Raw genomic sequence first — 57,671 nt, 5'->3', positions numbered from 1 at the left:
ACTACACAGGCTAACAACATTACTACTGGTCGTATTTATCAGAATGTAATTAATAAAGAAAGACAGGGCGAATACCTTGGTAAAACTGTGCAGGTAGTACCTCATATTACTGACGAGATCAAAAAAAACATGCGCATTTTAGGCGATAGCGGTAAATATGATATCGTTATTACTGAGCTGGGCGGTACCGTTGGCGATATTGAATCTCTTCCTTTTATTGAAGCTGTACGTCAGTTTAAATGGGAAGAGGGCGCTAATAATGCTATAGTTATTCATTTAACATTAATCCCTTTCCTTGCAGCTGCCGGCGAATTAAAAACCAAACCTACACAACACTCTGTTAAAGCTTTGCTTGAATATGGTATACAGCCAGATATTTTGGTGTGCCGTACTGAGCACCATATTTCACAGGATATCCGTAAAAAGATTGCATTATTCTGTAATGTGAATGTTAATGCAGTTATTGAATCTATTGATGCATCATCAATCTATTCAGTTCCGTTGTTAATGATGAAAGAACAGCTGGATAAAACTGTACTTACTAAATTAAAACTTGCACATAAAAACGAACCTGATATGGAAAGCTGGAAAGATTTCCTTGGTCGTTTAAAAAACCCGACCTCAGAAGTAACTATTGGTGTTGTAGGTAAATATGTAGAATTACCTGATGCGTATAAATCTATAACCGAATCTTTTGTTCATGCAGGTGCAAAAAATGAATGTAAAGTGCGTGTTCAGTACATCCACTCAGAAAGTGTATACCCTGATAATGCAAAAGAAAAACTTGGTCACCTTGACGGCTTACTTGTTGCCCCTGGTTTTGGTAGCAGAGGTATTGAAGGAAAGATTGATGCAATTCAGTATGTAAGAGAAAACAATGTTCCTTTCTTTGGAATTTGTTTAGGTATGCAATGTTCAGTTATTGAATACGGCAGAAATGTACTTGGACTAAAAAATGCAAATACTACCGAAATTGATGAACACACTGAGCATCCGGTAATTAATATGATGGAAGACCAAAAGAATATTACCAATAAAGGTGGTACTATGCGTTTGGGTTCTTATCCATGCGACATTAAAAAAGGCACTAAAGCTTTCTCTGCTTATGGAAAGCAACACATTACCGAGCGTCACAGACATCGTTATGAGTTTAACAATGCTTATTTAAGTCAGTATGAAGAAGCTGGAATGATTGCTTCAGGTATCAATCCTCAAAGTAATCTTGTAGAAATTGTGGAACTTAAAAACCATCCTTTCTTTGTTGGCGGACAGTTTCACCCTGAATTAAAATCAACAGTTGCTAATCCTCACCCACTTTTTGTTAAATTTGTCGCCGCTGCGATGGAGTTTGCGAAGAAGAAAATAAAATAATACGCGTTTAATTAACAATAATGGATAGAAATACGTTTACAGGATTATTCCTGATCATGATTGTTCTGGCAGGTTCTTTCTACTTTTTTAAGCCAAGCGAGGCTGAAATCAAGAAAGAAAAGGAAAGAATAGCTGCTGATTCTACAAAGAATGCAACAGCCAATACCGCTGCAACCCAAGCTGCAGCTACAGTTGCTGCATTGCCAGCTGTTGATTCTGCGGCATTAAAAGGCCCTTTTGGTGGCAATATATCTGGTACAGAGCAAACCAGCGTTTTGGAAAACGAAAACTTAAAATTAACTTTCACAAACAAGGGTGGTAAAATCCTGTCTGTACAAGTTAAAGGACAAAAAACCTACGACGGTAAACCAGTGGTGTTGTTTGATGGCAACCAGAACAAATTTGGTTTAAACCTAAACATAGGAGGCAAAATAATAAGTACTAACGATTTGTACTTTACTGCATCTAAAAATGGAAACACCAGCGTAAGCATGCGTGCAAATTACGCTGGCGATAAGTACATTGAATATGTTTACGATTTAAAACCAAATAGCAACAAGGTTGGATTTAACATCAACCTAAATGGTTTAAATCAGGTTGTTCAAAACAATGCGATTACCTTAAACTGGGAAACTACGTTACTTGAACAAGAAAAATCAGGTAAAAAAGAACAGGAGCATTCAGCACCATATTATAAATATGCTAATGAAAACCCTAGCCATTTAAGTGTTGCCAAAGATGAAAAAGAAGAATTAAAAGAAGGAAAAATTGAATGGTTCTCTTTCAAACAACACTTTTTCTCGGCAGTATTAATACCAGCAGTTCCTTTTGATAAAGGTGATCTTGAAGTTAAAGTGAGTACACAACCAGGTCAGATTAAATGGTATGGTGCCAATATGCAGCTTACATTTAACCAATTGGCTGCCCAAAGCTATGCCATGGAGTTTTACTTTGGAACCAACAAATTCTCTACTTTAAAAGCTCAGGGACATGAGTTGGAAAAGCAAGTAGATATGGGATACTGGCCATTAAAATACATCAACAGATTTATTGTATTGCCTGTATTTAACTTCCTTGAAGGTTTTGGATGGAACTATGGCTTAATTATCCTTTTGCTAACTATTATGCTAAAGGTAGCCATGTCGCCACTAACTTATAAATCATACCTTTCTATGGCCAAGATGAGAATCTTGAAACCGGAAATGGATGAAATTAAAGCAAAAGTAGGCGAAGACAACCCAACCTTATTACAACAAGAATACTTGAAACTTTATAAACAAGTTGGTGTAAATCCATTAGGTGGCTGCTTACCAATGTTACTTCAGTTACCGTTTGTAATGGCCTTCTTCTTTTTCTTCCCTAACTTATTTGAGTTAAGAGGCGAAAGCTTCCTATGGATGAAGGATCTTTCTACATATGATGATTTCATTAAATTTGGTGTAAATATCCCTGTTTTAGGTAACCACTTAAGTTTAATGTGTATCCTGATGACGGTTTCGACATTAATTTATACCTATTTTAACAATCAGATTTCTGGTGCAACCGGTCAAATGAAATATATCGGTTACATTATGCCAATTGTGTTTTTAGGTGTATTAAATAGCTACCCTTCAGGTTTGAACTATTATTACTTCCTTGCCAACATGTTAACTTTTGCTCAGCAGTTCCTGATCAAATCTATGGTTGATGATGAGAAAATTCATAAAACATTACAGGACAATAAAGCAAAGCCTGTAGCAGAGAAAAAGAAATCAAGATTCAGTGCCAAACTTGAGGACTACATGCGTCAGCAACAACAAGCTCAGATTCAACAAAAGAAGAATAAGTAATTCTCCGCTATTATAAAATACCAAAATGGGGTGTATCATAAAATTTGATACACCCCATTTTTTTGTAAAATTTGATATACAATAAGGATATGTCTTAAAATTTTCTAATTTTTAAGCTTCTAGAACTAAACCGGGATAAAACAAACTTTAATTATGCAGAAATATCTACTTCTCACTCTCCTATTTTTTACAACGATCAGCTTTGCGCAAAAGAAACCACTTGACCATACAGTTTATGATAACTGGGAATCTATTGCTTCCAGAAAGTTATCAAATAATGGAAATTGGTCAGCTTACGCCATCGCAGTTCAGGAAGGTGATGCAAATTTATATTTAACTAATCTGCTAACCAATGCAAAAACTAAAATAAACAGAGCTGAAAATGCCCAGTTCAGTACCGACTCTAAATTTGTTGTTTTTGCCATAAAACCGTTTTACTCGGCAATTAGACAAGCAAAAATTAAAAAGAAAAAACCAGAAGAGATGCCAAAAGACTCTTTGGGAATTGCCAACCTTACCAATCTTGCCATTGCAAAAGTAGCTGGCGTAAAATCATTTAAACTACCTGAAGATGGCTTGGCACTATTAGCCTACCAGTTAGATAAACCAGCAGATACCTCAAAAAAAGACACTACAAAAAAGGATGACAAAGAAGGTTCTGATATGATTTTCAGAAACCTTGCAACAGGTACTGAGCGTACTTTTAAATATGTAAGTGAGTATGTTTTCAGTAAGGATGGTAAGCAATTGGCATTCGCATGTACAGGTTCAAAAAAAGATAAAGCGGCCCAAACAGGGGTTTTCCTTTTAAATACAGAAAAAGGTACGCTTAAAACATTGGTTAACGGAAAAGGTAATTTTAAAAACTTTGTGTTTGACGATGAAAGTGAATCCGTAGCATTTCTTGGAGAGAGAAGTCCAGAAAAAGCAGAAATTAAAGACTACTTTATATATTATAATTCACCATCATTAGATACTGCACAAGTTTTGGTAGACAATGAGATACCTGGCTTCCCAGCCAAATGGGCGGTTAGTGGCGACGGAAAATTAAGCTTCAACAAAGAAGCAACCAAGCTATTCTTTGGCATCGCCCCTATTAAAAAACCGAAAGACACTACGCTTATTGATTTTGAACATGCCAAGCTCGATGTATGGAGCTACAAAGATGATTACCTGCAGCCAATGCAGTTGAAAAATGCTGAAAAAGAATCGAAAAGAACATACTTAACTGCTATCGAAATTTTTAACAGCGACGTTAAAGTAGTGCCTTTAACAGATCTTAAACTTCCTGAAGCTAAATTAATTGATGAAGGTAACTCTAATTATGTACTGGCTGCAACAGATTTTGGAAACCGTATCCAATCACAATGGTCTGCAAATTCCATCAAAGACTATTATCTGGTAGATACAAAAACAGGATCAAGAAAAAAGATAATTGAGGGACTTATTGGGGATGCTAAACCTTCGCCTTCCGGAAAATATATACTTTATTTCGACAAAAAGACAGCCAACTGGTATACTTACAATATTTTAACCGCTAAGGTTACTCATTTAAATAATGGTTTAAATGTTAAGCTTGTTGACGAAGAAAATGATGTCCCAGATCAGCCTGATGCTTATGGCCTGGCTGCATGGACTGAAGAGGATAAGGCTGTTTTATTGTACGACAGATACGATATATGGGAGTTTTCTCCGGATGGAAAAAACGTGCCTAAGAACATCACTAATGGCTTTGGCAGACAAAACAACATTACCTTCCGTTATCAGCAATTAGATACCAATGCACGCTTTTTAAGTAAAAAAGAGGTAGTATTGCTTGATGCTTTTAACCATACAACTAAAGAAAACGGATATTACATAAAAAACATTGGCGACAATAAAAGCCCTGAGCTTCTTGTAATGGCTAAGTTTAAGTATTCAAATTTAGGAAAGGCTAAAGATGCTAATCGTTATATTTACGATAAAGCAAACTACTCCAATTCTCCCAATGTGTTCGTATCAACCGATATGAAAGCCGAGATTAAGTTAAGTAATACCAACCCACAGCAGCAAAACTACAACTGGGGAACTGCTGAGCTGGTAAACTGGACAACCCCCAAAGGTTTTAAATCAGATGGTATTCTTTACAAGCCTGAAAACTTTGATCCGGCTAAAAAATACCCGATGATTGTATATTTCTATGAAAAATTATCGAATGGGTTATATACATATCAGCCGCCGGCTCCAACCCCTTCCAGATTAAACATCTCCTATTTTGTAAGTAATGGATATTTGGTTTTTGCTCCAGACATTAGTTACGAAAATGGATATCCAGGAAAATCTGCAGAGGAATTTATCAATTCAGGTGTCGAATTTTTAAAGAAAAATCCATGGGTTGATGGAACTAAAATCGGTATTCAGGGCCAAAGTTGGGGAGGCTATCAGGTAGCTCACCTTATCACCAGAACCAATATGTATGCTGCAGCCTGGGCAGGTGCACCGGTAGTAAATATGACTTCTGCTTATGGTGGTATCCGTTGGGAAAGCGGCATGAACAGACAGTTTCAATACGAAAAAACACAGAGCAGAATTGGTGGTACATTATGGGAAAAACCAGAGCTCTATATAGAAAACTCTCCTTTATTTGCCTTACCTAAAGTAACAACACCTGTAGTAATTATGGCCAATGATGCCGATGGTGCTGTGCCATGGTATCAGGGGATTGAAATGTTTACAGGTTTAAGGAGGTTAGGCAAGCCGGTATGGATGTTAAACTACAATAATGAAGCACACAACCTTGTAAAACGCCAGAACAGAAAAGACATTCAGATACGCGAGCAGCAGTTTTTTGATTACTATTTAAAAGGGGCCAAAGCTCCGCTATGGATGACCCAGGGCATACCGGCAACTGAAAAAGGTAAAACATGGGGATTTGAACTTACTGACGAGAAGCCATAGGGATATATTATTAAAAATCCCTACATTAACATCGTAAACCTAATTTCCCCTAATGGCATTAAGCAGAATCTGGTCGGCCTTTATCATTGTTGCAATTGTTGTAGCCTCTGTAAAGTGCTTCTTTTTTGGACAATCTGACATATTTAACTGGATGGTCATTGGGAAAGCCAGTGACCCTGCAAATCCACTGAAACTTGATGGTATTATCGAAACCTGCTGGGTTTCTGTAGAGTTATGTCTTAAACTGGTAGGTATCCTGGCCTTGTTCATAGGTTTAATGAGCATTGCAGAGAAAGCAGGAGGAATTCGTTTGTTATCTCGTATAGTTGGGCCCTTCTTTTCTAAATTATTCCCAGATATTCCAAAAGGCCACCCATCTATGGGCCATATGATTATGAACTTTTCTGCAAACCTGTTAGGTCTTGATAATGCAGCTACTCCATTTGGTTTAAAAGCAATGGAAAGCCTGCAGGAATTAAACCCAAGTAAAGATACTGCATCAAATGCCCAGATCATGTTTCTATGTCTGCATGCAGCGGGGTTAAACTTAATTCCAGTTAGTGTTATTGCGATCAGAGCATCTCAAAATGCCTCTAATCCCACTGATATTTTTATTCCCTGCCTTATAGTAACTTTTGTGGGTACAATAGCAGCAATGCTCATTGTTTCTTTCAAGCAGAAAATAAACCTGCTGCAACCAGTAGTTATAGTCTGGATATTGAGCCTGTCATTCATTATTGCACTGTTAGTTTTATATATCGTTTCACTTAATGCTGAAGGAATAAAATCATTTTCAGGAATTTTAAGTAACGGACTTATACTACTTGTTTTCTTGCTGATTATTCTGGGTGCCCTTTATAAAAAAATTGATGTTTTTGATGCTTTTATAGAAGGTGCAAAAAATGGATTCGAAACTGCTGTTAAAATCATCCCCTATCTGGTAGGGATGCTGGTTGCCATAAGTTTGCTTCGCACAAGCGGTACCTTTGATGTAATAATTGGAGGAATTAAAGATTTCTTTTCATTTTTAGGAGCAGATACCAGATTTGTAGAGGGCTTGCCTACCGCTTTAATAAGGCCGCTTAGTGGTGGGGCTGCCAGAGGGATGATGGTGAGCACAATGGAAACATACGGGCCAGATTCATTTGCCAGCAGGCTTTCAGGAATATTCCAGGGTGCTTCTGATACCACCTTTTATGTAGTTGCTGTTTACTTTGGTTCTGTAAGCATCAAAAATACCCGATATGCCATCGGAGCAATGCTCCTGGCAGATCTTGTTGGTGTATGTACAGCAATTGGATTAGCTTATCTATTTTTTGGGTAGTTCAGTTGAAGTTATTCTACTGATGATCTGTTCCAAAGCAGATGGTTCTAAACTGGTGTGCTTAGAAAACCTCCATGTAGAAGTAGCATCTAACCAAACGCAGAAAGAGCGATAGCCATCTACTATTACGGCATAGGTTTCATGAAAATCATCCTGTATGCGCATACAGAATCCGTTTATGGGCTTGCCATGAACATCAAACCTGAAATTTAAATAGCTGGTTAACATACTCATATCTGGTTAGTTACATATAGAACAAATTAAGTCATAATATGTTTAATCTATTTTAACTGACTGCTATATTATTGTTAAATACCAAAGCTTAACTTAGGAATGCGAATACTTAAATTTAATTGTAGCTTTATCGGTATAACTTTAATACACAATGGCAGACAATCAAATTACCGCAATTACAGAGCTAGACAGATCTCATTATAAAACCAAAGTTTACGCAGGGGGGCATTTTATCTATTCAGATGAACCGGAATCAATCGGCGGGACAGATGAAGGCATGACGCCTGGAGCATTGCTACTGGCCAGCCTGGGTAGCTGCACAGCCATTACCGTAAGAATGTATGCAGATCGTAAACAATACAACCTGGATTCTATTAAAGTAGAATTAGCAATTTGTCAGGAAAAGGAAATGAATAAGGAAACAACCATTACACGAAAAATTAAACTAATTGGAGCCCTAACAGACGAGGAACGCGCACGTTTAATGCAAATAGCAGATAAGTGTCCAATCCATAAAATACTAACTAACCCAATAAAAATTGAGACCTCTTAATACTGTTAGCTAACTATATACAATTTAGTACTATGTATACAATAATTAGTACAGTACAATAGATTAAGCGGCAAACTGTGCCTTCACTTTTCTAACCAGACTATCTATATCAAATGGTTTTGAAAGGAAATCATTTGGCGAGCCTGGTAACTGTAAAAAGCTCTGAAGATTGTGGCTGGCTGATATCATTACCACAGGGATATTTTTAAACAAAGAGTGTGATTTTATTGCTTTACAAATATCTCTGCCATCAACTCCACCAAGCATAACATCCAGCAACACCAGATCAGGTTTTAACGATGATATTACATTAAGTACATTTCTTCCATTGGTTAAAGTAGATACTTCAAATCCCTCATCCTCTAGTACAATCTTAATAATATCAACTATATCCCTATCGTCATCAACCGCTAATATTTTTCTAGACATTTCATTTTCCCTTTTCCTTTAGTATTAGCCATTTATATGCCACTCTTATCATTATTGTTAATTATATATTAAAAAATGATCTGGGACAATTTTTGTGGAACTTATTTACTAAAAACACTAAACCTCAATAATTTTATTAATTACTAAAATTATTAGCATATTTACATTTTACAAAGGCTTATAAAAATCATGCTTTACGCGGTAGTAGATATAGAAACAACAGGTGGCTTTGCTTCAGGAAATGGAATCACAGAGATTTCGATCTTAATTCATGATGGTGTTTCGGTAATTGATACTTTTGAAACACTAATCAATCCGGCACGGGAAATACCTGAATATATCCAGGCGTTAACAGGCATAAGCAATGAAATGGTAATGGATGCACCCGTGTTTAACGACATAGCACCAAAAATATATGAACTATTGCATAACAAAACCTTCGTAGCCCATAATGTAAATTTCGATTACTCCTTTGTTAAGCATCAGTTATCATTAGCTGGCTATCAGCTTCAGGTCAATAAACTTTGTACGGTAAGGCTAAGTCGTAAAATATTACCAGGGCACCGTTCTTATAGCCTTGGTAAACTTTGTACTGCTTTAGGGATAGAAATAAACAACAGGCACCGCGCAGGTGGAGATGCTACTGCTACAGCAATTCTATTTGGTATGCTATTACAAGCCGATGCAGAGGGAATTATCAACCAATCTTTAAATAAGGCTTCAAAAGAACAGGTGCTACCTCCCAATTTGCCAAAATCAGAGATAGAAAAACTACCTCTAAACCCTGGTGTGTATTATTTTAAAGACCAAAAGGGAAAAGTTATTTACATTGGAAAAGCCAAAAGTATAAAAAAGCGTGTTTGCTCACATTTTACAGGTTATAGCACAACTAAGCAACGTCAGGATTTCCTTAAAGATATTTACAGTATAGATTTTGAAGTATGCGGTACAGAGCTGATGGCCTTTATTTTAGAAGCCTCTGAAATAAAAAAATTATGGCCGGCAAACAATCGTGCATTAAAACGTTTTGAACAGAAATATTGTCTCTATACCTTCGAAGATCAGAAAGGCTATTTAAGATTAGGTATTGATAAGTTTAAGAAAAGCGTACCTGTCCTATATAGTTTTAATACTATACTGGAAGGACATAATCTTTTAAAAGCATTAATAAAAGAGCACTTATTATGTGAAAAGCTCTGTTTTATTCAAAAAAACAGACAGGCCTGCACAGCCCATCAAGAAGGTAACTGTGCTGGTGCTTGTGTGGGTAAAGAATCGGCTGCTGCTTACAACGTACGGGTCAAATATGCCATTCAGGATCTAAAAAAAATGTTGCCAACTTTTGCTGTTATTGACAAAGGAAGAACTGAGGATGAACAAAGCTGTTTACTTGTTGAAGAAGGAAAATTCTATGGCATGGGATACATTTCACATCATACTGATATTAATGCACCTGAGGAGCTAAAATCAGCTCTGCAACCCTACCCTTCTAACGACTATATACTTCACATGATACTATCTCATGCCGCACAATTCCCCCAAAAGAAAATAGCAATTTAAACTAATGGCTTTTCTTCTCTATTTTACTGTGAATTTTTAAAGTCTCCTTTAAAGCTGCAGAACCATACCATGGGTAATACTCTGCTGTCATTACTTTACTTATAATTACAGGGTCTGTCTCTACCAGCTTCTGTGCTTCATCAGAGCTTTCTACATCAAAAATAAAAATACCGCGATAAGCATTCTCATTTTTACCAAGCGGTCCGGCAACAATTAGCTTTCCCTCCTTAGCCAGTCTGCCTATATTATTCATATGTCCCTTAAAAATACTATCTAACGAAGCTTTAGGTAAATCTTTAGCACTGCCTGTTTTTAGAATTACCAGAATATACTTCTTCATTCCGTAATCATCAGCTTTAAGCTCCTTAGCTAATTTTTCATCGTAATTTTTATTTACCTCCTGAGCTGCCGCATTATAAGAAATAAGTGCAATACAGGTTAAAAAGGCCATTATTGTGATTTTTTTCATCCTAATATAGATTTGGTGAAACTGATTGCAAATGTATATTGAATTTAACGATTATAAATTGAATTTAAGAAAATATAAAGGGAGCTGTATAATATCAGAAAGTGCAAATAATAACAAATTAATGGCAGTATATTTTTCAAACCAACGCGGTAAATTCGTATTAATAACCTTTTGTAAAAACACATGAAGACACAAATCACACAGCAACAAATTGAGGATTACAGAAAGAATGGCTTTTTGCTTATTGAAGATTTTTTAGATAAGGATGAATTAGAAATCTGGCGCGAAGCGGTTACCGAGGCACTCGTTCAGCGCGACGGCAGAAAACTCCCGGGGAAAGACACTAAAACCGGTGAAGAAGATGGTATTAATAAAAATGCCGACTATTTTGGAAAGGTATTTGATCAAATGCTCAACCTATGGCAAACCAATGAAAAAGTAAAACAGTTAATACTTAACGAAAACCTGGGTAAAATGGTTGCCGATTTATCTGGATGTGACGGAATACGGATATGGCATGATCAGGCCTTAGTAAAACGTCCATGGGCCAACCCTACTTCGTGGCACTTAGATACTCCTTTTTGGTCCTTTTCCGATCGTCGTGCTTTATCCATCTGGGTTGCGCTTGATGATGCTACACTAGAGAATGGATGTCTGTATTTTCTTCCTGGTTCTTACCATACTACTTCTTTTGAAAATCCTGGTATCGGAAAAAATATGGATGAGGTATTTAAATTTTACCCCCAACTCTCTTCTTATGATTCCAAGGCTGTCCCTATGAAAGCGGGTAGTTGTTCTTTTCACAATGGCTTAACCATACATGGGGCAGGAGCTAACATGACCAAAGGCTTCCGCAGGGCTATGACCTGTGCTTTTATGCCTGATGGCGCTGTATTTAATGGGATACAGAATATCCTGTCTGATGAGCAGGTAGCTAAATTGAAAGTAGGCGACCTGCTGAAAGATGAGGAACAAAATCCATTGATCTATTCTAACCCCCCTACTTTCCCCTCGCAGAAATAAACTCTGAAACATATTTAATTTGAGATGAATGCCACTATTGGCTTCCAAAATCTTTTTAAGTATAAATCTCTATAAATGTTACTGTTTTGCTTAATCAAGATAGGGTAAAACTGCATACAGTATTTCCCATTGCCTGATTTGATTTCGGCTCTTAAAACAATTTCTTTTGATCATTGTTTTCCTTTCAAGCATATCGACCAAGCTTAAAACCAAAATATAAAACCGTATGAAAAATCTTACAATGAAAACAACCGCATTTCTGGTTGCCCTGGTGTTCATGGCCACTACATTTTCAGGATGTAAAAGTGGGCCAAAAGACGATGCGATAAAAGCAGCCGTTGAAACTGCACTACTCTCAAACCCGCACATATCCGAAGCGGCTGTAACCGTTGAAAAAGGCGTGGCTACAGTATCAGGACAAGTTCCTGATGAGACAATCAAAGCAGAAATTGATAAAACTGTAGCAAAGGTGGAAGGAGTCAAATCTGTTGTGAATAATCTTATTGTAGTTCCCGATACACCGAGTGTGCCTGTAGCTGCTACAGATGTCCTTACAAATGCCGTTAAAGATGCAACAAAAGACTTCCCTACAGTAACTGCAACGGTAAATGATGGCCTGATCACATTAAAAGGTGAAATTGAAAAAGCAAATCTCCAAAAATTGATGATGGCTTTAAATGCACTGAAACCTAAAAAAATAGATAATTCACAACTAACAATTAAATAGTTAAAGGAGATATAAAATGGCCTTACAGGAAAAATATAAAGAATTGATAGACACTGCTACTACACAAGGAGTAAATAATTTAAATGTGCGCGAGCAGGATGGTGTGCTATATATTGATGGTGATGCAAGCGGCTCAATAAAACAACAACTGTGGGATACTTATGAGCGCCTTGATCCAAATTATTCATCCGGCGATGTAGTGATGAATATCAATAGCATAGCCGGCGTTACCGAAGGTTCAAAACTAAAGGTAACAACCAACAGCTCGAATTTAAATATTCGTAGTGGACCAAGTACCGATGCTGATATTGTAGGAAAAGCAGCACGGCATGAAGTAGTTACGCTAATCAGTAAAGCAAATGATCAATGGTGGGAAATCAAAACTGATAACGGAGCTTCAGGATATTCCTACACTCAATACCTCACACCTTTATAATCAAGCATAGTTAAATAGGAAGGTTATAACGCCAAAAACCCTGTAATTCATCATTACAGGGTTTTGGCTTTAAGATTTGGCACCGACCTACTCTCCCACGTGTTACCGCAGTACCATCGGCTCTGGTGGGCTTAACTTCTCTGTTCGGAATGGGAAGAGGTGGACACCACCGATATAGGCACCTAAATATTTTTAATTGTTCACATCATAAGTGGTAACTACCAGCTCTGATCTAACAAATGACATATTATTGAAAGAAGTTAAGTTTTGAAGAACAAACAACAGTTTACTGCTCTTGAAAGCTTCGGATTATTAGTATTACTCGACTTTGATGTCACCATCTTTACATCTGTAACCTATCAACGTAGTAGTCTGCTACGGTCCTATATGGAATTCTCATCTCGTGGCTAGTTTCGCACTTAGATGCTTTCAGCGCTTATCTATTCCCAGCGTAGCTACTCTGCAATGCCCCTGGCGGAACAACAGATTCACTAGAGGCTAGTCCAACCCGGTCCTCTCGTACTAAGGTCAGCCCCACTCAAAATTCCAACGCCCACAACAGATAGGGACCGAACTGTCTCGCGACGTTCTGAACCCAGCTCGCGTGCCACTTTAATCGGCGAACAGCCGAACCCTTGGGACCTTCTCCAGCCCCAGGATGTGACGAGCCGACATCGAGGTGCCAAACCTCCCCGTCGATATGAGCTCTTGGGGGAGATCAGCCTGTTATCCCCAGCGTACCTTTTATCCTTTGAGCGATGGCCCTTCCATGCAGAACCACCGGATCACTATATCCGTCTTTCGACCCTGATCGACTTGTTTGTCTCACAGTCAAGCAAGCTTATGCTATTGCACTCCTCATACGGTTACCAAGCGTATTGAGCTTACCTTTGAAAGCCTCCGTTACCTTTTTGGAGGCGACCACCCCAGTCAAACTACCCATCAAACAATGTCCTCCGCTTGGCGGAGTTAGACACCGAATACAGAAAGGGTGGTATTTCAACGTTGACTCCACGACGCCTGGCGACGCCGCTTCATAGTCTCCCACCTATCCTACACATCCTGTATCCAATGTCAATGTTAAATTGTAGTGAAGGTGCATGGGGTCTTTCCGTCCCGTTGCGGGTACCCGGCGTCTTCACCGGGACCACAATTTCACCGAGCTCATGGCTGAGACAGCGCCCAGATCGTTACACCATTCGTGCAGGTCGGAACTTACCCGACAAGGAATTTCGCTACCTTAGGACCGTTATAGTTACGGCCGCCGTTTACTGGGGCTTCGATTCAATGCTTCGCCTTACGACTGACATCCCCTCTTAACCTTCCAGCACCGGGCAGGTGTCAGGCCTTATACTTCATCTTTCGATTTTGCAAAGCCATGTGTTTTTGTTAAACAGTCGCCTGGGCCTTTTCACTGCGGCTGATATTGCTACCAGCGCCCCTTCTCCCGAAGTTACAGGGCCATTTTGCCGAGTTCCTTAGCCATGATTCACTCGAGCACCTTAGAATTCTCTTCCCGGATACCTGTGTCGGTTTGCGGTACGGGTTTTTATAACCTGAAGCTTAGCGGTTTTTCTTGGAAGTCTGATTACCTGCACTATCCACGCCCCCGAAGGTTTGCGGTACTATCAGCCTTCAGCTACACCGGCGGATTTGCCTACCGGTACAATACCTACAGCCTTCAACGATCTATTCCGTCAGATCGCGGCAGTGTCACTACTCCGTCCCCACATCGCAGTTATAAAAAGTACGGGAATATTAACCCGTTGTCCATCGAATTTCCCTTTCGGGTTCTCCTTAGGCCCCGACTAACCCTGATCCGATTAGCGTTGATCAGGAAACCTTATCCTTTCGGTGGGCGGGTTTCTCGCCCGCCTTATCGTTACTTATGCCTACATTTGCTTTTCCAGAAGCTCCACCACAACTTACGTCATAGCTTCGCTGCCGCTGGAATGCTCCCCTACCGTAATATTAATATTACCCATAGCTTCGGTGTACAATTTTATGCCCGTTTATTATCCATGCCCGATCGCTCGACTAGTGAGCTGTTACGCACTCTTTAAATGAATGGCTGCTTCCAAGCCAACATCCTAGCTGTCTATGCAATCGGACCTCGTTAGTTCAACTTAACTGTAACTTGGGGACCTTAGCTGATGGTCTGGGTTCTTTCCCTCTCGGCGCGTGACCTTAGCACCCCGCGCCTCACTGCCGTGTATATTAAATAGCATTCGGAGTTTGTCTGGATTTGGTAGGATTTGACTCCCCCGCACCCAATCAGTAGCTCTACCTCTATTTAACTCTACCACGACGCTGTTCCTAAAAACATTTCGGGGAGTACGAGCTATTTCCCAGTTTGATTAGCCTTTCACCCCTACCCACAGATCATCCGGAAACTTTTCAACGTTTATCGGTTCGGTCCTCCAGTACGTGTTACCGCACCTTCAACCTGTCCATGGGTAGATCACAAGGTTTCGCGTCTACCTCCCCTGACTATACGCCCTATTCAGACTCGCTTTCGCTTCGGATCCGTGTCTGAAACACTTAACCTTGCCAGAGAAGAGTAACTCGTAGGCTCATTATGCAAAAGGCACGCCGTCACGCCACCTGGACGCTCCGACCGCTTGTAAGCACACAGTTTCAGGTTCTATTTCACTCCCCTGTTCGGGGTTCTTTTCACCTTTCCCTCACGGTACTGGTTCACTATCGGTCTCTCAGGAGTATTTAGCCTTACCGGATGGTGCCGGCTGATTCCCACAAGGCGTCTCCGACCTCGCGGTACTCAGGATACTACTAGACTAATGGTACTTACGTGTACGAGGCTCTCACTCTATATTGCCAGGCTTCCCATCCTGTTCCACTTCATCGCATTATAATCACATCGTAGTCCTACAACCCCAGTTATGCCGTAACATAGCTGGTTTGGGCTCTTTCCCTTTCGCTCGCCACTACTCAGGAAATCATTATTATTTTCTCTTCCTCTGCTTACTTAGATGTTTCAGTTCGGCAGGTTTGCGTATATTACGACTGGTCTTCAACCAGCCAGGTTACCCCATTCGGAAATCACCGGATCAAGTCATATTTGCTAATCCCCAGTGCTTATCGCAGCTTATCACGTCCTTCATCGCCTCTGAGAGCCAAGGCATCCCCTGTGTGCTCTTATTTACTTTCTTCTCTCCATAGCCTTTTGCGCCTATGGAAATGCTTTTTTGATTGTCGTTATCTCTTTAGTATACCTCATGCAATTGCTTGCTTTTGGTATTCCTCAGGTCAAACAACGTCTCTATTGTTGTTTGCTCTTCTTTTTTAACTTCTTCCAATATGTCAAAGAACTTTTCTAGCCCGGGATACCCCTTAGGATATCCTATTTCCTTACCTTTTATAACAGGTAACGGTGATGGTGGAGAATAACGGAGTCGAACCGTTGACCTCCTGCGTGCAAGGCAGGCGCTCTAGCCAGCTGAGCTAATCCCCCTTAAGATTAATCTTGTAGTCCCGAGCAGATTTGAACTGCTGACCCCTACATTATCAGTGTAGTGCTCTAACCAAACTGAGCTACGGGACTATTTGTTTTGCATGGATTCATGAGTACTGATTTCTCATTTCACAAATCTTATGCTTACTCATCCTCCCTGCTTCAGTATGGAGCACTTTACTTATGCTTCATCCTATGGGTTTTCTTTTTGAGATCTTCTGTCATTATATCATTTACGTAGCGAGTAGTCTGGCCTACTCCAGAAAGGAGGTATTCCAGCCGCACCTTCCGGTACGGCTACCTTGTTACGACTTAGCCCCAGTTATCGGTTTTACCCTAGGACGCTCCTTGCGGTTACATACTTTAGGTACCCCCAACTTCCATGGCTTGACGGGCGGTGTGTACAAGGCCCGGGAACGTATTCACCGCGTCATTGCTGATACGCGATTACTAGCGAATCCAACTTCAAGAGGTCGAGTTGCAGACCTCTATCCGAACTGTGAATGGCTTTTTGAGATTCGCTTGCTGTTGCCAGCTTGCTGCCCTCTGTACCATCCATTGTAGCACGTGTGTAGCCCCGGACGTAAGGGCCATGATGACTTGACGTCGTCCCCTCCTTCCTCTCTGTTTGCACAGGCAGTCTGTTTAGAGTCCCCACCTTAACGTGCTGGCAACTAAACATAGGGGTTGCGCTCGTTGCGGGACTTAACCCAACACCTCACGGCACGAGCTGACGACAGCCATGCAGCACCTAGTTTCGTGTGATTGCTCACTGACCTATCTCTAGATCATTCACTAACTTTCAAGCCCGGGTAAGGTTCCTCGCGTATCATCGAATTAAACCACATGCTCCTCCGCTTGTGCGGGCCCCCGTCAATTCCTTTGAGTTTCACCCTTGCGGGCGTACTCCCCAGGTGGAATACTTAACGCTTTCGCTTAGCCGCTAACTGTATATCGCTAACAGCGAGTATTCATCGTTTAGGGCGTGGACTACCAGGGTATCTAATCCTGTTTGATCCCCACGCTTTCGTGCCTCAGCGTCAATAAAACCATAGTAAGCTGCCTTCGCAATCGGTGTTCTGTGACATATCTATGCATTTCACCGCTACTTGTCACATTCCGCCTACCTCTAGTCCATTCAAGCTCATCAGTATCAAGGGCACTGCGATGGTTGAGCCACCGTCTTTCACCCCTGACTTAATAAGCCGCCTACGCACCCTTTAAACCCAATAAATCCGGATAACGCTTGGATCCTCCGTATTACCGCGGCTGCTGGCACGGAGTTAGCCGATCCTTATTCCTTCGGTACATTCAGCACATTACACGTAATGTGGTTTATTCCCGAATAAAAGCAGTTTACAACCCAGAGGGCCGTCTTCCTGCACGCGGCATGGCTGGTTCAGAGTTCCCTCCATTGACCAATATTCCTTACTGCTGCCTCCCGTAGGAGTCTGGTCCGTGTCTCAGTACCAGTGTGGGGGGTCATCCTCTCAGATCCCCTAGTCATCGTCGCCTTGGTGGGCCGTTACCCCGCCAACTAGCTAATGACACGCATGCCCATCTTAATCCTATAAATATTTGAACATTAGATAATGCTATCCTGTGTTTTTATGCGGTGTTAATCCGAATTTCTTCGGGCTATCCCCCTGATTAAGGTAGGTTGCATACGCGTTACGCACCCGTGCGCCACTTTCCCAGCTGGCAAGCCAGATGGTATCGTTCGACTTGCATGTATTAGGCCTGCCGCTAGCGTTCATCCTGAGCCAGGATCAAACTCTCCATTGTAAAATGTTATAGTTTGAATCACTGACCATTCTTAACTTGTTAATAATAGTCTGTATTCTTGTTTTTGTATTGTCTGTCAGAACCTGACTCTAAAATAATAGCACCGGTTTCATGTACTTTGAAATCGTACTTTCTTACCTCGCTACGTTGATAAATGACATCTCTTTAATGAACTTCGCGGGTCACCTCACGGATCCCCTTTCTTATATCTAATCGCTAATGGCTTATGTTGTCTGCAAGGTCGTATTGTTCCCCGCTTGCTGTTTAACCAATAACGCTTTTCAATCTTCTTTTTATCGTTAACAAACTCCGTTTGATAACTCCCGTTTTGTTTGGGACTGCAAAGGTAGAAATCTTTTTCTTCTTCGCAAATCTTTTTTCAAATTTCCTGCAGCATTTCTTTCTCTCCTATACCTTCCCTCTCAATGACGCCCTTCCTCCGAAGCGGGATGCAAAAGTAGAAAAATTCAAACACTCTACAAACTTAAATCACCCTTTTTTACCCCAAAATCCATAACACCCTTAAAAACAACAAGAAAAATTAACCGGGCATCTATTTAAAATATCTTAATCCATATCTGATCATAATATAAACCGGAATACTTAATGCCATCCACGAAATAAAATGCCACACTCCTAGCCCCATTATAGCTGATATTAGTCCTATAATTGTAACCACCGACAGCAGAATGGGCATACCCCATACTTTTAAAAAAACATTATTTCTTTCCTTCATTCTCTTGAACAGTTGATAAAGTGAGTGATTCGAATTCTCCCAGAAGCCTTTTAAGTTGGGCCGATTTAGCTTTGCGCCTGGCAAGCCACAAATAAATTCCTGAAATCAGTACTATAATAGTAGCAATATCAAAAATAGCCCAAATGATCTTCATAGGGATTCCGCCATAATCACCAAAATGAAATGGCTGGGAAATAAAGATTGTTTTCAGATACCATGGGAGATCTCTCATGTCTGTAAGCTCTCCGGTTTTTGCATCTATCAACGCAGGTTTAATAATTCTAGAGGTTAGTGGTGTAGTGCCTATAAGGTACACGGCATAATGATATTTACTGGAATAAAGCGTTCCGGGATATGCTACAAATGACACATCCATTCCCGGAGCTGCCGCCTTCGCAGTTTTAACAGCAGCATCCAGAGAGCTTAAAGTTCCCGTTACCTTGGGTTTATCTTTATATCCTGCAACCATCTCAGCAAGCTGACTAGCCTTCCATTTGTCCAGAGCCGGATCAACAAGCGTATTAATCACTCCTGTAAGTCCAACAACCGATGCCCAGGCTAGCGTTACAATTCCAAGTAGATTATGCAAATCAAGCCACTTTAGTCTTGACGATTTCTCAGTCCTGATCATTCCAAAATCAAAACGCTTCATGATCGGACCATACAAAACTATACCTGAAATAATAGCTACAATAAAAAGCAGCCCCATAAGCCCCAGAAAAAGTTTACCAGGTATCCCTGCCAGCATTTCTACATGCAGGTAATACATTACTTGCATAAAGTCCATTTCATTTGGCGGAGTATCCAGTACTTTGGCTGTATACTCATTCATATTCAAATAATGATCCGCTTCGATAGGTGCTTCACTGGAATCAGCCACCACAACAAACATTTGCCCAGGATGGTGATCTGTATCCCAGGATACATATTTAACCGCCTTTACAGGTACGTGTTTTAAGGCCTCATCGAGCACAGCATCTTTTGAAGGCACTGGGGTTCCAGGAACTAAAGCAGCAACTTCCATCTCCTTGCCCAACATATGATCGATTTCTTCGTAAAATATCAATGGCAATCCGGTGAGGCATAACATGAGTAGAAATACCGTACAAATAAGGCTGGTCCATTTATGAACATCAAACCACTTTTTTATTGTTTTAGCCTTCATAAGCACCTCAAACTAACTAAGATAGTGTTTCAAATTAAAACTTGTAAGCAAAACTTGCTGCAAAGTTCCTGGGTTTCTGTGGATTAACTGACCAGTAACCAATATAATAATCTTCATTGGTCAGGTTATTCATATTAAAGGTAAACCTGTACTTGTTTGAGTTGTAAAACAAACTTGCATTTAATAAGGTATAACTTGGTAGTTCAAATACACCTGTTACGCTGTTGTCAATTACTTTATATACACCAGCATAATTTCCACCTAATCCTATACCAAAATCCTTTAGCTTACCAGATTCAAATTTATAAGTAGCCCATAAATTTGCCAGATTCTGTGGTCCCTGACCTCCAGGGGCTCTTCCTACTTGATTGTAAAAATCATCTGGTAAACTCGAGTTTCCTTCAAGAACCTTAATTCTACTGTGGCTTACCCCTGCAATGATATTAAAACCTGCGAAAGGATTTGCACTTAAATCTAGGTCAAAACCTTTACTACCAGTCTTACCTCCCTGTATAGCATTACCAGTTTGGGTAAAGTACACACGGTTTTCTACTCTGATATCATAAACTGAAACGGTAGCGAACAACTTATCCGAGAATAAACTTGTTTTTACACCAGCTTCCCATTGGTTAGCACGTTCTGGTTTAAATGCCCTTACTCCCTGGCTTACATTATTATTGTCAAAGGTTTCATACGGAGGCACATTAAAAAATGCATTCATATAATTGGCAAAAACCGATACTTTATCAAGCAAAGGCTGATAAACCAATCCAAATTTAGGCGAGAACACCAATTGGTTATAATCTTCATCTGATTTAGTCAAACCTGCTTTTGAATCTAAATAGTCCATTCTTAAACTAGCCATTGCACTTAGTGAAGGAGTAAAATTGATCACATCCGAAACATAGGCGCTGTAAATGCTATTTTTAATATTACTACGACTACCTGTTTGGCCTGCTAATGCATTATCAACCAATTGCTGACTTAAATATATAGGCTCATCAATTGATTCCAATTCAGAACCTACATATGTTTCACTCTGCTGAGGTGATATTTTTCTAATGGCTGCCCAACCAGACCTGTTGCTGATCACATTACGACTAAAATAGTCCAAGCCAACCAAAACACGGTTTCTTAAATTCCCAATCTTGAAATCTCCATTAAAATTCTGTTGGATATCAGTAGAGTTTGTAGTTTGATTTTCCTTATTAAACCACTGGTCAAAATAGTTGTCTCTAACCGCATCATCCCATATATAAGTATAATAACCGTCTGATTTCACATTACCTCTTGAAATCACCGTTTGCGAAGTCCACTGATCTGAAAGCTTATAAAGCATTTGGCCTTGCAGATTATACCTTGGGTTTTTCATGGTCAGGTCATTGCTAATAAATGAAAGATTCCTGTTCAGGTTCAACTCCTTAATGTTTTTAAAAATCAATGGAGCATCCCTATTGGTATTAAAAAATACTGGCGCTACTGCTCTTTCTTCCTGCAAAATTTCGGTCATTACCTGAAATGAAAGTCTGTCGTTTACTTCATAGGCTAAACTAGGTGCTACATAGAATGATTTTTTAAAGCCTGCATCCTGAAAGCTATTTTCTGTATGGTAAGCTGTATTAACACGTAATGCAATCTTTTCGGTTTTGCTTAAAGGCATATTTACGTCGGCGGCTACTCTGTTCAAGCCAAAACTTCCAAAATTATAAGCTATCTCTCCGCCAAAATCGTAATAAGGTTTTTTGGTAATGGTATTTATAATTCCACCATAACCATAAAAGCTTGCTCCAAACAATGTACCTGAAGGGCCTTTCATTACCTGTATTTCCTCTACATTTGCCGGATCAAGGTTTCCGCTGGTTAAGCCGGGCAAACCATTAATCAGGCTTGGTTGTGCTTCAAAACCACGTAGTGCAAAATAAGAGGCTCCATCGCCACCTCTTCCTGTTGATTCCCAGGTTCTTGAAATTCCCGGAATATTCCTTAATGCATCATCATAATTACTGATAGCCTGCTGTTTTAATATTTCGGAAGAAACAGAACTATATACTTGTGGATTCTCCAGATTTTTTAAAGGCATTTTGGCAACGGCAGCAGTTACTTTATTTGTATTTCTAGAGGAAATAATTACCTCTTTTAATTGATCAGAATTTTCATTAAGTACAAAATCAGCAGATACCGTTTCGTCTGATTTTACCTCAATAGCCTGTTCTTGTTTTACCAGACCAATGAATGTAGCAATCAGTGTATATCTGCCAATTTTAATATTCTTTAGCTGATATGCTCCTTTTTTATCTGTTAAGGCAGTTTTCCCTGTTCCTTTAATACTTACGGTTACAAGCTCAGCAGGCTTTCCGTCAGATGTTTTTACCGAGCCACTAATACCTCCTGTTTGCGCGAACGACAAGCTGGCTGAAAACACTAATAAAAGAATACAATTAGTAATGGTTTTTATCATGGTTTGTTGATTTTAATTTTCGACAAACCTACTATTTAAAACGATTCTAAACAATATTATTTAAAATTATTCTAAACAAAGTAATTAATAACTGATTAAAAGCATTTTATAACCAAATACAGTCCATCACTTCAAGCGGAAAAATTGTGTTTTAAAAAAAATTATAAAGGCAAAAACTTCTTGATATGCCTTAGCTTCCAAATGGCGCCGTTTTTAGTTGTTAATTTTTCAAGGCTTTCTTTTAACGCCAGATCATTTAACTTTTGCTCGCTTTCATTTCTTGGTGTTCCAGATAATTCAGCAAATTCTTTAGCGGTTAAAGATTGGTACTTAGAAAAAAGTGTTTCCCAATTTTTACTGTACTCAGTTTTTACAGCATTAGGCTGAAGTTTCAAAACTGCCATTTCGTAAAAAGCATAAGGTTTTGATCCGTAAACAAGTTCTTCAGCCCCATCCTGCCCTTCAAAAAACATTGTTGGAAATCCTCTCACGCCATAATCCTTTGCCAATTTCAAATCTTCTTCGAACAATATTTTTGCCTGATTTTCGTAGTCAGACTTTAACTTCGTTACATCTAAACCTACATTTTCAGCAGCAGTTGCCATGTGTTCCCATTTGGCAATATTTTTTTTCTGCAAGAAAACCATTTCTCTAACCTCCCTTAAAAACAAAATGGCTTTATCATTATCTTGCAATTGAGTTGCTTTGAATGCAATGGAAGGCGGATAAGAAGAATTTAAAGGATCTTCAAGCCAAACATCTCCATCAATCGGCATATCATAATGTGTACTTACCTCATCCCAATGGCGTGCTACGTCAGACGGTTGGCTGATTCCCCCCGAATTATAGCTCCAATCAGGTAATAACCCACCCATACGATACTCGACCTCTATATTATTGCCATACTCCAATTTCAATTTCCTTAGCTGTGGCTCTATTCCCCAACATGAAGAGCAAATAGGATCTGTAAAGTAAATTATTTTTACTGGTTTTACTTCTGATTGAACTTTACTTACAGACAATCTTTCATCTTTCAAGCCTGGAATTTCACATAAACCTGTTTCCGGATCACACAACAGTGGGTTATATTTTGCCGTCTCGTTTGACATAATTTTATTTTTTAAACATTTGCCGCTGGTACAGAGACAAACTTGAATTACATATTAGCAGTAATGATAACTTTTAAAACATTGTAAAGTTAAAGCAGAAGTAGTTTACATATGTTATCAGTTTCCTTTTGGAAACTACTTACCAATTGGAAACCACCTTTGGCTTTCTTAATTTTGTATTGTAATGCAACACTGCAAAAAGTAAAGTCGATGGGGAAAAATCAGATAGTAAATAACACTCCGATTTGTAAACTTCGGATCACAGCAATTAAAGACACTATGGAAATTCTGTCGGGGAAATGGAAATTCCATATCCTGGGAACTTTAATGGAAGGTGGCAAAATGCGTTTTATGGATCTTCTGCGTGAAGTAAATGGTATAGCAGCAAAAATGTTGTCTAAAGAATTGCAAGACATGGAAATGAACCACCTTGTTAGCCGTACCGTTCTTAATACCAAACCTATAACGGTCGAATATGAAGTTACGGAATATGGTAGAACATTGGAACCAATTATAGATGAAATTGCCAAATGGGGTTCTGCTTACAGAAATGCCCTTCATTCATCAGCTTTGTTACATTTACACAAACGGTTGCGCTAAAAAAGCTTTTCCGGCTATGATTTACAATTGATAACTTGTAGATTATGAAGTTTTCACTATTTATTTTAACGCTATTAACTGCCGCAACAGTTAATGCCCAAGATGCCAGTTTGGCTTTACAGAAAAACCCTAAGTTAAGCACAGAAGCTGTTGCTTCTAAATGGACAAAAGTGCCTGATGGATTAAATGTAAGTTTTGCAACCAGCAACCAACGTTTTGCTAAAGAGCTGCCACCTGTGGTTGCCATCAAAAATAGTTGGACTTTTAGTACCTGGAAAGGCGAAACTGTGAATACCCAACTCCTCTTGTGGACAAAAGATGCAGCAGAGGTAAGCCTGGAGCTATCTGATCTAAAAAGCGCGGAAGGCAACACCATTAAAAAGGAAAACCTTTCAACAGGCTTTATCAAATATGTAATTACTGATGAATTTAGAGATGGCTGTGGCTACAGGAAACCGACAGATTTTGACTCGTCATATGTTGCTGATCTTATAGACACCAAAACAAAGGTGGTTACTATTACCCCTAATAGTACACAGCCGGTTTGGCTTGCTATAAAAGTTCCGCAACAGGTAAAAGCCGGCACCTACAAAGGCAGTGTGACTATTAAAGGTGCGAAAGCCAAAACGCAGGAAATTTCGATCAGGGTAATAGACAAAACGTTACCTGCACCAAGCCAGTGGGCATATGATTTAGACTTATGGCAGCACCCTGCAGCTATTGCCAGAGTTCACAAGGTACAATTATGGAGCGATCGGCATTTTGCATTAATGAAAGATTATTACAAAATGCTGGCCAATGCCGGACAAAAAACAATTACCACCAGTATTGTAAATGAACCCTGGGGGCATCAAACTTATGATGATTATCCGAGCTTGATAAAATGGACCAAGAAGAAAGATGGTACCTGGAGTTATGATTATAGCTTATTTGACAAGTATATAGCCTTTACTATGAGCTGTGGCATTAATCAGCGAATTAACTGTTACAGCATGGTGCCATGGAAAATTGCCTTTACTTATTTTGATGAAAGCACTAATAAAGAAGCAGTTTTTACCGAAGCCATTGGCACCCCTGCTTATAACGTTTTTTGGGGTACTATGCTGAAAGATTTTACCCGACACTTAAAACAGAAAAACTGGTTTACCAAAACCTATATTGCTATGGATGAAAGACCCATGCCCGATATGAAAAGTGTTATAGCCCTTTTAAAATCAATTGATAGTAAATGGAAAATAGCTTTGGCCGGAGAGTACCACGAGGAAATTGAAAAAGATGTTTTCAACTACTGTATCGCTTCTAAATGGGAATATCCTGCCGAAGTATTGAAAAATCGCCATGCAGAAGGAAAAATAAGTACCTGGTATACCTGCTGTACAGAACCTTATCCAAATGCATTTACCTTTTCATCGCCAGCAGAACAGGTTTGGATGGGCTGGTATACGGCCAATAAAAATATGGATGGCTATTTGCGCTGGGCTTATAATAGCTGGACAAAAAGCCCGCTAACCGATAGCCGCTTTACAGCATGGCCTGCGGGCGATACCTATCTGGTTTATCCCGGACCATTTAGTTCAGTACGTTTCGAGAAGATGATTGAAGGGGCACAGGATTTTGAAAAAATAAGACTACTTAGAAAGGAATATTCTGCTAAGAATCAAACGGAAAAACTACAGCAATTGGAAAATGCTTTAAAACAGTTTGAACTGGGCAACCTGCCTAAAACAACTGCAGCTGAGACCTTATCAAAAACCCAGGAAATTCTGAATAACTAATTGGTAAAATAAGTTAACCAATACTGCTCTCTTATAACGATCTGATTGAATGAATTATAAGAGAGCAGTATTATTTTATTATTGGAAACGAAACAATAAACGTATTATAGTAATCATCAACATGATCCACGTTTCCCTTGGTTGGGAAAACTATATTTCCTGCTGCAAACAAGGCCAAAGGCTGGCCGTTTTCGTCAGTATAAACAAAAGGTCTCTCCAGATTCTCTAGTTTAACTTTAGTACCATTTTTGAAATTGAGTTCCTTTAAAGAAACCAATGTATTTTTTGCAGGTTGCCAATCTATTCCGTTTGTAGATTCAATTAAATATAAGCAGCCAAATTCTGGGGCATATTTTAAACTTTTTGAAAAATATTTCGCTACAGCAAAGAAACTCTTTCTTTTCTTATCATACCACATGGAAGGATCTTCGCTCGATAAATCCTTATCATGAACAACATTCGATATTGTTTTGAATTCACCATCGGGTCTATTGCTCTTGGCTATCCAAAAAGTCATTTGTCCATTGGGTATTCTGGATTTGTACATCATATAATACTTACCGTCGGGTCCCTGCGTTACAGAGGGGTTATTAGCTACTTCATAAGTCTGCTTATTATCAACAGTCATAATCGGTTCGCTTGGACGCGTATAATTGCCAGATAAAAGATCTTCAATCGTTTTGGCTTTTACAACACCTATTGATTGTGCTGCGTTGTACCTCATCCATTGTAAAGCCTCCTTTTTGGGGTTGGGATTATTTTTAAAGGTAAAAGCTGAATTAAAAGAACTACTTATATAATATAGATAATAATAACCATTAAATTTTCTGATGTGGGCGTTATGTTTGGTAAATCTGTCCCACTGACCGGGCTTACCTGCATAAGGGAGCACAGTCTTAACAACCTTATAGGGCCTAGTAGTTTATCAGAAACAGCACAAGCAATTTCCGAATACTTCATCCAGCCCATGAAACCATCAAAAATATAATTTAGAGAATCATCATCCAACTTGCGCCGGCCATGTGTCCATCGAGAATAAAACATATAACATTTACCATCATCACCCTTAATTACCGATGGACACCAATTATAATAATCGGCACTTTTAAAAATATTGGTTGAATCAATCTCCCCTAGTTGTATTTTATTGGTACTCTTGGTCTGCGCAATCAGCATTCCGGCTTGCATTATTAAAAAGCCTAAAAAAAATTGAATTTTTAGTTTCATTTATGACTTTACCTTACCCGATGTGTTTCTAAATTAATAATCAATTTTTAATGCCCCTATCTTCAATAATCAGGGCACTATGCGCAGCCAATTCAATAGAGAATTCACGTTCATAAATCCCTAATGTTTTACCTGTCCACTTGTCCTTCAACTCATGGCGGCCTTTGCCGAGTTTGATTTTCCGTTTCAGAGGTACATCACCGGCATTGAAAACAACATGTTCAACACGATCTTTAAAATTGATGATGCCCACTTCAAATTTTTCATTTTCAAACCTTGCAGACTTCCCTGTAGGTGGGATCATTTTTTTAAGTATAGCTAATCTTTCATCTGTAATTGTGGTTAAATCATCGCCACTCAGTAGCATTCCACCAGAGGCATACACCGTTGCAGCATGGTACAAAAATTCATTTTCAGGCAGTACAGCTTTCTTAGTGGCAACTGCATTTCCTCCCTGATCCATAACATCTTCTGCACCATTATCGGTTAAAAGGATACAATCTGGATCGTTCCACCATAATCGCCCGTTTTGCCAGCCTCTAAGTAGGTTTTCTCTTCCAATATCCTTGAACGACTCCCATTTCCTCCAGGTATCCATTGAGCTTCTTGAGCCATGAATTAAGCCTAACGATGCCCAAATTGGATGGTTACAACCAAGTATAAATGCATCACCAGCTCCTTTAAGAATAGCCTTCATACCTCTACGATAAGCCTCTATCCTGGTTGCATTTTTATCATAGTGAACACCTCCATGTATGGTTCCCCAATAATTTGCATCCAATTTAAAATAGGAACATCCCCATTGGTCGCGCATGGTTTTAAAAAGGGTTACAAAGTATTCCTGTACCTGCGGATGCGTGCCATCCAGTACATACCATGGTCCTAAACGCCACCCTCCAAAACCAACCTTATCAGACCGTAAAGGTTCTCCATTCTGATCTTTAACAAACCAATCCCTATGTTGCTTAAACAATTCCGATTCGGGGCTGACAACAAATGGGGCAACCCAGATGGCTGGCTCTAATCCCTTATCCTTTATGTCGTGCAATACTTGTACAACATCACCACCAAAAGCTTTTCCCTTATCCAGCCAATCGCCCATCCAGGGCTGGTAACCATCATCTATCTGTATATACTTTAACTGCGGAAGGTGTTTAGCAATCCAGTTAGTGTTATCTGAAACGTTTTTTGCCGTAACACCTGGCCCGAAACAATACCACGAACACCATCCCATTGGAACAGGATCATGCTTTAGCCTTGGATGATGTTTGGCTATTGCATTGGTCAATAAATCATAAAGCTTTTCTCTATCTTTTCCAGCGCTGGCAATAAACTCTTCCAGATTCCAGGTTTCGCCTGGTTGCAGACTCAAGTTTTCACAATCTAGAGAAATACGCAGACGTTTGCTATCAAAAGAGAATCTGGAAATAAACTTTTCACAAGAAGTGGTAGCTAATAACATGCGCTGTGCATTTTGCAACTCCAAAGTGAGCATGCCATAAACCGTACGCAAACTTTCTGGTTCTGGTATTTTGTAATGGTTTCTGTCGCTATATGTTCCCCAATCCTCAGGCTTTGCAAGCGTACCCCCTGTTTGTCCAAGTTTTTGAAAAGCTTCACCATACAATGGGGTTGTGCCAGGCAACTTATGCTGAAAATCAAATACAACAACCTCTCGAATACGCTGAGGCACGGATGAATTGTTTTTTACCGAAAGTTTGCACAACTCCCCATTCCAATTACGTTGCACGGAAATAGCTGATTTTGCAGCCTCTGATCCATCCGATAAAATTACTGCAGACCGTGCATTTTTTAAGGTCTTTAAAAAACTTACATCAACGCCATCTTTCTTGCTTTGTGCAAAACTTATACCCGGAGTTAACAGCATCAGGGTAAATAGCTGGAATAAAAAATATTTTCTCTTTAACATAATGTATATTAAACAATATATTCTATTTAAGCATATTCATACACCCATCGTATACAGGGATATGATTTTCCTATAGATAGTAGTAATATCCAAATATGAACATAGAATTGGTAAAGCCTAAATGTAAACTTAATCCTAAATTAAAACAATAAATAATACCTTCATTTCCATGAACTATTCTATTGAAATACCAAATGTTGTAGAGAATTTGACGGGCAAAAAAAAGACGACGTCTGGAGCAACGTCGCCTTTAATTAAGAAATAAATTTCTTGTACCCTGGAAGGGATTCGAACCCCTGACCCACGGTTTAGAAAACCGTTGCTCTATCCAACTGAGCTACCAAGGCCTTTCCCCTTAAGGAGCGCCAAAGATATAAAAACATGCGAATAAGCGCAAATCTATTTTTAGAATTTTCTAAAAAACCTGCATAAAAAAAGTAATAATAAAGATTACCAGTTACTTAAAAATAACAGCTACACAATATAATTAAGGCATAGATGTTGCATATATATACCGATATAAACAAAACCAGAAGAAAACGGGGAACTTTTGCTACGATTAGAGGATTCCCACGCAAACTTTAAAAATCTACACCCACAGAACTATGGAAGACGACGCTCATAATTTGCAATCGTTAATTGAAGCACTGGATGATCTAATTGTTGAATTAACAGAACAAGCTGTAATTAAGCGGGTTTGGACAAAAGATAAAACCAAATTATTCATGCCCCCAGAATTTTTCACCAATAAAAGCATCCCCGAAGTATTTGGTGAATTTGGAAATATATTTATCGACTGCATAAATAAGCTTTTAAGTACCGGAGAAAGGCAACAATGTATATATCCCGATTTTGATAAAAACAAAAAACTTTGGTATTGCGCTAAATTTCAAAAAATTGATTCGCCCAATACTGATACCAAGATAATATGCGTAATAGAAGACATTACGGCTAAAAAAGAAATGACAGATAAGCTGGAGCAGAATAGCCGTGAGCTCAAAAGGATTAACGACCTCCTGGAAATGAGTCATGAAATATCCAAAATGGGCGGATGGGAATATAATACTATTACAAAAGAGGTTTTTTTAACAAAACAGATCTATGAAATAAACGAATCAGAGGATAATAGCATTATCAATTGCAATCATATTCCACAGTCATTCGACAGAGAGAATAGAGTTAAATTACTAAAGGCTTTAAAAACCACATTAAACCAAAATGCTCCTTTCGATATAGAACTGGAATTAATTACGGCCAAAAAGAATAAAAAATGGGTAAGAGCATCCGCAGTACCTGTAATTGAAGGTGACACTGTTCGATTATTCAGAGGAATATTGAAAGATATTACCCACAATAAAAACAATGAGTTTGAGCTTATTGAGGCTAAAAATCTGGCTGAACAAATTGCCCGAAAAAGGACAGAAACCCTGTCTATTATGAGTCACGAAATCAGGACACCATTAAATGCAATCATTGGCATAAGTAATCTCCTTGATCAGGCTACATCATCAAACAGGGATACAAAAGAGTATATAGACCATTTAAAACACTCTTCTAATCACCTGCTACACCTAATAAATGACATTTTAGATCTGGAAAAAATTGAAAGTAAAAAGATGGAACTAAATGAGGGCCCAACAAACCTGGTATCTCTTGTCAATAATGTTTACAAGCATTTTTTACCCTCAGCCAAAGCAAAAGATCTATTGCTCACCTTCAATCATGATCATCTGATACCAGAATCATTAATGATAGATGACCTAAGATTAAGAAGAATATTAAATAACCTGATAGCAAACGCCATTAAGTTTACTGAAAAGGGCGAAGTTGGCATTACTTTAACAACAATTCTTAATCAGCATAATAAAGCCAGTATCCTTTTTAAAATTTCTGACACAGGAATTGGTATTCCAGAGCATCTGCACAACCTGGTATTTGATAAGTTCCATCAGGTACAACAAGATTCACACAGGCAACAGCAAGGAAGCGGTCTGGGCCTAAATATCACCAGAGGTCTAGTCAGACTTTTTAACAGCCAAATTCATTTAACAAGTAAACCATCAGTAGGCTCAGTATTTGAGTTTCAAATTGATTTTAAAAAGAGTATTCCACTGCAACCAGAAAATAAATCGATGACAAACGAATTTGATTTCCCTCCCCTGCCCGATTTTAAACTGCTAATTGTTGATGATAACATTACCAATCTGTTAGTAGCCAGCCGTCAGCTAAGCCGTTTTGGAATTAATGCCGATAAAGCCGAGAATGGATATGCGGCCATAGAGCTTTTAAAAGAACAAAAATTTGATGTTGTTCTGGTTGATCTGCACATGCCAGGAATGGACGGCTACCAGTTAGCCAAACACATTCAGGAAAACTATCCGGATACCAAAGTGATCATTTTTACTGCCGATGTGCTTGAAGAAGTTAGGCTTAGGCTTAAAGAGATGGGGATACTTTACATCCTTTCAAAACCATTTAAACCCGAAGAAATGTTTGAACTCTTTTTAGAGGTACTTGAGGTAAAATAATCTTAACTTTATGCCCTATGAGAGTACTTCTATTAGGGTTTGCGCTGCTTTTAACCAGTGCCCCATCGTTTTCACAAATAAACACCAAAGCTACAGAAGCTGTTATTACCTATGGCTTCCGAAACAACGGAAAAGATTCAAAAGCTGAACAAAAAATGTTCATTAAAGGCAGTCAGGTACACCTGGTTCCCCAAGGTCGCCAAACCGAACAGCAATACCTGCAAACTGCTCAAAAAGTTAGCTACCAGGTGCAAAATAACAACGGCATCGTTTATACGCTTAAAAAACCTTTTTCAGAATATGTAAAGGCCGAACTCCTAACGGGAATTGATACCATTCTAGGTATCCCATGTAAAAAAGCAAAAGTGTTTATCCGCTCAAACACTATTGAAGTTTGGTATACAAACGACCTTAAAATTAAAGGAACACCAAGTATTTCAATAGCTCCCGGATTAGGATTAATTCTTAAAACCATCCGTAACGGAAATTCTGAAACCATTGCAAAGAAAATTGAATACCGCGCCGTAACTCCAGAAGAACTTGCCTGGCCAAAAAACTGGGGCACCCTATTGGATGAGCCAGCTTACCAGCGTCAGGTAATAGAAAGCCGTTACAATACACTCACCATTTTTAATAATGAGCAGATAAGCTTTGGCAACAAAACAGAAAACCCTAAAGGAGAACAAGCTAATGTTACCTACCATTTTTCTGGTGGTACTATAATTCTTAAAAAAGTAAAGTTACCAGCTACAAAAGCAGGTCAGCAATTATTTGTTGAACTGGCGCAACATTCTAACGGTGATGCTTATGACCGTACAGGATCTGTATTTATGATCCCTACCGACAAATCTGTATCTTATCTTGATGCTTTACAAAATGGCATCCAGGCACTTCCTTTATATTCAGCCAGAAATGGAAAGAAATACCAGGGAGTTACAGCCACCGATAATTATTTACCACCACTAGAGTTAATGCGGTTTTTCACCTCCTTTGGTGTGAATCATTTTAATGCACAGGCAAAAATAAAAGGATATAACTGGGCCGACTCCGTTGTATACAAGCAAGACATCAGCGCTCTGTTACCACGTTTACAAGGCGAAGTATGGATAGGGGTTTTCATAGGCAACTATGATAAAGGAGGCCATAAAGCCAGTCTTTATTTCAAATATTATCCTGGTTACGAAGGCGAGAGTCAAAAAGAAGAAAAGAAATGGATAATGCCTGCATTTAACACAACCAACTTAATGGAAATGTCTGGACAAGAATATGGCACCATGTTCGATCAGGACTCTCTTACAGTGGCAGTTGATATACCACAAGGCGTAAAAAACCTAAAGCTAAGGTACCTTACAACAGGCCATGGCGGCTGGGGTGGCGGAGATGAATTTGTACCCAAACAAAATGAAATTTTTGTAGATGGCAAAAGAGTGTATCACTTTATTCCATGGAGAGAAGATTGCGCCACTTACAGATTCTTAAATCCGGCTTCGGGCAACTTTGGCAATGGTCTTTCATCATCAGATCTTAGCCGTTCAAACTGGTGCCCCGGCACAATTACTTTACCTGTAGAAGTTCCGTTACCGGATCTTAAACCGGGTAAACACACCTTCCAGGTAGCAATACCGCTAGGCAAACCCGAAGGAGGCAGTTTTAGTGCCTGGAATGTATCAGGAACACTAATTGGCGATAAAGAATAGCATAAAAAAAGGCATCCTGTGTGGATGCCTTTTTTCATTATTCGAATCAGATTTTAAAACTACTCTGCTTCCCTTTTAATATAAGTTTTGTTACCATTTTTATTGATATAGTATTTACCACCACGTGGGCCGGTATAAACTACTTCAGAATTTGGTCCTTTCAAAGATCTGTCAACAGTTGGTTTATAATCTTTGTTAGCATTACTCGCTACAGCAGTAGTTGTTTGTTTTTTTACCGCTGTTACTTCTTTTTTAACTTCTTTTGCAGGAGCTGTAGCTTTTTCTTTGGCAGCTGTTGCAGAATAACGCTTATCAGGCGTACCATCCTTTTTAAGTTTCACATCACTGGTTGCAGCTGCTGCAGTTTTTGCAAAACGCTTATCAGGTGTACCATCTTTTTTTAACTTCACTTCGGCAGTAGTAGCTGCAGTTGTTTCTTTTTTTACATCAGCAGCAGCTTTGGCTTTAGCTGTCGCTTCTTTTTTAGCGTCGGCTTTAGCTTTAGCGGCCTCTTTCTTCGCGGCAGCAGTTGCATCTTTCTTTGCATCAGCTTTCGCCTTTGCAGCTTCCTTCTTCGCATCAGCTGCAGCATCTTTAGCTTTCGAAGTTTCTTTTTTAGCTTTTGCTGTAGCTTTGGTTGCTGCAGCAGGGGCAGTTTGTGCCATACTTAAGCTCACACAGAAACTTAAAATGGCAATCAGTGAAAGTAGTTTTTTCATAACTTTTTAAATAGCTAATTGAATGTCCGTTATCCTGTTATTAATTACACAGATAACTCTATACAATTTACACATATCGTACCAACATTAACAAGAAATGAAAATAATTTTTTCATTAGAAGAAAAGCACATTATTATGCAATTGTAGCCGTAAGTTTAGTTCCACTAATCGAGGTGCTGTAAATTTTCAATGTCCTCGTATTTCCTGTTGTACCCTGTGGTCCCTGAAGCACAGAACCATTAGTTGCGTACTCAGAAAAGTGCAATTGACATTGTATTCTATTATCAGCCTGTTTCCACACTAAATTTCCGCCTTGATGAGGGCAAATGGATTCTGTAGCTACAAATGAAGCAGCAGTATTGCCTGCGGCTATTCTAAAAAACAGTACACCATTTGCTTTAGCCTGGTCGCCTATAGCTTTAAGATCAGTTGATAAATCTATAGTGGCAGTATTAGTATTTCCACCTCCTGGCCCCGGATCAGGTTTATCCTCTGGTCCATCGTTGCTACTTTTTCCGCAGCCCGACAAACAAGATCCTGTACAAACCAATGCCAGTCCTAATCCCAGTGATTTGATAAATTCGTCGCGTTCCATAATTTTTAAATTTTAGTCTAGTAGATTTTTGATTTTTTATCCGGATCCTCTTTCTTTGATTTGAACAGGGTAAAATTTCTTGATATGGTAAAGCCAAAACGCACCCCACCTTTACTCCATGATTTCTTAGTATTTGGAATAAAATTATTCTCAACTATATATTCCGAGTTCATGAAGTTTAAGGAGAATATATGCCCACCCGTTTCTATTTCCAATCCAACACCAAAAGGATTATAGTAAGATTCAGTTAAATCTTTAGGTCTCGATAATCCATTTACCAGTGTATAATCTGCAATAAAAGAAAGCCGTTTTGTTATTTTCATTCTTCCTGCAAAGCCAAGAGAAAAAAGATTCTTAGCATCCCCGTTGTCTTCAACATTACTTCTCAATAAATAACCCGGCATTACCTCCAATGAAAGGCGTGACGAAAACTTACGTGAGATAATAGACTGAAAGAAATAAGAAAACCGATCACTATACTGTGCAAACTCACTATTATTAAGAGGTTCTCGTGCAATCCATCCCAACTGTGCAAAAAGCGTCATATTAATTGGCATAGAGGCATCAGTTTTCTGTTTTAAAAGCTTGTACTTACCAGAGAAATTGAAAAGTTCATCTTGCTTGCTTCTTCCAACTGCTACAGTAAAATCATCGGTTACACCATAGTCCAATCCAATAAACAAGTCTGTAGCTACATCCAAACCATATAAAGTATGAGCGCTTCCAAAACGCCCTCCTATATCACCAAAATGATGGCGGATCCTCAAATCCAGATCATGTTTTTTTTGGGTTTCACTAGAGTGGGATAAAACTACGTGTGTCGACTTAAAAGCAGCGTCTACCGTGCTGGCAACACGTCCGCTATCCAGAGCTTTCAACAAAGAATCTGCCTCCTGAGCCTGAGCATGCAATGTAAAAAGCGAAAAGGAAATCAGTAAATATTTAATCTTATTCATGGGTTTGTTATTTTAATGGATTGAATTTACCTTCAGCTTTTATCGTAATAAACTCCGCAATCTTGGCAAACACCAGCTTGGGTATTTTAATATTATGATCTACACATGCAACATTAAACTCGGTGCTAATCTGTACAACACCATTGCTTATAATTACTTTTCCCGGAATCGTACGTTTCTTATCTATTCCATGTACCGATAGAGTACCGGTAACAGTTACCCCATAATTGCCATCCTTAGTAAAATCTATCGGTTGATCTATAACACCTTTAAATTTTGCATTAGGATATTTATCGCTTTCAATATAATTCTCATTAAAATGCTCCTGCATCAGTTTCCTGTCAAACTCCAGCGTTTTAACATCCAGTTGCACAACTATTTCTCTGGTTTTAGAAACAAGCACAGCATTGCCCTTATCACTTACCGCTCTAATGTCTTCTAATGGGGTTGATGAGAATAAGCCAATTCTAATATTCTTACTAACAAAATTTTGTGCCCCGGCACTTAGGTGTAGCAGCAAGAGTGCAATCAACACCCGGGTTATTTTTCTAATTCTATTCATGATGTAATTGAGCTACTACCTTGTTTAAGTTTTAATGAACTTATATCTCCTAGTACGGAGCACGGAACAACAAGGTTGCCTGGGCAGCAAATATTTTTTATATGACGAAGCCGTATAAAACAAAAAAGGCCTGCAATAAATTGCAGGCCTTTTGTATAAGTCAAATAATACTATTTAGCATTTTTCTTCTCAGTAACCTCAGTACGGATCTCTTGAGCAAGTCCTTTTAGATCTTGCATTGCTTTACGAACTCTTGTACCGGCAGCGCCGTTACCTGAATTATAAAATTTATCTGCATCAGATTCGATACCTGCGATAAGCTGTTTTAGTTTTGAAAATTTTTCCATGTTTTTCTTAAGTTAAGATTTTAAAATATTTGATATAACGCTCTAAAGGTAATAATTATTGGATTTGCACCAAATCAATGTTTCAGAATCTGTCATCATTTTTTCCACATCCAACCGCTTTTGTTAATAAAGTTGGCTACAACATAACCATTTGCCCGGTTCTTACCGATTCATCACATGCAAAAGCGATTCTTAAGCTGTTTACAGCATCTTCTGTAGCATCAGTCAAGTCAAGATCTTCCTGTATAGCTTTCAGGAAAAAGCGCTGCTCACGATTGCATAATTCCTGATGATCTGGTTCATCATGCAAGTCAATCCATTCATCAGCTTTGGCAAACTCATCATCTTTATCCAGATCAGCATAATGAACTTTTATAGATTCCGTTTTAGTGTGTGAATCAATTGAATCTGATTTTCCTGATTTTGATGCCTCTTTAGCAACTATTGATACTGCCCCTTTCGGTCCAAAAACATCTTTAATAAAAAATGCCGCTTCACTAACCATAGGTCCCCAACCTGCCTCATACCAGCCCACAGAGCCATCCTCAAAACGAATTTGCAATTGCCCGTAGTTGTAATTCCATTCAGGTATTTCATCAGTAAGTCTGGCACCAATTGCACTAACCTGCACTGGTTTTGATCTGGTCATTTGGCACATTACATCAATATAATGAACTGCACAATCAACTATAGGGCTTAAGCTTTTCATCAAGTTACGGTGTACTGTCCATTTTGGACCGTGGCTTTGCTGGTTCAGGTTCATTCGCATCACCAATGGTTTACCCATTTGCTGCGAAACCTCAATAAACTTCTCCCACGATGGGTGATAGCGCAATATATAGCCAACAACCAGTTTCTTGCCTGCCTTTCTTGCAGCTTCAGCAACGCGCTCTGCTCCTTCTACAGAGTCAGCCAAAGGTTTCTCTATAAACACATGGCAGCCGCTCTCCAGCGCTTTAATTGCAAAAGCCTCATGAGTATCCGGATAAGTAGAAATGCACACCGCATCAGGCTTAGTAACCTCAAGCGCTTCATAAAAATCACTGAACAGCTGATAACTTCCGCCCAGTTTTTCATTTAATACAACCTTACTGTTACCGGTTGATACGATTCCGCATATTTCAAAGCCGTCTAAAGTGTGGTAAGCCATAGCATGAGATTTGCCCATGTTACCGCAACCAACAACCAGAACACGCAAATTTACGCTCCCAAACTCCATCCTGCACGATAATTACGTTTCACAAATTGGTTCACCTCATCAAAATTGGTAACCTTAAGGTTAGCCTTATCCCAAATCAGTTTAATATCTCTGCCCGGATAGCTAATTCCGCCATCGGCATTTCTTTTCTGAACATCAGTTCCCCTGATGGCCAGATTTGCTATTAATAACGTTTCAGTAAGCGGACCAGCTATTTCAAATGGAGAACTTAACTCTATTTTCCCATAACCAGCAATTGCAGCTTCAGCCCATTGTGTGTAATGGCCATCTTCGCCACCCGGTACACGAGGGGTTTTCTTTTTTGTATGGTCGTGCTCATTTTTAGATAAAGGCAATAACCTTGGGTTAGATCCGTAAACATCACAGATCATTTTTCCTTTTGTACCTTCAAACAATACACCATTATCTCCAAATGCCTCATTAGGTCCTAATTCAGCTGGTCGCACAGGTTTAATACCACCGTCCATCCAATGAAGCTGTAAGTCACCTTTAGTTCTCTTGGTTTCCTTAAAGGTCATGATTACATGGCTAGAAGGCGGACAGCTTTCCGGAAAATACCCCCTCTGAAACTCATCAACGTAAACACTGCCTACGCTACACTGGACATCCATTGGAGTATCCAAACCTAAAATTGTAAATGGTGGTTCAACCAGGTGGCAACCCATATCGCCAATTGCACCGGTACCATAATCCCACCAGCCTCGCCAGTTAAACGGAACCATTTTATCTATATAAGGCTTATATGGGGCACTACCCAGCCATAAATCCCAATCCAGTTCCTTAGGCACAACACCATTGGTAGCAGGCCATGAAATACCCTGAGGCCATACGGGGCGGTCAGTCCAGCAATAGACCGTATGAACTTTCCCAATTAAACCAGCCTCACACCAATCTCTCAATTGCCTAACCCCATCACCCGAAGCACCCTGGTTTCCCATTTGCGTAACTACCTGATAGCGTTTTGCAGCTTCAGTTAATACACGCGCTTCGTAAATGTCATGTGTTAATGGTTTTTGAACATACACATGTTTACCCAACTGCATTGCAGCCAGGGCTATCATGGCATGGTTATGATCAGGTGTAGAAACTACAACACCATCAATATTTTTTGCTTCCTTATCAAGCATCTGGCGGTAGTCCTTATAGTACTTCGCCTTAGGGAATCTTTTAACAGAACCAGCGGCTCTCCTATCATCAACATCACATAAAAATGCGATGTCTGATTTGCCACCCTTATAAATGTTAGCTATATCACTTTCACCTTTTCCACCAACACCAACACCGGCAACCTGTAAGCGGTCGCTTGGCGCTAAAAATCCTTTACCTCCCAAAACGTGTCTGGGTACTATCATAAAACCAGCGGCTGCAAGCGCGCTGGTTTTAATAAAGTTTCTTCTGGAATTATCTGTTGATGAGTTTAACTTATCTTCAGTCATCTTTTTTATTATTAAATATTTTTTTCTCTTCGTCATTCTGAAATAAATTCAGGATGACGAAGAATTGAAATACTACTTCTTAGCCGGGGCTTTTTTAGTTAAATCTTTTTTACTTAAATCTTTGATTCTGATATTTCTGAATTCTACCGGAGAACCATGTCCAAGGAAACCAATATGACCACTGTTACGCAATAAGCCAGGGTGTTCCTTACCATCAGCAGCACCATTCTTTCTAGCTTCAGTAATGTCACCATCAAGAATTACAGTACCATTAAGAATCACTTTAATTTTAGGGCCCTTTACAACCACCTCTTCATAATTCCACTCACCTACAGGCTTAAGGAAACCTCTTTTTGCTGGCAAGGTACCATAAACAGAACCATGATACTGATAAACATGAAGATCTTTATATATAGGAGCTTCGTTATCAAGAATTTGCAACTCCATACCTTCGTAAGCAGCATCACCTTCTAAAGGTGCCCTTATACCCAAACCATTGTTAGCGCCAGGAGTTAATTTAAACTCAAAACGGTAAATAAAATCGCTAAATTCTTCTTTAGTAAACAAATTACCACCTGAACCTTTTCCTGGTTTCGGGCGGATAGCAATGTTACCATCTTCAATAGTATAATCAACAGTGTTACCAGTCCAGCTGTGCATGTTAGTACCATCAAACAATACTTTATAGCCGTCTTTTTTCTCTTGTGCACTCAACTCAAATGGCTTTGCACGAGGAATTTCTCTGATATAAAGATCGCGGTAAGCAACCGGCGAACCATGAGCCTGCAATTCAATCTGCTCTTCAGCAAAAATCGGAAGGCTTCTGTCCCAATAGTTCTCAAGTATTACGTTATCAGTTACCAATTCTCCGTTTAAGTAAACCGTAACACGGTCACCTTTCATTATAATACGGAAAGTATTCCACTCATCAAGTTTGTTATCAGCAACTTTAAGAGGCTTGCTTTCATTAGCCTGGTTGTTGTATAAACCACCAGAACCAACCTGAGCACCTACATTAGTACGGGCATTATCCCAAATTTGAACCTGTGGCGTACCACGTAAATAGATACCGGCGTCACCTTCACCTTTTTTGTCGTCAATAATCTTCCAGTCAACAAGCATTTCAAAATCACCATACTTTTTAACCGTAGCAAGGTTATTTCCATGGCTCATAAACTGAAGCTCGCCATTTATAGGTTTCCAGCTCTCGCGTGCTTCAGCATCAGCTTTTTCCTGTTCAGCAGCAAGCGTTTTAGCGTCCATTTTTGAACGTTTAATAGGGTCAGCTACTAAACCTTTCCAACCTGTAAGGTCAGTTCCATTATACATAGATACAAACCCTTCACCAGCCTTCATTTCGGAAATGTATTTACGCATTCCTTCTTTCTGATAACCACTATCAGGACCAGTTATTACCTCAATAGTTTTATTCAATAAGCCTTTAACCAGGTCGCCATTATAAGAACCTGCAAGTGTAATGTTCATTACAGCATTTGCAGCAGCCTGTTGTAAAGCAGCATCATTTAAATATTTACCGGCAAATGCAATAGAATTGAAACATTTAGCCTGCTCAACATCTTTTAATACCTGTTTCTTTTGCTCATCAGTTTGAGCTACAGCCATTGCATTACGAAGCAACAATAACTTCTGCTCCGCAGGATAAACACCCTCTCTAACCGAACGCAGGTAACCATTAATTGCAGTATTTAAGAAACCTGCATTTTTAGTTTCGCGTGCAATTCTAATTAATTCAGGAGCTGCATCAGCATTAGTCCATGCCGATAATGCATCCAAAGCAGCTTTTTGAGTTTGCTCATTACCTGAAGCAAAACCATCAGTAACTGCTTTTAAAGATTTCTGACCACCTAAACCTGCAAGAACTTTGTAGAAAAGTAATTTCTTGTTTTCAGGAGCCGATGCCATTTGCTGTAATACCGCATCAACCTGTTGCGAGTTGTCTCCTGAACCACTAACAGCAGCAATAATAGCTTCCTGAACAGCAGTTTCCTGAGCTCCGGAAGTTTCATTTAATAAAGTAAACAACTGAGGCAAATTGTCTTTAACAACAACACTACTTAAAGCAGTATATGCAGCTTGCTGTACTTCAGGTTTTTTACTTTTTAACTGATCATAAACTGCACTTAGCTGACCATTTGCAGCACGCGAAGCAAGTAAGTTAATTAATGCAACCTGTACGTTAGGTTTTGCCGACGGAATCGCAGCAGCAACTTTTTCAGTTATGCCAGTTCCCTTCATTCTATGAACAGCACCAGAAACCGCAGCAACATCGGCAGTATCACCTTTGCTTGCAAGTTTAAGTAAATCATCAAGTACTTGTTCCTGTCCAATATTAACAGCTGCATTTATAGCAGCCAGTTTAACAGTCTGGTTTTTGCTTTTAAGTAATTTAAGTACCGCAGGCAAAGCATCTTTAGCACCACTTTGGCCAAGCATACTTACTATACCCGCTTTGGCATCATCATTAACACCACCTAATTTTTTAACCCAGGCAGCAGTAGATGCCGATGTAACATAAGGTACCGCAAATTTAAATGCAGCAGCACGATATTCAGCATTTTTATCGCCTGCAGCTTCTAAAAGGATATCCTGGTTGTTGTCTTTATTTGCTTCAACCAATACCTTTAAAGCACCGGTACGTACACCTACTAATTCATCAGAATTAGCTTTGGTAGTAATCTCTTTTGCTATTTTTTCAGCAAGTTCTTTATTACCGTTTTTAAGCAATTGCTCAGCATAAATTAAGTAAACCGCAGCAGAGTTTGTGTTCTCATACTTAAAGCCACTTTTATCAGCCGCAGCTGCAAATGCCGGTGCCGAAGAAGGATCAGCAATATAAGCAAGTGCATATAAGGCAACTTTAGCAACATTTTCATCGCTGCTGGCTGCTAAAGCATTAATAGGCTGTGCTGCTTCTTTAAAGCGGCTATCGCCTAACGATTCTATAACAGAAAGTTTAGCCGTGCCATTGGCTTTTGCCAAACCGGCTAACAAAGCTGCTTTTGATGCAGGGGTATTAATTTTAACCAATGCCCTTGCTGCAGGATCTGCCAGATGATCATCAGTTAAATAGCCCTGTAAACAAGCAACAGCATCATCTTTACCAACCAGATCAAACTGGCTGATGATAAATGATTTGTTCTGTTTATCAGTTAATTTATCCAGAGCTTTGCAATAAGCACCAACGGCCATTTTTCTCCAGTCTTCTTTTCCATTCTGCGTGATGTAAGCAGAAAATCCACCAACTGTATATTCAATTAATGAATTGTTACCCTTACCGGGTGCTGTTAGTCCGCTTATTAAAGTAACATAGCCCTCTTCACCAAGATTGGCAATATCGTTCACGTTGTTTTTAAACAACTCAGCGTCGTTTGCAGGCATCTGAGCAAGCAAATCAGCAATGCGGGTGGTAATGGTTCGTTCGTCTTTTTTTGCCTGTCCGTTTGCCACATCTTGCAGCATTAAAACCGCCAACAGGATAAAGAATATCTTTTTTATCATTATGATATGTGTAAAATGTTAATCTGAATTGTTTTAATTAAATAGTGAAAGGTGCGCGCATTACAGGATTAATTAATCTGTTAGCTCCTTCATCATCAATAAACTCTTGTTTTACGGGATCAAACTTTAATGAACGGCCCAACCTCAAAGCAATTAAGCCGATGTTAACGATATTACATGAACGGTGTCCATTCTCCTCATTTAAAGCAAACTTCTGTCTGGTTTTTACAGACTCAACAAAATCAGTCATTTGCGGTGTAGGGTCAGGGAAAGCAGCCAGTTTTCTTTCCAGATCAGGAATATCCGATTTAAAGCCCGGATATAATTTACCTTTAGGTCCCTCAATGTAAGGTACATTAGTATCTTTTCCTTCGCCGTCTAAAATGATCTGGCAACCATCAGCATAAGTATAAGTTATCCTTCTCCAAATTCCAACTGCATCAGTATGCTGTTGTGGAGCATCAATTTCAACAGAAACCGGACTGGTATCATCTTTACCTAAAAAGTATTGAATCGGGTCAATATAATGTTGTCCCATATCACTTAAACCGCCACCATCATAATCCCAATATCCACGGAAAGTTTGGTGCACCCTGTGTGCATTGTATGGTTTATAAGGTGCAGGGCCAAGCCATCTGTCATAATCCAATTCAGGAGGTACCGGCTGAGGCTCAAGATGATCCTTACCGACCCAGTAAAACTTCCAGTCGTAACCAGTATGTTTACCTACAGTAACCTTTAAAGGCCAACCCAGCAAGCCACTGTCAACCAATTTCTTAATCGGTTTTACAGTAGTACCCATTCCATAAAAAGTATCTTTAAAGCGGAACCAGGTATTTAAACGGAACATTCGGCCATGCTTTTGTACAGCTTCCATTACACGTTTACCTTCGCCAATAGTATGTGTCATTGGTTTTTCACACCAAACATCTTTACCGGCATTTGCAGCATCAACAGCCATAATACCATGCCAATGCGGCGGGGTGGCAATGTGTACAATATCAACTTCAGGAAGTTTAATTAGCTCACGATAATCGCCAAACGTTTTAACTCCCTTATCCAGCATAGATGTTGCAAGGTCAAGATGTCTTTTATCAACATCACAAACAGCAACTACCTGAGTGCCATCGTATGTAAAATGACCACGACCCATTGACCCAACGCCTATCACAGCCTTAGTCAACCTATCGCTTGGCGCAATAAATCCTGTTCCTCCAAGTACATATCTTGGTACAATGGTAAATGCGGCCAGTCCTACTGCCGATTTTTTAATAAAATCCCTTCTGGTGTTTTTTTCTTGAGGTTCTTTAGGTTTCATATATGTGGTTATTGAGATTCAATCAGTATTACCTGTTATGGCATTGCTAAATCGAATACTTGCAGTGATAATATTAGCGAGAAATTGTGAAAAAGACAAAACATTGTTTAATTATTTACGTAATAAAAATACTTTTATAATTTTTTAACATAAGTTATCTATATTTAGCAAAATAGAGTAATAAATAATATGAATCTTCATCTATTAAATAATATAACAAAACCTGCACGTGATAAGCAGCTGATCTATAAATATCAGCTTGTGAAACATCTTTTTAATTTAGGTGCCTGCTCTGTTTCCACACTATGTGACACCATGAACATGAGCACACCCAGTGTTTTAAAGTTAATCACTAATTTAATAGAAGAAGATTGGATAGAAAAGAAAGGCTACGGAATATCAATGGGTGGCCGAAAACCCGATTTGTACGGCCTAAAGGATAAAAAAATTCTTATTCTTTGTATTGATATAGAACTGTTCCATACCAAAATAGCTGTTATGGACAATAACTATAATTATATAGTAGAGGCCAATACCATAGCCCTCCCTATTTCAAAAAGCAACAGATCAGATTTCTTTAACATTTTAAATACTTATGTTCTGGATATTTTAAAAGCCCAAAACATTACTCACGAACAACTAATTGGCTGCAGTGTAGGTATGCCGGGTCTTATTGATTCAGAAAAAGGGAAAAGCTTCAGCTATTTTCTTAGCGATCAGGAAAACACTTCTTTAACAGCCGCATTCGAAACCACGCTGAAACTACCTGTTATTATACAAAATGACGTTAATGGATCGTCAATGGCCGAGTTTACACATGGAATGGCAAAAGGCAAACAAAATGCTTTGATCCTGTTGATGGATTGGGGTGTTGGTTTAGGAATTATAATGGATGGTAAATTAAGGAAAGGTGCATGTGGTTTTTCGGGCGAGCTGGGCCATATTCCCTTTGTAGAGAATGGTGCACTGTGTTATTGTGGCAAACATGGCTGTCTGGAAACCATTGCCTCGGGCAATGCCCTATCAGCAATGGCCAAAGAAGGTATTTTATCTGGCAAAAACTCAATGCTCAACAAACTCTCTAACGAGGAATTACAAAGAATTGAGCCCGATGTTATTATCGAAACAGCAAATAAAGGCGATCAGTATGCCATCCAGTTGTTATCTAATATAGGCACCTATATGGGTAAGGGAATCTCTGTACTTATTCAGCTTTTTAATCCGGAACTGATTATTTTGAGCGGCAAAATTGCCGAAGCAAAACAATATATAACTCTCCCTATGCAGCAGGCCATTAATACCTATTGTATGACGCAAATAAGAGAGCGCACCACAATTGTATCATCTGAGCTTGGCGAAAACTCACGGCTTTTAGGGTATGCTACCACAGGTATTGATTATTTTCTGGATGCCTGCATTAAAAAAGCTGGAAAATCAAAATCCAAAGTCTCTGTTTAGAACAAGAGATTTTAGTAGGCAACCCTAACTCCCTATTTCAATTTTTTCTAAAAATCTAAAACAAAATCAACCAAAAATGCCTTAACTTAACTGACAAACTAGTTAATTATGGCATTTATAGATTATTACAAAACTCTTGGACTTGAAAAAAGTGCCACCCAGGACGATATTAAAAAAGCCTACAGAAAATTGGCCAGAAAATATCACCCTGATCTAAACCCAAATGACAAAGATGCCAACCGACAATTCCAGCAAATAAATGAGGCTAATGAAGCATTAAGTGATCCCGAAAAGCGTAAAAAATACGATGAATATGGAGAACATTGGAAAAATGCCGATCAGTTTGAACAAGCAAAACAATCACAACAGCAAAATGCATACTCAGGAGGAGGTGGTGGTTACCAGGGCGGGGGCTTTAGCAGTGCAGATTTTGGAGGAGAAGGATTTAGTGGAGGTGGAGACTTTTCAGACTTCTTTGAATCTTTATTCGGAAATGCAGGCGCTCAATCAAAACGTGGAAGCCGTAAGTTTAAAGGACAAGATTATCAGGCCGAAATTAACATATCACTTCTTGATGCCTACAACACGCACAAGCAAACGCTGGCTGTAAATGGCAAAAACTTAAGGATAACCATTCCGGCTGGTATAGCTAACGGGCAAACCATCAAATTAGGCGGTCAGGGTGCACCGGGTGCCAATGGCGGCTCAAATGGCGATTTATACATCACCTTTAATATTAGCGAAGATCCTCATTTTAAAAGACTTAACAACGACCTATATACCAACGCAGAAATAGATCTTTATACCGCTGTTCTTGGTGGCGATGTAACAGTTACCACATTTGATAGTAAAGTAAAACTAAAAGTAGCTCCCGGAACTCAAAATAATACTAAAGTACGGTTAAAAGGCAAAGGTTTTCCGGTTTACAAAACCGAAGGAGAATTTGGAAACCTCTTTGTAACCTATACTATAAAAATACCAACAGAACTTACAGAGAAACAGAAAGAGCTTTTTAACGAACTAAAAAACCTGGGCTAAACCATTTACATCAGTTAACCATGGAAACAGAACTAATAACCATAACAGAATATTGCTTTAAATACGATATTGAACCCGAGTTTATTGTATCGCTCGAGGACTCCGGAATCATTTCATTGATAACGGTTGAATCAGAAAAGTGCATCCACATAAAACAATTCGGGGAGCTTGACAGATATATTCATTTGCACTACGATTTGCAAATCAATATTGAGGGCATAGATGCAATCCGCCATTTGCTAGAAAAAGTAGATGCCATGCAACAAGAAATTAAGGAACTTAAAAGCCAATTGCATCTACATCAATAGTACATCTACATCACTAGAAGGTTATGCATTCCTAACACCCCTACTTTCCTATAAAAATACTTGTGACGAAAAGACCTAGCATTCATTTGCGCTTTTTCAGCGCAATTGAATGCAGTCTTAGAGTAACAAGCATTTTTAATTGTCAAAAACCACAGTCTTATTCTTATAAACAAACACCCTATCGCCAAGAACCAGCCTCATGGCCTTTGCCAGCACCGCAGTTTCAATCTCCTTGCCCGACCGTACCATATCCTTAACCGTAAACGAATGATTTACAGGAATAATCTGCTGAGCAATTATTGGCCCTTCATCTAAATCATTAGTAACAAAGTGAGCTGTGGCGCCAATCAGCTTCACCCCTCTTTCAAAAGCCTGTTTATACGGATTAGCGCCGGCAAAAGCAGGCAAAAAAGAATGATGGATATTAATAATCCGATCCGCAAAGCAAGCTACAAATCGAGGCGACAAAATCCTCATAAACTTAGCCAGAATTACATAATCAGGGTTATAGGCATTTATCTGATCAATCATTTCCTGCTCCGGATCATCCCCCTCATAAGCATAAGAAATCAAAGAAAAAGGAACATCAAAGCGTTCACAAATTTTTTGCAGAACATCATGATTGCCAATAACGCCAACAACAGTTGCACCTAAAGTACCAAAGTTATTGCGCACCAAAATATCGGCGAGGCAATGATATTCTTTAGTAACCATTACCACAATCCTTTTTTCGGCAACCGGATTAACATGAATAAGTGCACCGGCAGGTAAAATCTGGCGCATACTTTCGGTAAGTAAAGCCTCGTCAGCATATCCATCTACATCAAGGCGCATAAAAAACATACTTTCGGCCTTATCCACGTGTTCCCTCATGGAAACAATGTTGAGTTTTGCTGCAGATAAAATCTGCGAAATATCGGCAACCAGCCCTATCTGATCTTTACACTGTATTATTATTATCATCGATTGTTAAAATAGGAAAGCAAGATAATAATATTTCTTACAAGCCTGCACCTACTACTCTGCCGATCTAAAGTATTTTGAATCGGCAAGGTATTTCAATATCGAATCAGGGTCTTTATCCTTAACCTCATTAACAGAAAACTCCTGCAAATGGCCCAGTTCCAATAATGAACCACAACCAGCCTCAATAAACAAGTTCTTAAGCGGTTCATTCTTATCAATATGGTAAGAGTTAAAGGTCGAAAGCGCATCAATTTCAAGGTATATTTTATCCGCTTTTTGCAATCCGGCAAGCTTTTCAAGCTTAATACCCTCAGGCGTACCACTATTGGTTAAAAATAAAAAGGTATGAATAACCAGCCTGTCGCCATGCAGTTCAACCTGCAGGTATCCTGCTTTTTTATCAGACAGATAAAACTCAACCAAACTCCTGTTGTAATCCTTATGGTGTTTAATTTCCTTATCCATAAAAATCATAAAGGCAATAGAGTGCATAATGCCGGGGGTAATATCTATCCGGTTCTGCAACCTGTCTAACGCATGTATTTGTATGTAAACATCAAGCGATACATCTAGCCCTACAACCTCAAAACCAAGTGCCGAAGGTTTAACTTTGGCAAATACCCAGTTAAATTCCCCATCAACCCAGCCCAGGCGAATCATAGAGCGGGGTTTACCATCGATGTTTTAGTGGTTTTAAACTCATGCAAATAAATATCGTTGTGATTGCTGCTGATCTCAAGACAAGCTGTTTCGCTATAATCGGCCTTAATAATACTCTTATTCAAGTCCCTCAAAAACACAATAATATCCTGCACCAGTACATCTATCATTTCCTGAATTTTTAAATAAGAATCCGTTTCCGGGAACTAATCCTTAAAAGCCTCTTTCAAAAGCGCAGCACTGGGGAAGTAATTGGCATGAACCACATGCAGGAAATTGATTAACAACAAACCTTCAGACAGAAGCATACTAAACAATATCCGCTCGCCATTCATTAAGGTAATACACTGATCTTCTAAAAAAGCATTGAGCAGCTTATTGGCCTTTAACACTGTTGATTTAGAAACTTCAGACTCAGGACTGGCCTTTATTTTAATGCCGGGTACCTGGTGGCATACATATGAGAAAGAATAGCTGCCGGGAATTTTTCGAAATAGCCTGGACCCACCAACGCATTACAAAGCAGCTCTACCCGCTCCACAAACCTTTTCTGATGCATTAATGCCTGTTTGGCAGCATCCGGATTTGAATTACCATTGCCCTTTTTCTTTTTCTGTTTGCTCATGCTTTTTTATGTTGATTGTCGGTTTCTGCTAAAATATATAAGAATGGGTTATAAATGGTAACTTTTAATATAAACCACTGTTAAATAGCACTTAAACTTTATAATGGCTTAACATTGCAATGATATTTTTGCTAAAAGCAAAATTACCATGAACTCTGTATTCAACTTTTTTAGCCCTAAAGACAAAGTATTCCAACCCATGTTTGAGCAGGCCAGCAACAACCTGGTGCTAATTGCCAAAACCCTGGTACTGGCAGTAAACACCCCTGAACAGGAAAAAAGAAAGACGCATATAAAGGAAATTGAAAGACTTGAAGAGGTTGGCGATGGTTTTAAACATGCCATCATTTTGGGTTTAGGCAAAACATTTATTACTCCGTTCGACCGGGAGGATATCCATGCGCTGGCTAGTTCTTTGGATGATATTATTGATTATATCTATGCCTCAGCCATGAATATGGACTTGTACAACCTAAAAACCATAACCAAGCCAATGATAGAGCTTGCTGAGCTGCTTTTAGAAATGTGCAAGGATATTAATACTGCTGTTGCCGAGCTTAAAGACCTTACCAACACCAAGCTAATTGCCGAGATATGCATTAAAATTAATAAAGGAGAAAGCACAGCCGATTATATCTGTAACACTGCCCTAGGTAAGCTATTTGATAATCAAGCCAATGCCATTGAACTGATTAAACAGAAAGAGGTACTGCAAACTATGGAAATTGCTTCGGATAAATGCGATGATGTAGCAAATGTTCTGGAAACAATACTTATTAAAAATGCTTAGAATAATTCCAAATAGTTTGGCGCTATTTTACTTAACATACAATTAAATTTCACAAAATATTAGGGCGCTAGGTTTGTAACAAACAACAAGACAAACTATGACTGTGAAATTTATTAAAACAAAAACTCTTGCCGTTGCAGTAGCAACTTTTGCTGCTGCAGCCATTGCGGTTTCTTCATGCAAAAAGGATTCAAAAGACACCGGAGCAGAAGAACAAGTGGTATTAAAAGATTATTCTGTAACTCCTGTACTGCTCAAAAAACTTTCAGGATTCGAAAACCTGGAGCTGTTTTCTCTTTTTAGCAGTGAAGACAAATTCCCTGAATCTGAAGGCTATACCTTTGGCGGTTCTGCCGATGGGGCCGGGCTTGTAAAAAATCCCGCTGGAGGTTATGTAATGATGGTAAACAATGAAGATAACTATTCGGTTTCCAGGATCTCGTTTAACAACAACCTTAAGCCAGTAAAAGGCGAGTATGCAATAAATTCTGACGGTGGCCAATGGCGCTTATGTTCAGGAACCATGGTTACCAAAGAAGAAAATGGTTTTGGGCCATTCTATTTAAGCGTTGGCGAAAGTGCTGTAGAGGCACAAACACATAAACTTAACCCTCTTGTTTCGGGCAAGCAAAGCGGAACAGCTACTGCAGGCTTAGGCCATTGGAGCGGAGAAAATGCCGTTCCACTTAACAAAGATGCCTATACCGGAAAAACTGTAATAGTTATGGGCGAGGATGCTGATGATGCATCTGGTGGTCAGGTAGTTCTTTACGTTGCAAACACAGTTGGCGATCTGGATAACGGAACCCAATACATGTTGAAACGTACTGATGGCAATCAAAAAGAAACAGACATGAAAGTGGGCTCATCATACGATGTTGAATTTGTTAAAATAGAAAACCACAAAACAATTACAGGAGCCCAGATCCAGGCAATGGTTGACCCACTTAAGGCCATTAAATTTGGCCGTGTAGAGGATGTAGATTACCGCAAAGGCAGTGCTGCTAACTCAAGAGAAGTGTATTTTAACGTAACCGGACAAGCGGCAACAGGCTTTAATGCCGATAACTCAAGAACTGTATTTGGCCGTACTTACAAACTGGTTTTAAATGCCAGCGACCCAACAAAAGGCAAACTAGAGTGTATTCTTGATGGAGATGATAAAAGCGGACCGGCAAAAGAGTTTCAAAATCCTGATAACATCTGTGTAACTACAAATTATGTTTACATACAAGAAGATTCAAACACATACGGTGGCGAAACTCATGACGCTTACATCTACCAATATAATATTGCTACCAAAGAAGTTAAAAAAGTAGTTGAAATAGATCACCGCCGTTCTGACCCTAAATTTAAAGCAACTGCTGCAAAAGGAAATTGGGAGTACGGTGCACTTGTTGATATTTCTGATGTAATAGGTATCCCTAACACTTTTACCCTTTGCATACAGCCACACACCTGGAGAGAAGATGCTTTTAAAGGCAAAGACGGTGGTTCTAAACGTCCGGATGAGAATCAAGGCAGCCAGGTTGTTATCATCAAAGGTTTAGCAAGATAATCATCAATGAAAAAAATCGCCATTGTTGTTATTATGGTTATGGCTTGCCTGGGCTGTACCCACACTCAAAAAACTTTGCCGGCAGACCTAGTAAAGCAGTATTATATCCTTCAAATCGCGAAGGCCGATACGCTTGTAAAACAACTCTACAGCAAAGTTCAAAACAATGCCCCTGCAGATAGTATAAAGCAGGCATTTAAGGTGGCCAGACTTGCCTATAAAAAAACTGAGTTTCTGGCCGAGTACTATAATCCTTTAACTGCCAAATCTATAAACGGGGCTCCTATTTCTTCAATGGACGATAACGATCAACATAAAATTGATGCTCCGGAGGGCTTTCAGGTTATAGAGCCCTTCATTTTTCCTCAATACACCAATAACCGGAAAAGTGAACTGCTTCAGGAAATAGGCATCCTTAAATCAAACTTTGTAAGGCTTAAATCGGTAGCCCAGCATCAGGAACTTGCCAATGCACAGGTATTTGATGCCTTACGAACAGAGGTTTTCAGAATTATTACCTTAGGTATTTCAGGCTTTGATGCACCAATAGCCCAAAATTCAATGGCCGAGGGTGCCGCAGCACTAACCTCAGTTAAAGAAGTACTGAACATCTACAAACCAGAGTTTAAAAACCAAACCAAACTTAATAATACAGTTCAATTGTTAGATAAAGGCATTAAGAATTTAGCTGCCAGTAGTAATTTCAACGCTTTCGACAGGATGCAATTCATTACCGCCTATGCCAACCCGCTTTCTGCATCTATCCTAAATTTATCGCAGCAATTAGGGAATCCTGAATTTAAAGACCTGAGGGCGCTTAAGGCAAACGCAGCTACCCTATTTGATGAAAATGCATTCGATGCCAATTATTATACAGCCAGTTACGATGCCCATATGAGCAAAGAAAAAGCTGAGCTGGGCAAGCTATTGTTTTACGATGTAATACTTTCCGGATCTAAAAACAGATCGTGCGGTTCCTGCCATAAACCAGAATTGGCTTTTACCGATGGTGTAGCTAAAAACGCTACCATAAATGGCAAATCGCTAGTAAAAAGAAACACCCCAACTATTTTAAATGCCGGGCTACAAGCAGCCTCGTTTTACGACAACAGGGTCAATTACCTCGAAGATCAGGCTACTGATGTAATTAGCAATGCCGATGAAATGCACGGTTCAATGCCTACAGCTGTAAAAAGATTAAAAGAAAATCCCGCGTATGTACTTAAATTTAATGCTGCTTTTCCTAAATCTAAAGAATCTGTAAGCGACTATAACATCCGAAATGCCCTTGGCAGTTATATAAGAACCCTTACCAGTTTAAATTCGCCATTTGACAAATATGTTCGGGGCGACAAAACCAAGCTTACCAAGCAAGAATTAAATGGGTTTAACCTATACATGGGCAAAGCCAAATGTGGAACCTGCCATTTCACCCCTTTATTTAACGGGACTGTTCCGCCAGATTTTAGGGTTACCGAAACCGAGGTAATAGGCGTACCATTAAACGCCAGCAGTAAAGAAATAGACACCGACCCGGGCAAATACAATTTAAGAAAACTAACCTTATACAAAAACGCCTTTAAAACACCAACCGTTAGAAACATAGCGCTTACCGCACCGTACATGCACAACGGTATTTACAAAACCCTTGAAGAGGTTGTAGATTTTTATAATGAAGGCGGGGGTGTTGGCCTTGGTATGGATATTCCAAATCAAACATTGCCTTTCGACAAGCTGAACCTTACAGATACTGAGAAAAAAGATATTGTTGCTTTCTTAAAAAAACTGACCGACAATACAAAACGATAACACAAACATTACAAACAGCAAAAGGCCAATAACGCGTGCGTTATTGGCCTTTTGCATGTTACACAAAGCCTATTTACTAAACTTGTAAATAGAAGTTGTTTTATACGTTTGCCCGGGGTTTAAAACCGTTGATGGAAAAGCCGGCTGATTCGGAGAGTCAGGAAAGTGTTGAGTTTCCAAGGCAAGTGCTGTTCTAAAATCATCTTTTGCACCACCTTTAAATACATTTTTGCTTTGCATAAAGTTGCCGCTATAAAACTGTAAGCCAGGCTCCTGAGTATAAATATCCATTATCACGCCCGATTTATCACCTTTTACAGTAGCAGCGTGAGTCATACCCAGACCTTTGGTGCCATTTAACACAAAGTTATGATCATAACCTTTACCTGCTTTTAACTGATCGTTTGCCTCTTCAATGCGTTTACCAATAGTGGTAGCAGTTGTAAAATCAAACGGAGTACCTTTTACAGTTACATTTTTACCCAGAGGGATTAAAGTAGTATCAACCGGAGTATAAAGATCTGCAAAGATCTGCAAGTCGTGGTTTAAAATATCGCCACTACCCTCTCCATTCAGGTTAAAGAAAGCATGATTGGTAAGGTTAACCACAGTTTTCTTATCAGTAGTAGCCTCATAATCCATTTTCAGTTCATTATCATCGTTAAGGCTATAAGTAACCTTTACTTTAAGGTTTCCAGGGTAGCCCTCTTCCATGTCTTTTGACAGGTAAGTAAGTACCAGCGTTTGCGAATCAGGCATGGCAGCATCCCAAACTACAGCCTGAAATCCTTTTTTACCACCATGTAAGGTATTTTGGCCGTTATTGAGTGCCAAAGTATATTGTTTGCCATCAAGACTGAATTTGCCTTTGGCAATTCTGTTGCCATAACGACCAATTGTAGCACCAAAATATGGCTCAGACGAATTCACAAACCCATCAACACTATCAAACCCAACTACCACATCAACCAGTTTACCATCCTTATCTGGCACTAGTAAACTCACCAGCCTGCCACCATAATTGGTAAATGCTGCCTGTACATTGTTTTTATTTTTAAGCACATACAGATTGGTTTTTTTACCATCAATTTCCTTTTGGAATTTTGTACTATCTAACTGAACGGTTGTAGCAGTAGTATCAGCTTGCTCAGTAGTTTCATTAACCTTTTTTGGCTCATTACATGCTGTAATTGCAAGTAAAAATATTGCAGCTAAGCCCGGTTTTAATGTTTGTTTCATTTAGTATTTGGTTTTTAGTTATAAGGTGTTGTATTAATTTCGATAAGCCTAAATTAATGTATTAATTTAAAAGCATCCCCATAACTGCAGTATTTTTCAATTAATTCTTTTAATTAATCTAATAATACCTCTTGGTTTTCATTAGCTCAACCTCTCCTGTAATTTCATCAAAGGATGGTGCAGATTTAGATTTTGAACGTAATTTTTTCAGAATATGAGCGAAAGCTAAAAACAATTGCCCTGTTTTAATTGTAATAATATTGTTCTCATTTTTTTTGCAACAAAATAGCATATACCAGCCTGCAAACCGTTCGGTCAGCCTTTAGAAATTCTCTAATTCTCGCATAGTAATAACAGGTGTTTCACGCCTGTGCTGCAGGTCTGTATTCCTGCTCAATTCTGGCTTAGCCCCTGTGATGCCCGGGCGTTAGTCTTCTGGTTAATATATAGCAAGAAAAGCCTGACTAAGCACTTTAGCCAACCTGACACTCAAAGATCATTCTAAAACCGTAAAAAACGCTTAAAGTGTCTTATTGCGCATAATCTGTTAATAACTGCTGTAGAGCGAATAGAACGGAAAAACACATTTAAATTTCTTATATATTTAATTTTAGAATTAATTATTAAAAAAATTAAATGGAATTTGGCTTAAGTCCAGATTGGGGGAAAACACGTTTTTCAGCCTATACTATAGTCGCTTTTAGCACCATGCTCAAACAGACCTTGTACGGCCCTCGTTCGACCAGAGTCGAATATGTAGCGAACCAAGGAGGTTCCAGGCCCGAAGGATCTGAACCTCCCAAAACAATGGTGGGCAAAGGATTAGTGCGTAAAGAATTGTTATGAGTACCTCCATATTTTAATAATCATGGCTGATATTATATGGAATCTAAAAGTGATGATTTTTTAAACGCAAAAAGCGTGAAACCCCACTTACCGCTCAAGAGGCCGTAGGAGGCCCAAACACGAATAAGCAAGGCTCACGCTTTTTACGGCGCGAGCACTTTTCACTTATCGTCTCGTGTTAGTTGAAATTTCCTACGTTTCTTGAGCGAGATTCTAAATGCTAAATGCTCCAATTTCTTGGATTATTTTGCAAAAATATAATATTAGTCCATTACATATACATTTTGTTTAGACGAATATATATAGGTTTGGATGAAACGAACAAGTTAAAGAGATAGAAATTATAAAAAATTAATTAATTGGTTTAATTTACTGCAAAGTTAAAGGGGATATTTAAAAACATGTTTACAGGCTTGCCTTTGACCCTTCCGGGCATCCAGGTACCTGCTGCCTTAATTACCCGGATGGCTTCTTGTGCAAGTACGGCATTAACATAATTAGTATTTATAAAGTTACTAGCATTTCCATCCGTATCGACCTGGAATTTAATAAATACCTTACCTCCAATTTCCTTTTCTTGAGCCGATGCAGGATATCGCAAATTTCGTAATACATACTTATAAAATGCCTCCATTCCATCCTTAAAAATTGGTCCTGTTTTGTTTTCAGAATATTTGTATTCATTGCCTAAACTATCTGCAGAAAGCCCCGAAACCAAAACCCCATTCTTATATACCTCGGCATATTTTAAACCTTCTCTGGGCAGAAATCCTTTTACTTCTCCTTCCCATTTGCCATTAAGAATATCCCCTTCGGCTGTGATAACTAGTGGATCATATACATCATATTCTACGTAATGACCCATACCATCTTTAATCATATCTGCCCCTGCTGAATCCTTTAAAGCAATAATGATTGGATCTATTGCCTTCAGTTTTTTATCCTCAATTTTGGACGGATAGTACTCTTGTATCGCGTATAGATTACCGTTTTGATAATAGCGGTAAACAGGGCCAGTTAATTCGCCATTGGTATAATGCCCCATCATGCGTTTTTTTCCATTCTTATAATACTCAACTTTTTGTCCGGCGTAAATAAATGGATTAACCATGCTTGCATACCCTCTGCCCTTTAGTTTCCCATCCAGATAATAGTCTACAATTGGATATACATTTTTATCAATGTCAATGTCGTATACCACACGCTTAAAAGCCGCACTATCAATGTTTAATGTTGCCTCATCCTCATAATCATATCGCATATACACGGCTACCTGTGCATTGGCACTAGATTCTGTTAGAAACATCAAACACATCAACAGCAAAAATGTATATCCCATAGCTTATTTATTCTGTAAGTTACGCAGATTCAGAAGAAATCCAAACTCATTATCTCACCTCTTTAACCTCTATAGCATCATTAAACCAGCCATTGCTTTATCACCATCATATTTTTCAGTAAAGCTTTAGGGCTATGATTTCTTTATTAGTCACCAGAGTTTACAGCATAATTTGCATCTGTATTCATATTGAATTTTACAGCTGCTTTCATTGTAGATGCTTCCACGTCAAGTACGTAACCAACATTGTTAACTATCGATTTTGGGTAGCCTTTATTTACAAAGAATTCCATTTTACCGGTGCCTGTGCCTTTCCCGTCTATCTTAACTGTCTTGCCTTGAACCTCTTTATCAATAATCATCTTAAATTCTGATATAATATCAAAATAAGCCAAATTATCTTTTACTGCTATAAGTTTATAAGTTACACTCGTCGGGTAATCTGAATCAATACCTAAATCAGGTATATTCATAGCATTCAAATTGGCCTGTTGAGTAAAAGTATCTCCAATTTTCATCGGCTTATCTGGGAATTCTAACCGCTCGGCCATTCCGCTAATCAGCTGATTCATAGCGTATTTTATTGCATTTTCGGCACCTACCGTATCAAGAAGCAATTCCCCTTTTGAATCTATTTTCCCATTAACAGCTAGTCCTGAAAATGGGTTGGCTTCAGGAGCCGGAGCTTCAACTCCATTGAATGTCGTTTTTACAGAATAATTATCCCCAAAAAGAGTAACTGGAAAACTCCCGGCAGATATTGCTTTTGTTTTTACGGTTGCACTTAACTCAGTTGTGAGCTCCAAGGTTACAGTGGTATCTGATTTTTTATTTGTATTAATGCTAAGGTCTTGCACATGTGCCTTCATACTCATTCCGATCTTTTTAGTGATTCCGTAAGTATGTATGGGCAAGTATTTAAATTTAAAAGGTACTGGTTTTTGTGCTTTGGTTATTGCAGATAGCAATACAAAAACAAGGAGAAGAGC

At 39.1% G+C, this 57,671-nt stretch carries 46 protein-coding genes, 3 tRNA genes and 3 rRNA genes (2 of these 52 cut by a window edge); 19 read left to right on the top strand and 33 right to left on the bottom strand.

Annotation, left to right across the window (positions count from 1 at the left end; all coding sequences use genetic code 11):
* The 4 genes from CPT03_RS04930 to CPT03_RS04915 all read left to right on the top strand — a co-directional run.
* A protein-coding gene (locus tag CPT03_RS04930) for a CTP synthase (RefSeq protein WP_099437798.1) crosses the window boundary here: on the top strand, window positions 1–1,371 show its 3' portion. Its footprint begins 246 nt before the window's first position; the window shows 1,371 of its 1,617 coding nt (coding positions 247–1,617); the start codon falls outside the window, past its left edge; the stop codon is at window positions 1,369–1,371.
* 20 nt (window positions 1,372–1,391) lie between these two features.
* On the top strand, window positions 1,392–3,200 hold the full coding sequence (gene yidC, locus CPT03_RS04925; protein WP_099437797.1) for a membrane protein insertase YidC: 1,809 nt from the start codon (window positions 1,392–1,394) through the stop codon (window positions 3,198–3,200).
* Window positions 3,201–3,353: 153 nt separating this feature from the next.
* Window positions 3,354–6,137, top strand: a complete 2,784-nt coding sequence (locus CPT03_RS04920; RefSeq protein ID WP_099437796.1) for a prolyl oligopeptidase family serine peptidase — start codon at window positions 3,354–3,356, stop codon at window positions 6,135–6,137.
* Between the two features lie 52 nt (window positions 6,138–6,189).
* Window positions 6,190–7,461 carry a nucleoside recognition domain-containing protein gene (locus CPT03_RS04915; protein WP_099437795.1) on the top strand — a complete coding sequence of 424 codons (1,272 nt, stop codon included), beginning with the start codon at window positions 6,190–6,192 and terminating at the stop codon, window positions 7,459–7,461.
* On the opposite strand, the gene CPT03_RS04910 is transcribed toward CPT03_RS04915, so the two are convergent.
* Complete coding sequence (locus tag CPT03_RS04910; protein WP_099437794.1) at window positions 7,447–7,689, bottom strand: hypothetical protein; 243 nt, start codon at window positions 7,687–7,689, stop codon at window positions 7,447–7,449. The genes CPT03_RS04915 and CPT03_RS04910 overlap by 15 nt on opposite strands.
* A gap of 157 nt (window positions 7,690–7,846) precedes the next feature.
* Between CPT03_RS04910 and CPT03_RS04905 the strand changes: the two genes are divergently transcribed.
* Window positions 7,847–8,248 (top strand): OsmC family protein, encoded by a 402-nt coding sequence (locus tag CPT03_RS04905; RefSeq protein WP_099437793.1) that lies wholly within the window; start codon window positions 7,847–7,849, stop codon window positions 8,246–8,248.
* Window positions 8,249–8,311: 63 nt separating this feature from the next.
* Here the strand turns inward: CPT03_RS04905 and CPT03_RS04900 are convergent, their stop codons facing one another.
* Complete coding sequence (locus CPT03_RS04900; protein WP_099437792.1) at window positions 8,312–8,677, bottom strand: PleD family two-component system response regulator; 366 nt, start codon at window positions 8,675–8,677, stop codon at window positions 8,312–8,314.
* 189 nt (window positions 8,678–8,866) lie between these two features.
* Here CPT03_RS04900 and CPT03_RS04895 point away from each other — a divergent pair, with 189 nt between their 5' ends.
* Window positions 8,867–10,237, top strand: a complete 1,371-nt coding sequence (locus CPT03_RS04895; protein ID WP_099437791.1) for an exonuclease domain-containing protein — start codon at window positions 8,867–8,869, stop codon at window positions 10,235–10,237.
* 1 nt (window position 10,238) lies between these two features.
* Here CPT03_RS04895 and CPT03_RS04890 read toward each other — a convergent pair whose 3' ends face one another.
* On the bottom strand, window positions 10,239–10,706 hold the full coding sequence (locus CPT03_RS04890; RefSeq protein WP_099437790.1) for a YciI family protein: 468 nt from the start codon (window positions 10,704–10,706) through the stop codon (window positions 10,239–10,241).
* A 183-nt stretch (window positions 10,707–10,889) separates the two neighbouring features.
* Between CPT03_RS04890 and CPT03_RS04885 the strand changes: the two genes are divergently transcribed.
* The 3 genes from CPT03_RS04885 to CPT03_RS04875 all read left to right on the top strand — a co-directional run bounded on the left by CPT03_RS04885 (window position 10,890) and on the right by CPT03_RS04875 (window position 12,892).
* A complete protein-coding gene (locus CPT03_RS04885) occupies window positions 10,890–11,729 on the top strand; it encodes a phytanoyl-CoA dioxygenase family protein (RefSeq protein ID WP_099437789.1) in 840 nt (279 codons plus the stop codon).
* A 226-nt stretch (window positions 11,730–11,955) separates the two neighbouring features.
* On the top strand, window positions 11,956–12,456 hold the full coding sequence (locus CPT03_RS04880; protein WP_099437788.1) for a BON domain-containing protein: 501 nt from the start codon (window positions 11,956–11,958) through the stop codon (window positions 12,454–12,456).
* 16 nt (window positions 12,457–12,472) lie between these two features.
* On the top strand, window positions 12,473–12,892 hold the full coding sequence (locus CPT03_RS04875; protein WP_099437787.1) for an SH3 domain-containing protein: 420 nt from the start codon (window positions 12,473–12,475) through the stop codon (window positions 12,890–12,892).
* A 74-nt stretch (window positions 12,893–12,966) separates the two neighbouring features.
* Here the strand turns inward: CPT03_RS04875 and rrf are convergent.
* From rrf to CPT03_RS04830, 9 genes are all read right to left on the bottom strand, one after another.
* A 5S ribosomal RNA gene (gene rrf, locus CPT03_RS04870) occupies window positions 12,967–13,078 on the bottom strand.
* Between the two features lie 107 nt (window positions 13,079–13,185).
* Window positions 13,186–16,062 (bottom strand): 23S ribosomal RNA (locus CPT03_RS04865).
* A 225-nt stretch (window positions 16,063–16,287) separates the two neighbouring features.
* Window positions 16,288–16,364, bottom strand: a tRNA-Ala gene (locus tag CPT03_RS04860).
* A 15-nt stretch (window positions 16,365–16,379) separates the two neighbouring features.
* Window positions 16,380–16,454 (bottom strand) — tRNA-Ile (locus CPT03_RS04855).
* Between the two features lie 173 nt (window positions 16,455–16,627).
* Window positions 16,628–18,149, bottom strand: a 16S ribosomal RNA gene (locus CPT03_RS04850).
* Together the 16S, 23S and 5S rRNA genes with 2 tRNA genes alongside form the textbook arrangement of a ribosomal RNA operon.
* 553 nt (window positions 18,150–18,702) lie before the next feature.
* Window positions 18,703–18,885, bottom strand: coding sequence for a hypothetical protein (locus CPT03_RS04845; protein ID WP_099437786.1), 183 nt, complete (start codon window positions 18,883–18,885; stop codon window positions 18,703–18,705).
* Window positions 18,869–20,050 carry a PepSY-associated TM helix domain-containing protein gene (locus CPT03_RS04840; RefSeq protein ID WP_099437785.1) on the bottom strand — a complete coding sequence of 394 codons (1,182 nt, stop codon included), beginning with the start codon at window positions 20,048–20,050 and terminating at the stop codon, window positions 18,869–18,871. Before CPT03_RS04840 ends, CPT03_RS04845 begins: the two co-directional genes overlap by 17 nt.
* Before the next feature lie 34 nt (window positions 20,051–20,084).
* Window positions 20,085–22,508, bottom strand: a complete 2,424-nt coding sequence (locus tag CPT03_RS04835) for a TonB-dependent receptor (protein WP_099437784.1) — start codon at window positions 22,506–22,508, stop codon at window positions 20,085–20,087.
* Window positions 22,509–22,669: 161 nt separating this feature from the next.
* Entirely contained in the window at window positions 22,670–23,617 is a 948-nt protein-coding gene (locus tag CPT03_RS04830) for a ClpXP adapter SpxH family protein (RefSeq protein ID WP_099437783.1), read from the bottom strand.
* A 111-nt stretch (window positions 23,618–23,728) separates the two neighbouring features.
* On the opposite strand from CPT03_RS04830, the gene CPT03_RS04825 reads away from it, so the two are divergent.
* A complete protein-coding gene (locus CPT03_RS04825; protein WP_317044327.1) occupies window positions 23,729–24,217 on the top strand; it encodes a helix-turn-helix domain-containing protein in 489 nt (162 codons plus the stop codon).
* A gap of 44 nt (window positions 24,218–24,261) precedes the next feature.
* Window positions 24,262–25,992: a DUF4091 domain-containing protein gene (locus tag CPT03_RS04820; protein ID WP_099437782.1), complete on the top strand. Its 1,731-nt coding sequence runs from the start codon at window positions 24,262–24,264 to the stop codon at window positions 25,990–25,992.
* Window positions 25,993–26,062: 70 nt separating this feature from the next.
* Here CPT03_RS04820 and CPT03_RS04815 read toward each other — a convergent pair whose 3' ends face one another.
* The 4 genes from CPT03_RS04815 to CPT03_RS04800 form a co-directional block, all read right to left on the bottom strand.
* Window positions 26,063–26,716 carry a hypothetical protein gene (locus CPT03_RS04815; RefSeq protein ID WP_099437781.1) on the bottom strand — a complete coding sequence of 218 codons (654 nt, stop codon included), beginning with the start codon at window positions 26,714–26,716 and terminating at the stop codon, window positions 26,063–26,065.
* A gap of 68 nt (window positions 26,717–26,784) precedes the next feature.
* The gene (locus CPT03_RS04810) at window positions 26,785–27,219 is read right to left on the bottom strand and encodes a hypothetical protein (RefSeq protein ID WP_099437780.1); all 435 of its coding nucleotides are present in this window, start codon (window positions 27,217–27,219) and stop codon (window positions 26,785–26,787) included.
* Window positions 27,220–27,259: 40 nt separating this feature from the next.
* Window positions 27,260–29,149, bottom strand: a complete 1,890-nt coding sequence (locus CPT03_RS04805) for a glycoside hydrolase family 36 protein (RefSeq protein WP_099437779.1) — start codon at window positions 29,147–29,149, stop codon at window positions 27,260–27,262.
* Between the two features lie 273 nt (window positions 29,150–29,422).
* A tRNA-Arg gene (locus tag CPT03_RS04800) sits at window positions 29,423–29,496 on the bottom strand.
* Window positions 29,497–29,754: 258 nt separating this feature from the next.
* On the opposite strand from CPT03_RS04800, the gene CPT03_RS04795 reads away from it, so the two are divergent.
* Together CPT03_RS04795 and CPT03_RS04790 are read left to right on the top strand one after the other, a co-directional pair.
* Window positions 29,755–31,677 (top strand): response regulator, encoded by a 1,923-nt coding sequence (locus CPT03_RS04795; protein ID WP_099437778.1) that lies wholly within the window; start codon window positions 29,755–29,757, stop codon window positions 31,675–31,677.
* Between the two features lie 17 nt (window positions 31,678–31,694).
* Window positions 31,695–33,374: a PNGase F N-terminal domain-containing protein gene (locus CPT03_RS04790; RefSeq protein ID WP_099437777.1), complete on the top strand. Its 1,680-nt coding sequence runs from the start codon at window positions 31,695–31,697 to the stop codon at window positions 33,372–33,374.
* Between the two features lie 59 nt (window positions 33,375–33,433).
* Here the strand turns inward: CPT03_RS04790 and CPT03_RS04785 are convergent, their stop codons facing one another.
* The 9 genes from CPT03_RS04785 to CPT03_RS04745 all read right to left on the bottom strand — a co-directional run bounded on the left by CPT03_RS04785 (window position 33,434) and on the right by CPT03_RS04745 (window position 44,046).
* A complete protein-coding gene (locus CPT03_RS04785; RefSeq protein WP_216641607.1) occupies window positions 33,434–34,093 on the bottom strand; it encodes a hypothetical protein in 660 nt (219 codons plus the stop codon).
* Between the two features lie 134 nt (window positions 34,094–34,227).
* Complete coding sequence (locus CPT03_RS04780) at window positions 34,228–34,689, bottom strand: ubiquinol-cytochrome c reductase iron-sulfur subunit (protein ID WP_099437776.1); 462 nt, start codon at window positions 34,687–34,689, stop codon at window positions 34,228–34,230.
* Between the two features lie 17 nt (window positions 34,690–34,706).
* Window positions 34,707–35,645 carry a DUF5777 family beta-barrel protein gene (locus tag CPT03_RS04775; protein WP_099437775.1) on the bottom strand — a complete coding sequence of 313 codons (939 nt, stop codon included), beginning with the start codon at window positions 35,643–35,645 and terminating at the stop codon, window positions 34,707–34,709.
* Between the two features lie 7 nt (window positions 35,646–35,652).
* Window positions 35,653–36,207 carry a YceI family protein gene (locus CPT03_RS04770; RefSeq protein WP_099437774.1) on the bottom strand — a complete coding sequence of 185 codons (555 nt, stop codon included), beginning with the start codon at window positions 36,205–36,207 and terminating at the stop codon, window positions 35,653–35,655.
* Between the two features lie 170 nt (window positions 36,208–36,377).
* A complete protein-coding gene (locus tag CPT03_RS04765; RefSeq protein WP_099437773.1) occupies window positions 36,378–36,554 on the bottom strand; it encodes a histone H1 in 177 nt (58 codons plus the stop codon).
* Window positions 36,555–36,690: 136 nt separating this feature from the next.
* Window positions 36,691–37,773, bottom strand: a complete 1,083-nt coding sequence (locus tag CPT03_RS04760; RefSeq protein ID WP_099437772.1) for a Gfo/Idh/MocA family protein — start codon at window positions 37,771–37,773, stop codon at window positions 36,691–36,693.
* Window positions 37,755–39,209: a Gfo/Idh/MocA family protein gene (locus CPT03_RS04755; RefSeq protein ID WP_099441012.1), complete on the bottom strand. Its 1,455-nt coding sequence runs from the start codon at window positions 39,207–39,209 to the stop codon at window positions 37,755–37,757. The genes CPT03_RS04760 and CPT03_RS04755 overlap by 19 nt, the downstream gene beginning before the upstream one ends.
* 72 nt (window positions 39,210–39,281) lie before the next feature.
* Complete coding sequence (locus CPT03_RS04750; RefSeq protein WP_099437771.1) at window positions 39,282–42,728, bottom strand: DUF1080 domain-containing protein; 3,447 nt, start codon at window positions 42,726–42,728, stop codon at window positions 39,282–39,284.
* 37 nt (window positions 42,729–42,765) lie between these two features.
* Window positions 42,766–44,046: a Gfo/Idh/MocA family oxidoreductase gene (locus CPT03_RS04745; protein ID WP_099437770.1), complete on the bottom strand. Its 1,281-nt coding sequence runs from the start codon at window positions 44,044–44,046 to the stop codon at window positions 42,766–42,768.
* A 189-nt stretch (window positions 44,047–44,235) separates the two neighbouring features.
* Here CPT03_RS04745 and CPT03_RS04740 point away from each other — a divergent pair, with 189 nt between their 5' ends.
* The 3 genes from CPT03_RS04740 (at window position 44,236) to CPT03_RS04730 (ending at window position 46,850) form a co-directional block, all read left to right on the top strand.
* On the top strand, window positions 44,236–45,504 hold the full coding sequence (locus CPT03_RS04740; RefSeq protein WP_099437769.1) for an ROK family protein: 1,269 nt from the start codon (window positions 44,236–44,238) through the stop codon (window positions 45,502–45,504).
* 108 nt (window positions 45,505–45,612) lie between these two features.
* Window positions 45,613–46,542, top strand: coding sequence for a DnaJ C-terminal domain-containing protein (locus CPT03_RS04735; RefSeq protein ID WP_099437768.1), 930 nt, complete (start codon window positions 45,613–45,615; stop codon window positions 46,540–46,542).
* Window positions 46,543–46,562: 20 nt separating this feature from the next.
* Window positions 46,563–46,850, top strand: a complete 288-nt coding sequence (locus tag CPT03_RS04730) for a chaperone modulator CbpM (protein ID WP_099437767.1) — start codon at window positions 46,563–46,565, stop codon at window positions 46,848–46,850.
* Between the two features lie 135 nt (window positions 46,851–46,985).
* On the opposite strand, the gene purU is transcribed toward CPT03_RS04730, so the two are convergent.
* From purU to CPT03_RS04715, 5 genes are read right to left on the bottom strand one after another with little or no spacing between them, the layout of a single operon-like run.
* Window positions 46,986–47,813: a formyltetrahydrofolate deformylase gene (gene purU / locus CPT03_RS04725; protein WP_099437766.1), complete on the bottom strand. Its 828-nt coding sequence runs from the start codon at window positions 47,811–47,813 to the stop codon at window positions 46,986–46,988.
* A 54-nt stretch (window positions 47,814–47,867) separates the two neighbouring features.
* Window positions 47,868–48,476: a hypothetical protein gene (locus CPT03_RS04720; protein ID WP_099437765.1), complete on the bottom strand. Its 609-nt coding sequence runs from the start codon at window positions 48,474–48,476 to the stop codon at window positions 47,868–47,870.
* Window positions 48,473–48,646 carry a hypothetical protein gene (locus CPT03_RS22760; RefSeq protein WP_157766358.1) on the bottom strand — a complete coding sequence of 58 codons (174 nt, stop codon included), beginning with the start codon at window positions 48,644–48,646 and terminating at the stop codon, window positions 48,473–48,475. Before CPT03_RS22760 ends, CPT03_RS04720 begins: the two co-directional genes overlap by 4 nt.
* 36 nt (window positions 48,647–48,682) lie before the next feature.
* Window positions 48,683–48,868 carry a hypothetical protein gene (locus CPT03_RS22755; protein WP_157766357.1) on the bottom strand — a complete coding sequence of 62 codons (186 nt, stop codon included), beginning with the start codon at window positions 48,866–48,868 and terminating at the stop codon, window positions 48,683–48,685.
* 35 nt (window positions 48,869–48,903) lie between these two features.
* Entirely contained in the window at window positions 48,904–49,101 is a 198-nt protein-coding gene (locus CPT03_RS04715) for a hypothetical protein (protein ID WP_099437764.1), read from the bottom strand.
* A gap of 148 nt (window positions 49,102–49,249) precedes the next feature.
* On the opposite strand from CPT03_RS04715, the gene CPT03_RS04710 reads away from it, so the two are divergent.
* From CPT03_RS04710 to CPT03_RS04700, 3 genes are all read left to right on the top strand, one after another.
* Window positions 49,250–49,891 carry a DUF47 domain-containing protein gene (locus tag CPT03_RS04710; RefSeq protein WP_172954137.1) on the top strand — a complete coding sequence of 214 codons (642 nt, stop codon included), beginning with the start codon at window positions 49,250–49,252 and terminating at the stop codon, window positions 49,889–49,891.
* A 97-nt stretch (window positions 49,892–49,988) separates the two neighbouring features.
* Entirely contained in the window at window positions 49,989–51,449 is a 1,461-nt protein-coding gene (locus CPT03_RS04705; RefSeq protein WP_245869975.1) for a hypothetical protein, read from the top strand.
* A 6-nt stretch (window positions 51,450–51,455) separates the two neighbouring features.
* The gene (locus CPT03_RS04700) at window positions 51,456–53,258 is read left to right on the top strand and encodes a cytochrome-c peroxidase (RefSeq protein WP_099437762.1); all 1,803 of its coding nucleotides are present in this window, start codon (window positions 51,456–51,458) and stop codon (window positions 53,256–53,258) included.
* 69 nt (window positions 53,259–53,327) lie between these two features.
* Here the strand turns inward: CPT03_RS04700 and CPT03_RS04695 are convergent, their stop codons facing one another.
* The 3 genes from CPT03_RS04695 to CPT03_RS04680 form a co-directional block, all read right to left on the bottom strand.
* Complete coding sequence (locus CPT03_RS04695; RefSeq protein ID WP_099437761.1) at window positions 53,328–54,497, bottom strand: aldose epimerase family protein; 1,170 nt, start codon at window positions 54,495–54,497, stop codon at window positions 53,328–53,330.
* Between the two features lie 1,210 nt (window positions 54,498–55,707).
* Window positions 55,708–56,682: an energy transducer TonB gene (locus CPT03_RS04685; RefSeq protein ID WP_099437759.1), complete on the bottom strand. Its 975-nt coding sequence runs from the start codon at window positions 56,680–56,682 to the stop codon at window positions 55,708–55,710.
* A gap of 146 nt (window positions 56,683–56,828) precedes the next feature.
* On the bottom strand, window positions 56,829–57,671 hold the 3' portion of the coding sequence (locus tag CPT03_RS04680) for a hypothetical protein (protein WP_099437758.1). Its footprint extends 12 nt past the window's final position; 843 of the gene's 855 nt are visible here — the last part of the coding sequence; its start codon lies off the right edge, out of view; its stop codon occupies window positions 56,829–56,831.

Source organism: Pedobacter ginsengisoli (assembly GCF_002736205.1).
Lineage (GTDB): Bacteria > Bacteroidota > Bacteroidia > Sphingobacteriales > Sphingobacteriaceae > Pedobacter > Pedobacter ginsengisoli_A.
This window is presented reverse-complemented; position numbering and strand designations above follow the sequence as displayed.

Bases quoted from the DNA above. Each gene is read 5' to 3' on its own strand.
- CPT03_RS04720 (WP_099437765.1), bottom strand. From the start codon at position 48,476: ATGATTCGCCTGGGCTGGGTTGATGGGGAATTTAACTGGGTATTTGCC.
- CPT03_RS04740 (WP_099437769.1), top strand. From the start codon at position 44,236: ATGAATCTTCATCTATTAAATAATATAACAAAACCTGCACGTGATAAG.
- CPT03_RS04765 (WP_099437773.1), bottom strand. From the start codon at position 36,554: ATGGAAAAATTTTCAAAACTAAAACAGCTTATCGCAGGTATCGAATCT.
- CPT03_RS04895 (WP_099437791.1), top strand. From the start codon at position 8,867: ATGCTTTACGCGGTAGTAGATATAGAAACAACAGGTGGCTTTGCTTCA.
- CPT03_RS04920 (WP_099437796.1), top strand. From the start codon at position 3,354: ATGCAGAAATATCTACTTCTCACTCTCCTATTTTTTACAACGATCAGC.
- CPT03_RS04790 (WP_099437777.1), top strand. From the start codon at position 31,695: ATGAGAGTACTTCTATTAGGGTTTGCGCTGCTTTTAACCAGTGCCCCA.
- CPT03_RS04785 (WP_216641607.1), bottom strand. From the start codon at position 34,093: ATGAAAAAACTACTTTCACTGATTGCCATTTTAAGTTTCTGTGTGAGC.
- CPT03_RS04735 (WP_099437768.1), top strand. From the start codon at position 45,613: ATGGCATTTATAGATTATTACAAAACTCTTGGACTTGAAAAAAGTGCC.
- CPT03_RS04685 (WP_099437759.1), bottom strand. From the start codon at position 56,682: ATGGGATATACATTTTTGCTGTTGATGTGTTTGATGTTTCTAACAGAA.
- CPT03_RS04840 (WP_099437785.1), bottom strand. From the start codon at position 20,050: ATGAAGGCTAAAACAATAAAAAAGTGGTTTGATGTTCATAAATGGACC.
- CPT03_RS04770 (WP_099437774.1), bottom strand. From the start codon at position 36,207: ATGAATAGAATTAGAAAAATAACCCGGGTGTTGATTGCACTCTTGCTG.
- CPT03_RS04705 (WP_245869975.1), top strand. From the start codon at position 49,989: ATGACTGTGAAATTTATTAAAACAAAAACTCTTGCCGTTGCAGTAGCA.
- CPT03_RS04825 (WP_317044327.1), top strand. From the start codon at position 23,729: ATGTTATCAGTTTCCTTTTGGAAACTACTTACCAATTGGAAACCACCT.
- CPT03_RS04845 (WP_099437786.1), bottom strand. From the start codon at position 18,885: ATGAAGGAAAGAAATAATGTTTTTTTAAAAGTATGGGGTATGCCCATT.
- CPT03_RS04875 (WP_099437787.1), top strand. From the start codon at position 12,473: ATGGCCTTACAGGAAAAATATAAAGAATTGATAGACACTGCTACTACA.
- CPT03_RS04835 (WP_099437784.1), bottom strand. From the start codon at position 22,508: ATGATAAAAACCATTACTAATTGTATTCTTTTATTAGTGTTTTCAGCC.
- CPT03_RS04760 (WP_099437772.1), bottom strand. From the start codon at position 37,773: ATGGAGTTTGGGAGCGTAAATTTGCGTGTTCTGGTTGTTGGTTGCGGT.
- CPT03_RS22760 (WP_157766358.1), bottom strand. From the start codon at position 48,646: ATGATAGATGTACTGGTGCAGGATATTATTGTGTTTTTGAGGGACTTG.
- CPT03_RS04755 (WP_099441012.1), bottom strand. From the start codon at position 39,209: ATGACTGAAGATAAGTTAAACTCATCAACAGATAATTCCAGAAGAAAC.
- CPT03_RS04710 (WP_172954137.1), top strand. From the start codon at position 49,250: ATGAACTCTGTATTCAACTTTTTTAGCCCTAAAGACAAAGTATTCCAA.
- CPT03_RS04700 (WP_099437762.1), top strand. From the start codon at position 51,456: ATGAAAAAAATCGCCATTGTTGTTATTATGGTTATGGCTTGCCTGGGC.
- CPT03_RS04780 (WP_099437776.1), bottom strand. From the start codon at position 34,689: ATGGAACGCGACGAATTTATCAAATCACTGGGATTAGGACTGGCATTG.
- purU (WP_099437766.1), bottom strand. From the start codon at position 47,813: ATGATAATAATAATACAGTGTAAAGATCAGATAGGGCTGGTTGCCGAT.
- CPT03_RS04910 (WP_099437794.1), bottom strand. From the start codon at position 7,689: ATGTTAACCAGCTATTTAAATTTCAGGTTTGATGTTCATGGCAAGCCC.
- CPT03_RS04730 (WP_099437767.1), top strand. From the start codon at position 46,563: ATGGAAACAGAACTAATAACCATAACAGAATATTGCTTTAAATACGAT.
- CPT03_RS04905 (WP_099437793.1), top strand. From the start codon at position 7,847: ATGGCAGACAATCAAATTACCGCAATTACAGAGCTAGACAGATCTCAT.
- CPT03_RS04820 (WP_099437782.1), top strand. From the start codon at position 24,262: ATGAAGTTTTCACTATTTATTTTAACGCTATTAACTGCCGCAACAGTT.
- CPT03_RS04890 (WP_099437790.1), bottom strand. From the start codon at position 10,706: ATGAAAAAAATCACAATAATGGCCTTTTTAACCTGTATTGCACTTATT.
- CPT03_RS04795 (WP_099437778.1), top strand. From the start codon at position 29,755: ATGGAAGACGACGCTCATAATTTGCAATCGTTAATTGAAGCACTGGAT.
- CPT03_RS04775 (WP_099437775.1), bottom strand. From the start codon at position 35,645: ATGAATAAGATTAAATATTTACTGATTTCCTTTTCGCTTTTTACATTG.
- CPT03_RS04900 (WP_099437792.1), bottom strand. From the start codon at position 8,677: ATGTCTAGAAAAATATTAGCGGTTGATGACGATAGGGATATAGTTGAT.
- CPT03_RS04695 (WP_099437761.1), bottom strand. From the start codon at position 54,497: ATGAAACAAACATTAAAACCGGGCTTAGCTGCAATATTTTTACTTGCA.
- CPT03_RS04715 (WP_099437764.1), bottom strand. From the start codon at position 49,101: ATGAGCAAACAGAAAAAGAAAAAGGGCAATGGTAATTCAAATCCGGAT.
- CPT03_RS04815 (WP_099437781.1), bottom strand. From the start codon at position 26,716: ATGAGGTACAACGCAGCACAATCAATAGGTGTTGTAAAAGCCAAAACG.
- CPT03_RS04805 (WP_099437779.1), bottom strand. From the start codon at position 29,149: ATGTTAAAGAGAAAATATTTTTTATTCCAGCTATTTACCCTGATGCTG.
- CPT03_RS04810 (WP_099437780.1), bottom strand. From the start codon at position 27,219: ATGAAACTAAAAATTCAATTTTTTTTAGGCTTTTTAATAATGCAAGCC.
- CPT03_RS04915 (WP_099437795.1), top strand. From the start codon at position 6,190: ATGGCATTAAGCAGAATCTGGTCGGCCTTTATCATTGTTGCAATTGTT.
- yidC (WP_099437797.1), top strand. From the start codon at position 1,392: ATGGATAGAAATACGTTTACAGGATTATTCCTGATCATGATTGTTCTG.
- CPT03_RS04880 (WP_099437788.1), top strand. From the start codon at position 11,956: ATGAAAAATCTTACAATGAAAACAACCGCATTTCTGGTTGCCCTGGTG.
- CPT03_RS04750 (WP_099437771.1), bottom strand. From the start codon at position 42,728: ATGATAAAAAAGATATTCTTTATCCTGTTGGCGGTTTTAATGCTGCAA.
- CPT03_RS04885 (WP_099437789.1), top strand. From the start codon at position 10,890: ATGAAGACACAAATCACACAGCAACAAATTGAGGATTACAGAAAGAAT.
- CPT03_RS04830 (WP_099437783.1), bottom strand. From the start codon at position 23,617: ATGTCAAACGAGACGGCAAAATATAACCCACTGTTGTGTGATCCGGAA.
- CPT03_RS04745 (WP_099437770.1), bottom strand. From the start codon at position 44,046: ATGAAACCTAAAGAACCTCAAGAAAAAAACACCAGAAGGGATTTTATT.